Raw genomic sequence first — 57671 nt, 5'->3', positions numbered from 1 at the left:
ATTTGGTTGTAGACAGTCGTTAGTATTGCTCTGCACAAAATCTATCTTATTCTTCATATGATTAAATATAGATTGCCCTTTAGGAGTATTTACAAAAATTAAAGAAATACCTTTGTCATCATCGAGCTCCGGAAGACTCTTTTCTATACCCCAGAAGTCCCCTATCGTAATATCAGATGGCCGGTGTAAATTAGAAAATCTACAATGATAACAGGATTGCCGTAATGCTAAATTAGATTCGAATATATTTGCATAAATTTTCACATCCGGAGTGTTTATTTTGCTTTTACCATTTTCAAATTCAGCTTTAACATTGCATCCATGCCAACCTTTTTCTTTAGCTCTAAAAGTATATGATTTTAACTTCTTCTTCTTCTGAATAAAGTTTAGATATTTCTTCCAAAGTAAAGGGCTGGGTGTCCCATGACAAATGATGTCATTTAGGATTAATTTATCTGTTTTCACCTTTGATATTTCCATATATTTTCTTAATCCTGCTACTTCGCATGGTGTCCCTGAAAAAAATACTGCTTTATTAGTTGCTAAATCTTCATATACTTGTTTAAATGTTTCTCCTAAATTACTTTGCACATATTTTGATCCTTTAAACTTATTCCGTCCAGCTTCAGTTATTGCCCCTTTGTGTTGAACTATAAATTCTCCACTAAATTCTACTCCATAAAGAGTGCATGATGTACTTAACGCATAATCAGAAATAGCGGTGTACGCACCACCCGATGCACTGGTCATTCTAACATTGTCTGATTTATGCTTGAGTGCATATACTAAAGGCTCTGTAAATCTATCCTGAACATTAATTTGATTTTGAAGAGGACATACCTTTCTGCAAAGTTTACAATCTACACATAATTTTTGGTTAACTTCAGGATATAAAAACCCTTCTTCATCAGCCTTCATTTTTATAGCTTGTGTTGGACAGCTGCTTTTACAAGCTGTACATCCACAACAATCTTGCTTTTTATCAAATACTGTTATCATTACCCAAGCATCCCCTTTATTCTCTTGGATATACTCATAAGAGCATGGCGTTCAAATATAAACCCTGTTAACGCAACCACTAAACAAGCATATATGGCTATCACAGTAGCAGTCGCAAACCACGATATATAACTAAACGGATTAAGTTTGATAAATAAAAATGGTAACCATATAACTACTGTACACACAAAAATTCTAATAATTCTATACGCGGTTTCTCTTATTGGTAGTTTTGTAACATTTCTTGGAATAAAGAATAGCAAATCAACATCTCTATAGATATTTGATAGAATTGATCCTATTAGCACTCCTGCTATACCTAAGAACGGAACTAAAATAATGCCTATGATTACAGCAATTGCGCCCTGTATTGTCGTCTGTAACTTCGTCTCTTTGAACATCCCTGCTGAAATGACAAGCATGCCCTGTGGTGTTTTGATATTATATAAAAGCCCATTTAAAACGAACAAAAATCCAATCAATGGCAAATCATAATTACTATCAGTTACTCCACTAGTATAAATTCTAATAAAAGGCATAATTGTTATGAATGCAGTTGAATAAATTACAGTTATCAGGCTATAGTAACAAAATTCAAATTCTCCATAAACCTTCTGCAAAGTTCTTTCTTCACCTCTAGCGATAACATCACCAAATGATGCGGATAACCCGCTTATAAAAATGTTTAATATTCCATTTAATCCAGCTAAAACCATATTGAAAATCGTGTAAACACTTACTAATTTCAAATTTTTGGTGACTATTGTTAGTATTATAACCGGAGCTCCAATTTGCATCGCCCCTAAAATCTGTAAATACAAGGCATCCCATCTCTTATTTAAAGCAGCAAAATTTGGTTCCTCCTTATAGTTTATAAACTTATATTTTGCTTTTACATAAAACATCAAAATAAAAGATCTTAAAAATATTGAAAACAATGCCGCAAAGCGCAAAACTACTATGTCAACTCTTTGATTTGCTAATACAACAATAATAAGTGTATTAAAAATAATATGAACTATCGAAGCCAAGGATACAACATAAGTTCTTTGATCTGCCGATAACAACACCCTATATTTTGAAAGAGTAAAGAACTCTAAAGAACCATTTACCCCCAAAATTAAAACCAAAATCCCAACATTAAGTGGTGTTACAGCATTCGAATTCACAAACATTGGATATATTACAGCTAAACCAATCGTTAATGATATAAATATGTAACCCGATTGTGTATAGAACTTCTTTGCTGCTGATACTACTCCGTTTATAGCTTTATTGTCACCATCTGCTAAAGGTTTATATAACGCATATATAGCTGCTCCTGAAAGCCCAGCTTCCACCAAGTTAAAATAAACAATAAACTGATTTATTGATGACACTAATCCATTAATCTCTGATCCATAGAACTTAAGCATTATAAAGGGGGTGATAAAACCTGCGATCATAAGCACTACTTGATAAAAAGCGGTTGATATTGAATTATAGAAAAACTTTTTTGTACGATTCATCATTTATCCCTACAATCATTTTTATTTTACTCCACATCAGGGTCGATTCCCTATGATGGCGAGCGATAATTTCCTGTTTATGTATATCGTTAATAATATATACCACATCTTACTAGAATATTAAACATTGCACCTTTGATTTCTCGCCGATTAAGCAACAACAAAACTAATTCAGATAAGACTATAAATAATCCTAATTCTATTCTTTAATAGCTTCTATTAAAAATTTAATAGACTTTTTTCTTTCTTGTTCAATCACATTATTAGCAAATTCAAAATCAATCTTTTCAAAATGCTCTTTTTGTAGCGTGTTTTGCGTGTCATACTTCTGCTCTTCAAGCCTACACATTTTTAATAGACTTTCCATCCTAGTATTCAATGTATCATTAAACATGATTGCAAACTTCTTATTTAATGAAATTGATAACGCCATTCCGTGAAAAGAATTTGTGCATACATATTCAGCGCCCATCAATAACTCTATGAATTCCTCTGGTCCAATATCGCTTTTATCAATAATTGGTGACCCGTTAGGTTGCAATAATGATCCGATTCCAACATATTTAATATGTAAATCTTCTTTTTTCGCAAATTCAGATATTTTCTTAAGTGCTATTTCTGGACTTCCTATTATATACACGAATATATACTTTTGTTTTAAGTCATTTTTGTATTTTGATGCAAAGCTTTCCCATTTCTCTGGTTCAAGTAATAGCGTTGGATCCAGAACGTGCGTAGCATCCAATTGAAGCTGTTCATTTAATATCTTTATGCCTTTTTCTTCCCTTGATGATATAGCAGTAAAACTAGATAAAAGCGGTTTGATTTTATGACAGTCCTCTTCCAGTAATTTTTCAATTCCAAAGCTTGGAGCATAAGCAATCTTTTTTGAATTGCCTTTAACGAAAGATAGAAAATATGCATTTTCATTTCCATTAAAGCTATAATTCCATATCTGATCACTACCACAAATATATACGTTATAATCCAATGTGTCATTCTCTAATTCAACAGTGGTCAAATACGTGCTAGGCGAAAGATTTAAAACTTTATTAATGAAACTATCAAAAGCTTCATATCTTTTGCGACGAACACTTTGTGCGTGCACCAATTGTTTTCGCTTTATAATCTTATATACCTTAGCCCTCTTTCCTCCTGAGATTCTACTTTCTTTGTAATTATCAACGATTGAACTCGATCTAAAATTGATAATTTCTGACTCATACCCCAATATATTCAGTTTTGTCTGCAATGCATACGCTTGCAGAACAGCACCATAATTGTAAGCACAATGATATGTTATTATACCGATCTTAACCATCTTTTTAACCTCCTAATAATTTGGTGTGAATTTGAAAACAAGTTTTCTTATGTCCTTTTAACGATGAAAATAAATTACTTTTCTAATCTGAATTTTGAAATCATTATTGACTTTTTCTTTTGTAATTAACTGCAACAGTTCTGTATTTTATATAAGATTTAATGGGCCATAATTCTTACTGCTTTTAAATTCATTTACTATTTTTCTTAATCTTTTTCGTCACAAATTAATTCTATAAGCGCCTGTTCGCTATCTAATACTACCCCCTTATTGCATTCAAGAACCATTGCTGCAATGTTTCCGATATACTTATTATGTCTCTATGCCAACAGTTGGATTTCTAGCACTCACTTTCTTTTTAATATATATCGTTTAAAAAGAAATTTAATTATAGAATTATTATACGCTCTTAAAATCATTATTAAGTTTTAAATATACTCTTATTTAGCGTTATAATTGTTTATTCTATTAATTGATAAAATAATAGCAGGTATAATCCATAAAAACACTATATAAAAGCAATCTAAAGTATAAATCATCAATGACCATGCTAATACTGCAATAACAATATATGCTGATTCCTTATCTTTAAAGAAATTAAAGACACTATCCCTTATAGAATAAATAATATAGACTGCATAAAATAACAAACCTATCAATCCACTAGATGTCAATAACAAATTGTATGTATTCATCGTACTTAAAGAACTAACTACACTGCTCGTTGTATAGCTCTCAGAAATAACTTTAAACTGCCCAAAGCCTATCCCAAAAAGAAAATTTTTCATCCATACATTATGCGCCAACAAATTAATAGCTTCTCTGGCATAATTACTTCCGGTATCAGCATTATATAAAATTGAAAATGAGCTATTAATATAAGCGGCAGAACCAATCAGTATAGGTATACTTATTAATAGTACATATTTGTATTTATATAAAATAATTAAAACTGTAACAATAGCAAGTATTACCAAGCCAGTTCGTGACAAGGTTAAAATAATTTGAATAAAAATCAATATCTCAGAAAGCTTAAGAATGTGCTTATTTATTACCTTTGTGAAAGCCCTAGTCTTAAATAATACAAAAGCTGGTAACAAAAGAGCACACATAAAATTACTATCTGCAACAGTACTTCCTATCCGCATAATTTCGTACCTATATCTTTCACCTTGTGCCCATTGTGACATAAAAAATGTTTTTCCCACAATAAGTTCAATATATCCAATCGCTACCAATGTTCCTATTGATATAAAGTAAACAAAAATAAGTGTTTTAGCATATTTTAAATCCGATTGCACTAAAATTTGAAATATGATACTCATTAAGAAAAAACAAAATATATATATAATGAGTTGCATGTTAATTTCTGTCTTTATAAAGTTTACTATACAAATATATAAAAACCATATTATGTACACTTTTAATGGGACAATCATTTCCTTAGTATTTCTACTGATTCTTTTTTCAAATAGCAACCCAAGAATACACAAAAATATACATAAATAACTAATTATTTTTATCGAAAGAGAAATTGATGCTATTTTAAACTCAACAAGCCACAACTGATTGTTGATGGCTATAAATAAAATACAGAATATCAAACTGTAAATGTCCCTAGTACATACTACCACGATAGCTAACAATGTAAGGAACACAAGCAATCCCATATAGTTTTGTGAAGTATATATAGCTATCCAGGATAAAGCTACAAAAGGAGTTACAACTAAAAACATTATTATACTGTTTTTGTGATTATAATACCTACTGTTTTTAATTAAACTATTTTCTATAGAACCCATACTTCTATTACCGCCTTCTAAAAATTTCTTTAATATTCATTTAAAATACTTCTGTTTACCAATCTCTACTCTTGCCTAATTTTTTTTACTTTTTACACACAGCACTGACTAATAATATAAAATGTATAGGATATTTTTTTAGTTTTATTATCAATAAGATAAAAAAACATGTGTCAATTTTATCTGTTATACCTATCTTCAAGTTATCTCTTCCGCCATATTAAATATTATAAAAACATCCTAACCTTTATTTACATTCCTTTGTTCCTTCTGCACTTTCGGATTCTTTTTTATATAAATATACGTAGCAAAATGCTTTTTCGCAGGGTTCTTATTTCCAAAAGCTACTTTAAACGAATTTTCGTGTTCAAATACTAAACCCTTTAAACTAGGATTCTTTGAAGAATATAAGGGTTTAAATTTATTTCCTAACTTGAAATTAATCAAGTGCTGCTTTGTCTTATTAATTTCTACAAAAGACGCTATTACATTATCAATTGAATTAAAAATAACCCCATTACCTTTTTCCGTTATCATCGTCGCAATATTACCACTGTTAGGATTAGTAATTATACATGTCCCTGCCATCGATGCTTCAAAATACACATAGCTATATGTCTCAGCACAAATTGACCATAGCACTACATAATCAATCTCATAGTACCTAAGTGCATCTACCATTGCATTACTACCATTTTCAATGGTTGAAATGCTTACATTAGTTACATTTTCTAACTTTTCTTCGCCTGTACCTAAATAATAAAAGTTATAATCCTCAGTAAGAGTTCCTAATTCTTTAACAAAATGCTTCCACTGTATATATCCCTTATTAATAAGTTGCCCTCCAATAAATGCAACCCTAATCTTTTGGGAATCATTGCATTGTCTTTTGTACTCGTATTCGCCTTGATATAGCATATGACTCCTTACTAGTGCTTTATCTATATATTCTGGATATAACGCTATCCAGTTGGCATATACATATTGGGATGGAATAACAATTGAAGCAGTATGCTCCCAAATTTTGTTCAAAAAATTCTTCAGTGAGGAAATATGATCTTTTGAAACACAATATTTTTTACAATACTTACATTTTTCATAACTAGGAAAGTTAAAGCCACAAAATTCACCGGTGCTATCTATTAAATTTACACTCTTACATATTGTATAATAATCATGTATAAAAATTGTACTTGGTAAATTAAGTTTATTAAGCATAACCCCTAAATCCTCTAAAATATAATTTAATAAATGATGTATATGCACTCCAATCGGCCTCATACCTTGTTCTAAATTTAGTTTATACAAAATATTAGGTAGGTCATCAAGACAATAAATCCCCATAAATTTTTCATCAAAATTAACACCAATATATTGTTTTCTTTTTACCATCCTTGTTAGTTTATTAAAAAAAGAAAATATTTGTAGCATGTGAATATCTTTCTCTATCAGCACATCAGCTATTTCTCGCATAGCCTTTTCTGTGCCAGTTGGTTTAATTAAATAATTCGAGTGTGAAATTGCAATTATGTATTCACCTTTATCCACCTTTATCTCCCCTTGTATAATCTAGTTATAAGTTTAATAAGAAAACACTCATAAATATAACGAATAAATTCTTTACTTATCTTTGTTAACGTTAATTTTATTTTTATTCATTCCTTATTTTCATGCTTACCTTTGCTTTTGATTTTTTATTCCTTAGATTCCATTTGGAAACCTACCATTGCTATTTTACAATGCTATAATATCTCATGAATAGAGAAGATAGATGTTTTCCTCCTGAGAGGTATTTTTTTACCTACTCATAAAATATCGTATTGTCCCATCAGTGAGTATTTTGTGTTTTAGCTGGTTGCGTTTCCTGTCTTGAAATTACCCGTGTCACTAGCAAGGTTGCAAACTAACTGATAGAAGCGGCCTCTCTACTCTACCTCAATTTTAATAAAAGGAGATATTTATTATAAATATTTAAATAGTACAGTTATTAGATTTATGTTGATTCAGTATTTTCTTTCACTTCAATCCTTTGTCCCATCGGAATCCAGTTTAGAAAGCCTTTCAATATCTATAACAACTTGTATATCACTATATGTAGCTATTGACAATGAAATTAAAAATTTCATTGTCAGCGATGCTCTTCCACCTACGGTAATGAAGATGTTGAGTTATTAATGTCTCTCGGAGGCATTGGATATATCACAGCTTTAACCATATCTACTGAGATCGGTGATATTAATAAATTATTATAGCCTAATCAACTTGTCGCTTTCTTTGGTGTTGATCCAGCGGTCAATGAATCTGGAAAATTCAAAGGCGACAGAGTTAAAATGTCTAACCGTGTAACTCGTTTTGGTAGAAAAGCACCCTATTCAGTTGCTTTAGTATCTATAAGAAGCAAAAGAAATGGAGAGCCTATAACCCCTGTTTTACTCAAATACTACCAAGAAGCTTACCAGTTAAGATTTTCTAAATTCCCCATTGTACGTATTTTGAAATAGTCTTTTTGTTGTACTATAAAAAATAACTACTTTTAAAAATTTATGGTTGACTTTATTTCGCTTGTCTATATGTTATGCCAAACCTAGCAAAACACGAATTTTAAACGAACGATTTATATTACGCTTTTCGGTAACAGTTGAAGAGCTAAAAATGAGCTTAAATCTACATCTCCAATCTTTTTTATAATTTGCAAAATCCTCTAATATTTTTCTATCATCTTGCTCAATTAATCCACACATATTCTTCAAAATTTCTTCAGCATATCCAGCCATCGAGCAACCATCAGCTTTAACCCATAATCTAAATGCTTGTTTCATTCGTTTTGTAAAACCATTTTGGCGCCCCATAACATTATTTCTATGCTGTCGGTACAACATTCTAGATGTATGGTCATAAACAACATTCCCTGTTAAAATACAAATAATTAACATTGTTTTATCGTGCATAGGTGACTTAGTTATATTAGCTTCTCTAATCGCATCCAGTGCTGGTCTATTAAACACCATAGTACACCCTAATGATGGATTGCATACCATTACTTTTGATAAGCAAACACCGGGAACTTTAGTATGTACATTATAATTTAAAGATTTTAAATTTTCATCTACTACTAGAGCATTTGAGAAATAAAGCAAAGGGCTTAATTGTGATTTTTGCTTTTCTAAAGAATTAACTGCACTTTCAATTTTATCTTTATTCCATATATCATCTTGATCACAAAATGCATAATAATCAGATTCAGGAGCAATTGAAATTAATTCCGAAAAACTTTTTACAACCCCCTTATTTGCACCTTTAATTATTGTTAAGGATAATTTGCACTTCCATTTTTTTAAAATACTCAATGTTGAATCTGATGAGCCATCATCTCGTACCAATAATTTAATTTTACCTGCAAAAGTCTGATTAGCGATGCTATTTAATTGCTCTTCAAGAAATTCCTCACCATTATACGTCGATAATAAAATCGTAATACTATTCATCAAACTCACTCACCTTAATTTTTATATTGTGATTATTTTTCTTCTGATAAATCAATCTGTATTTTTCATACCACGCATTTCTTTATCTAAAGAAATAGTCAAAATCTCTTGTTTACTAAATACTTTCATATTAGGTGGAACATCTTTTTTAATTATTGTTCCAGCCCCAATTATAGTGTTTTTTCCCACAATTACTGGTCCGAAAACACATGCATTGGCATATAGTATGACATTCCCATAAATTAATGGCTGTACTATTAGTTCACCATTTATAATTCTTTCCTTGAAATTGTTTCCTCCCAGAGTAACACCTTGGTATACCTTAACAGGACCTAATGTTTTAACAGCTGCACCTATAACTACTCCTATTCCATGTATTAATACAAACCCACCTGCTAAATCTGCCCGATAATCAATATCTACACTATAAATAACCTTATTAATAAATTTGATTATTGGAGGAATAATCGGGATATGGATTTTATATAAAAAATGGGAAATTCGATATAGTAAAACACAATGGAAATTACTATTAAGAAAGATTGTTTTAATAAATTTAACTTTAGATCCCTTTGAACATGCTTGTATATCTTCTATAATTTTAGACATTAGTCGCCCCCCATTTTAAAACAATTACCTACCCGAATTTAACAAATAAATCTCCTGCAATCTTTTAGCCTCATTTTCTATGTTGTACTCTGATTCTAAAAATACTTCACACGCATTATCTCTTTTATAAGTGTCTTTATATTTTATTATTTGTTCCGCCCAATATAATGGAGTTTTATCTAGTGAAATATATTCCACTTTCCCTGTAATTTGAGCTTCCTGTGTCACAGTATCTGCTACAATACAATGCAGCCCTGAAGCTTGCACTTCAACTAACACAACTGGCAACCCCTCAAATCTAGATGGAAATACAAATACATCCATTGCATGTATAAGTTGTGAAACATCCTTCCTTTTCCCTAATATCAATACATCCTTATCTAGTCCCAAGTCATTAATTTTCTTATCAATATCCGCACGCAAATTACCATCTCCAACAAGCATTAATTTAGCCTTTGGATTCATTTTATGTACTTCAAAAAAAACATCCAATAAAAACTCATGGTTTTTTTGATATGAAAAATGTCCTATATGTCCTAATACAAAATTGTCTGTAATCCCAAGTTTTTTCCTATACTCTTCTCTAATAGAATTATTAAATATGAATTTTTCAATTTGTATACCGTTATTAAGTATTGTGTATGGCTTATTGTAAAGCCAATCTCCAGCTAACTTAGAACATGCCAAAGCAATTGTGGTTTCATTATTTAAAAATAATTTTAATAAATAATGAACTACTTTATTGTTACAAGTACTGTTATGGCAATGCGCTATTCTTACTGGTACTTTAGCACACTTAGCAGCGTGTATATCAAAGTATAAGGTTCCACTATTTCCATGTGCGTGGACAATTTTGTAATTATTTTTATCAATTAGTCTTTTTAATTCTTTAATATATCTAAAAGTTTTCTTTTTTCTTGAAGGAAGCTCATAGATTTCGCCTCCTAGTTTTTCAATTTCTTCCTTCACCCACTCTTCGGCTCCATGTCCTAACGCAAAATCAAATTGAACTTTTGACCTATCAATATTACGATAATAATTCATAATTACGCTCGTAATTCCATCATACCCTAAGTATGTCGTGGTAACAACTAACACTCTTATTTGATTCATTTTTATCTACCGCTCCTCAAATACAATAATAAACCATACCAGCTTATTAATACATTTTTATATTAAAGTACTATTCATATAAGCTTAAATCTATTAGACCATTCGTTAAAATCAATTTCTTTTCCTCAATAAGTTTTCGGATATTTTAAATTTAAAATTTTCTTTTCTGCTCTAAACTAATCTAATGAGTTACTAGGTTATTAGGAAGATAATATGTCATTTTTATATATAGTATTTTTAATGAATTTATAAAACTGTAATTTTTACTCTTATCAATATTGACACTCGCTTTTAATAAAACTTTCAATTGATTCTAAGATGTTTTTAGTATTAGATTTATAATTGTTAAACTTACATTTATTTATTTTATTAAGTGTGCAATCTAATTCTTTTATATCAGATATCCCAATTATATAATTCATTTCAACAAATTCACTTATAATTTCTTCTTGATGATTATCAACATGTTCGTCATATTCTTTTAACCTTGGTACAGCTATCACTTTCTTATTTTTCTTTACCGCACCTATAATTGCTCCTGTACCTCCATGCGTTATTACTATATCACTCTTTTCCATATAGTCCGGAAATTCATCCCTATCTAGAAACTCCTTAAATTTATAGTTTTTGGGTTTGTAATCACTATATCCTATTTGTGCAAATACTTCTTCAGTTATATCGCCTTGCTCTACTAATCTATCTACTTCTATTAATAATCTATTGAATTGAAACTTCTGCGAACCCAATGTTATAAATATCAATATATACCCCCCTTATATATAGCATTTGGATAAAACGCTCTTAACTCTTCCCACTGTATATAAAACTGATCTGCATACTTATAAAGTAGTTTTCCTGTTAATGTAGGTGAGTTTATCTTTGCAAATGACTCTATATATATAAGCTTTTTCCCAAATATTTTTGCTATCATACACATTGGTATAGTGGCTAATACACCAGTTGATACAACTATATCTGGTCTCTTTTTAATGAATATTATTAGAGATAATATTGTGTTTACAATAAACTTAAATATCATATTAAATTCTTTACGATTAATTTGTTTTAAATAGTATTGTTCTATTTCATCTTTTGAAGTGGCATATTGGGTTTCTTCCGTTAGTATAAAGCTTTCGTATTTTCCCATAAGTGGCTTAAGCATCATCAATTGTTCAAAATGACCACCTGAAGATGCAGCAAAACATATTTTTTTCATATTTAGATTCAACTCCCTAACTTCTATAACCAGCTGCAACCTCTTCTAATGCAGTATTATTCAAATTTAATATTTCTTTTCTCCCTATTGAATGATACTCTATTTGTCCTTTTTCTACATCTGATATTTTGTAACAGTTTCTGCCATCAAATATCACTGGAGTATTCATTAATTCTACATATATATTTAAATCTAAAGATTTAATTTCATTCCATTCTGTAAATATAAATGCTACGTCTGCATCTTTTAAAGTATCTTCTGGAGTTTTTACATATGTGATTTCAGTTGGAAATAGTTTTTTAAAGTTTTCTTCTCCTACTGGATCATATGCCACAATTTCTGCGCCTTCTTCCAATAGTCTTCTTATATTAGGTATAGATGGTGCTTCCCTCAAATCATCTGTTCCAGGTTTAAATGTTAGCCCTAAAACTGCCACTTTCATTCCTTTTAAGCTTCCAAATCTTTGTTTAGCTTTTCTAAATAACTTGTATTTTTGATTTTCATTTACCTCTATTGTTGCCTTTATAGTTTTTAACTCATATTCATTATCATTAGCTAACCAATGAAGTGCCTTTGTGTCTTTTGGAAAACAAGATCCTCCATACCCAAGTCCTGCATTTAAGAATTTATCCCCTATTCTTGGGTCATAAGACATCCCTTTTGTTACATCCTCTATATCTGCACCAACAATTTCGCAGAAATTTGCTATTTCATTTACAAATGATATCTTTAATGCTAGAAAGTCATTTGATGCATACTTTATCATTTCTGCACTTCTTCTATTGGTCACAATTATAGGTTGATTATATCTCTTATACACTTCTTTCAAAGTATCCCTAGCCACATCTGATTCAACACCTATTACTATTCTATTAGCATACAGTGTATCTTTAACTGCTGTCCCTTGAGCTAAAAACTCTGGATTAGAAGCAACTTCTATGTGAACATCATTTCTCAAATGTTCCTCTAAAAATTCTTCTATTTTATCATTAGTTCCTATTGGAACTGTAGACTTAACAACAACCAAACAATCCTTCTCTACATTTTGCGCTATTTGCTCTGCAACAGCATATACATAATCCAAGTTAGCGGAACCATCCTCTCTTTCTGGGGTGCCTACTCCAATAAAGACTACATCTGCCTCTTTATATGCCGATTTATAATCAGTCGTAAATTTCAATCTGCCTTCTTCATAATTTTTTTTAAGTAGTTCCTCTAATCCGGGTTCATATATTGGAGATGTGCCTTGCTTCATTAATTCTATCTTCTCTTTATTTGTATCAACACATGTTACATTTAAGCCTAAATGTGATAAACACACACCTGTAACTAATCCAACATATCCTGTTCCTGCTACTACAATTTTCATGTTTATCTCCTCTTTCACACTTACTTTAAATCTTTATTTTACATTCCTTTAGTGTTTTCGCTAACTTATCTTTATCAGAAAGTAACACTTCATCTATGCCATCCAGTGGCCATTTTATATTAATGTCTAAATCATTCCAAGCAATAGATCCTTCAATTTCTGGGTGATAAAGTTGAGTACATTTGTACACGAACTCTGCTGACTCAGATAATACTAAGAATCCATGAGCAAAACCTTCTGGAACATAAAACTGTTTTTTATTCTCTTCTGTCAATAATGCTGAAACCCATTGGCCATAGGTTTTTGAATTAGCTCTTACATCTACTGCCACATCAAAAACTTCACCTTTTATAACTCGTACAAGTTTTCCTTGTGAATACTGAGTCTGAAAGTGTAACCCTCTAAGAACCCCTTTCTTTGATTTAGACTGGTTATCTTGAACAAAAACCATATCAAGTCCAGCTTCCTTGAATTCTTCATAGTTATAAGTTTCCATAAAATAACCCCTTTGGTCACCGAAAACCATTGGCTCTATATTATACACTCCTTCAATGGAGGTTTTCTCAAATTTAAATTTACCCATGTACATTACCTCCTATTTTTTTAAATACATTTCATTATAATATTTCTGATAATCTCCAGATGTAATATTATTCATCCATGAAGTATTATCCAAATACCATTTTATAGTTTTTTCTATTCCAACTTCAAATGTAGTTTCTGGATACCACCCTAATTCTTCTTTTATTTTAGTCGGATCTATTCCATACCGCATGTCATGACCTTTTCTATCCTCTACATGTTTTATTAAGTTCTCAGTTACTTCACCATCTACATTTTCATTTATATATTTTATAACTGTTTTAACTATCTGCATATTTGTTCTCTCATTATGTCCACCAACGTTATAAACTTCTCCAAGTCTTCCATTATTAATAACCATATCTATTGCTTTGCAATGATCTTCAACGTATAACCAATCTCTTACGTTTAATCCTTCACCGTACACTGGTAAATCTTTATGATTTAAACAATTGTTAATTAAAAGTGGTATTAGTTTCTCTGGAAATTGGTATGAACCATAGTTATTTGAACATCTAGTTATATTAATTGGCATTTTAAATGTATCCGCGTATGCTTTGACCATTAAATCAGCACCTGTTTTACTTGATGAATATGGGCTATGAGGATCTAATGGTGTTGTTTCCATAAAATATCCTGTATCTCCTAGTGATCCATATACTTCATCTGTGGATACTTGAAGATATTTTTTTCCTTGTATCCAGCCTTCCTTTGTCTCCCATACATTCTTAGCTGCATTTAAAAGATTTACTGTACCTATTATATTAGTCATAGCAAATAGTTCTGGTTCTTTTATACTTCTATCAACATGAGACTCTGCTGCAAAATGCACTACATAATCTATATCATATTTTCCAAATAAATCATTCACTATGTCCTTATCACATATATCTCCTTGAATAAATATATAATTTGGGTTGGTTTCAATACTTTTTAAACTTTCTAGGTTTCCCGCGTATGTAAGTTTATCTAAATTTATTATTTTTATATTTGAGTATTTATTTAACATACATATTACAAAATTTGAACCGATAAATCCAGCTCCACCAGTAACTAAATAAGTCTTCATCTCTTTATTCCCCTTCCAATGTTGCTGCAACTTGTTTCGATGACATACTATCTTTTTCTGAATCAATTATATTATATAAATATTGTCCATATTCAGTTTTCATAAGTGGCTCAGCTAGTTCCTCCAATTGTTCTTCATTAATATATCCTTTTCTATAAGCGATTTCTTCAATACATGCTACATATAGACCTTGTCTTGTTTGAATAGCTTCAACAAAATTTGCTGCATCTAATAATGATCTATGTGTCCCTGTGTCCAGCCAAGCCATTCCTCTTCCGAATAATTCCACCTTTAATTTTCCTCTTTTTAAATATTCATTGTTCACTGCTGTTATTTCAATTTCTCCTCTGCCTGATGGCTTAACGCCCTTAGCTATTTCCACTACATCATTGTCGTAGAAATACAGCCCTGGCACAGCATAATTCGACTTTGGCTTCTGTGGTTTTTCTTCTATAGATATAACATTATTGTTTTCATCGAATTCAACTACTCCAAATTCCTTTGGGTTACTTACGTGGTATCCAAATATAGTAGCTTCTTCTCTTTCAACAGCTTTTTTAAGTCTTTCTGAAAAACCATATCCATAGAATATATTATCCCCAAGTACTAAAGCTACTTTATCAGTTCCTATAAATTCTTCTCCTATTATAAACGCTTCTGCAAGTCCTCTTGGCTCTTTTTGAATTGCATATTGTATATTAATCCCTATTTGACTTCCATTACCTAATAGCTCTTCAAAACCTGCAGTATCTCTTGGAGTTGATATTATTAATATATCCTTAATCCCCGCAAGCATTAAAACTGATAATGGATAGTATATCATCGGTTTATCATATACAGGCAATATCTGTTTTGATACTGATTTAGTTACAGGATACAGTCTTGTTCCTGATCCGCCAGCTAAAATAATACCTTTCATATTGTTCATCCCCCTTACTTAATCTTTATTTTTAATTACCTTGCCCCCTCATCCCCAAACAGCACTCCCACCGTTTTGAAGATAAGACTTATATCTATCCATGTATTTCTTTCTTCTATATACTCAACATCCATTTCCATCCACTCTTTAAAGCTAATATCACTTCTACCCCTAACCTGCCAATAGCAGGTTAACCCTGGCTTTGCAATTAACCTTAGTTTTTGGAAAGATGTAAACTGTGTAACTTCTTTTGGCAGGCTTGGTCTTGGTCCAACAAGTGACATGTCTCCCTTTAATATATTAAATAGCTGAGGTAACTCATCTATACTTGTCTTTCTTATAAAGCTTCCTATTTTAGTTACTCTTGGATCTTCTTTCATCTTAAACATAGGTCCTGACATTTCATTTTTTGTTTTGAGCTTCTCCAAAAGACATTCTGCATCCATGCACATAGATCTAAACTTATACATTTTAAATTGCGTACCATCTTGTCCAACTCTATCCTGAGCAAAAAAAATAGGTCCCTTTGAATCGAGTTTTATCCAAATGCCAACAATAATCATCACCGGGCTTAGAAGTATTACCCCACATAAAGCACCTATAATATCAATTATTCTTTTAATTATAAAATATCCTATGTTTTTGTCATACTCGCGGACAATCTCCGCCTGTGTAACTTTTGAATTTCTTTCTAATTCTTGCATTTATGTTCCCACCCCCATTTTATTTTCCCAAAATTTCTATCTCCCCAAATAACACGCAAATTGCCAATTAGAATTCTTCCAATTTCTACAAAATGTCCGTGTCTTATTGTATAACTTTGTAAGTTTTATGTCAAATTTTAAACTCACCACTTCATTGATTTACTGTTCGCATACTCCGAAATACATCAAATCATTACTTATTTTACAGTTTTTGAAAAATACAATCACCTTTAAAGTGTTATATATCAATGGTTTCCCATATTACATCTATCGACTTTATACATTATTTTATAATCCTTTCACTTTATATCTTGTAAAAAAACGGTTAATTTATTAGCATTTCTTTTATATGATTAAATCCGCTATTAACATACAATTTTATACATTTAAATCTAATTTAACCACATAATTGATTATACCATAAAATTCACACTGTTTTCCCCACTATTTTCACAATAAAACAAGAATTCTAAGACTTTTAATAAAATCCTAGCATTCTTATTAGCTCTCTTATAGATTCATCCTAAAACGTTGTTACCTTGTCCTTTCTTAGCTCTTTTATATAAATTTTCAAAACTCCGCACAAAATTTCAGGGCAGCATATATATTTAGTGAAAACAAAATAAAAGGAAGGAGTGATCAACATGGCAGTTGTATCTACAAAGGTATCAAGCGCACTAAAACTCACTATGAAAGTAGGGGTTGATATCGATGGTAACGACAAATTCGCAACAAAAACACTAGGTAATTTAAAAGTTACTGCAGTGGATGAGGACATTTTTGCAATAGGAAAAGCTATATCTAACATTAAAACTTATCCATTATTTACACTAGACAGACAAGACCAATTTAGCTTAGTTATGGAATAGTTTTTCTACTTAAAATTTAGAGTTAAATTAAATAATTAAAAGGAGGAAAAGACATATGCATAAATTAGTTATGAGATTTTTAACATCAATAGAAGGTAAATATTTCACTTTAACCGTAGATGACATTAAAGCTGATGAAAAGGGAGTGCCAACTATAAAAGAAGCTGAGGTAAATGCTCTTATGGATCTAGTTATTGCAAAGAACATTTTTGCATCAGCCAGTGGCAGCTTAACAGGCAAGAAAGATGCTAAAGTAGTTACTACTGATACTAATGAAATTGAAGTAGCATAGTAAAATTATCACCTGAGGTGAAAAAGCTTACAAATATATTTAAGAAACCTATAGAAAACAATTAGATAAAGCATATATATTATCTATAGCGGTGAGGGAGGTAATGCACTATGTATGATGCATTTATTAAACTGGTTAATACAGTTGGCTTCCCTATAAGTGTGAGTATATATCTATGTGCGACTTGTTGCTAGACAATACTGAGCGAGGGTTCAGAACAAAACTAGCCTAATTTAGAAATAAATTAGAACTATTATCATGATAGGTAGAATGATAGGGTAACGCCTTGAAATGCCTCCCTAAAACTACGATTAGCGTTTTAGTAGGTGAATACTAAAGGGTTAAAAGCTCGTTGAAGTCGGCTGAGATAGTACCCTAACAAATCCGATAGGATGTTGAGGAATAGCGAACCAGAGGTGGTCGAGTACTAAATAGGCCGGGGGTCTATAAAATATCTATGGTTAGTATGATACTAAGTATCTGACAAAATTGGGAATGTACAGGTCTAAAATATGAATACTCATAACTGGGTATACCACTACAGTGGGATAAGTGAGGACTAGTAAAATTATAGGTTATGAAAATCCTTATAGTGTTAAAGGCACTATCAAGCTTATAGGCTTAATCCAATGACCTAAGGATATATGCAAAGATAATGATAATGGAACAAGGTAAGCTGAGAATACGGAGATTTTACCGTCTTTGAAGTAGTAATAAGGAAAACAGCATAAAGCTGTACAACTTATTTTTATCTCAGTAAAGTGGTGCCACAGTACCGATAAAACCTTGATAATAAGGGGTGGAGGGATAGGCACTAGACAATTTGTTATTTGAAAATTAAATACTGAATAATTCAAGGTTCGGGTAAGACTAAGAGATATGAACCTAAATTTGTATTTATACAAAGGAGGAAGTAGTAGACTTGAAGGAAAGCATTCTAGAGAAAAGACAGATACTAAGAAATAATGAGTACTACACTATGCAAAACACATTCGATAGCTTATATGAAGATAGTAGTAAAGGTAAAAAATTTACTAAGTTGATGCAATATATAGCATCTGAGCAAAATATTTTATTAGCCTATAGAAACGTTAAGAAAAACAAAGGATCTATAACTGCTGGTACTGATAAACTAAACATTGATTATATCAAGAATATGGGTATAGAAAAATATGTAAAACATATTCAAGATAAGTTCAATAACTATCAACCTAAGAGTGTAAGAAGAGTTGAGATTCCAAAAGCTAATGGAAAAACAAGACCACTAGGAATACCTTGTATTGATGATAGAATAATTCAGCAATGTATAAAACAAGTATTAGAACCAATATGCGAAGTTAAATTCCACAATCATAGTTATGGATTTAGACCGAATAGGTCAACCCAACATGCGATAGCTAGAAGTATGTTCTTGATGAACCAATGTAAATTACATTATGTGGTTGACATAGATATTAGCGGTTTCTTTGATAATGTTAATCATAGCAAATTAAAAAAGCAAATGTGGAATTTGGGAATACAAGATAAAAATTTATTAAGCATAGTGGAAAAAATCCTTAAATCAAAGATAGAAGGTATAGGTATTCCATATAAAGGAACGCCTCAAGGCGGGATTATTAGTCCATTACTATCCAATATTGTGTTGAATGAATTAGATTGGTGGATAAGTTCTCAATGGGAAACATTTGAAACTTCTCATGACTACAGAAGTTATAGAAAATCCGGTCAAATAGATGTTAGTCATAAATATACGGCAATGAGAACCACTAAACTAAAGGAACTTTGGCTAGTGAGATATGCGGATGATTTTAAGATTTTTTGTAAGGACATAAAAACTGCACAAATCATTTTTATTGCAACTAAGAAATGGCTTAAAAAAAGATTAGGATTAGACATAAGTATGGAAAAATCTAAAATAACCAATCTTAGAAAAAATCATACAGAGTTTTTAGGCTTTAAGTTAATGGTTAAACCAAAGAACAAGAAATTTGTTTGTCAAAGTAACATGTGTGATAAAGCAAAAATCAATACTATAAATAAGTTAAAAAAGCAAATAAGAAAAATACAGAAAAAACCGACACCTAAAGAAGTATGTAAATTAAATGCAATAATACTAGGTATCCATAACTACTATAAAATAGCAACGAGGGTTAGTATAGATTTTGGTGAAATAAATTTCTTAGTAAGAAAAACCTTGAATATAAGACTAAGAGGGTTAATGAGTAATAAGCATAAAAAATCCAAAAGTTATGAAAAATTATATGGAGATTACAAAGGTAAAACCCATTCAATTAGAGATGTGACAATCTTCCCTATAAGTTTTGTGAGGACCAAAAATGCCACAAGCCTTACTCAGAGCATCTGTAATTATACCCCAAAAGGAAGGGAGCTAATACATAGTAAACTAAAAGGATTTAATACTCTTATTAAGTATCTTTTGATAAATATAGATATTAAAAATAGTGTTGAGTTTAATGATAATCGTATATCCCTAATGATTGGACAAAAGGGTAATTGCTATGTAACGGGTAAAAGACTGATAATAGGTAACATGGAGTGCCATCATAAAAAACAGAAAAGTGATAATGGTACAGATGAATATAAGAATCTAGTGTGGTTAAGTCATGAAGCACATAAATTAGTCCACTGTTCAACAGTGGAAACAATTAATAAATATGTGAATGAGTTGGATTTGAATGCTAAAGGATTGAAATACATTAATTCTCTAAGAAAGTTAGTAGGAAATTCAGTTATTTAATAGAATAAAATACAAAATGTTGGAACGCCGTGTGAGCTTGAAAATCTCATGCACGGTGTGAAGGAGGGGAAAAGGTGGAGATAATCTCAAAGCCTTACCTATTCCTATTGGTTAGATTTGAGAAGAAAATTGAGGATCTCAATAAATCTATCGCGGGTTTAACTATAGTTATATCCACCGTTATAGGAAAATATGAAAAATAAGGGTACCATTATAGATTGGTATTCTTATTTTTTTATTTCTACTACTCTAAAATTTCTCCCTGTTCATAACAAACTTTAAGATATTGTGGTGTCATATAATAGATTGCCATATTGTAATATAAATTTTTCAAAACTCCGCACAAAATTTCGGAGCAGCATATATATTTAGTGAAAGCAAAATAAAAGGAAGGAGTGATCAACATGGCAGTTGTATCTACAAAGGTATCAAGCGCACTAAAACTCACTATGAAAGTAGGGGTTGATATCGATGGTAATGACAAATTCGCAACAAAAACACTAGGTAATTTAAAAGTTACTGCAGTGGATGAGGACATTTTTGCAATAGGAAAAGCTATATCTAACATTAAAACTTATCCATTATTTACACTAGACAGACAAGACCAATTTAGCTTGGTTATGGAATAGTTTTTCAACTTAAAATTTAGAGTTAAATTAAACAATTAAAAGGAGGAAAAGACATATGCATAAATTAGTTATGAGATTTTTAACATCAATAGAAGGTAAATATTTTACTTTAACCGTAGATGACATTAAAGCTGACGAAGAGGGAGTTCCAACTATAAAAGAAGCTGAGGTAAATGCTCTTATGGATTTAGTTATTGCAAAGAACATTTTTGCATCAGCGAGTGGTAGCTTAACAGGCAAGAAAGATGCTAAAGTAGTTACTACTGATACTAATGAAATTGAAGTAGCTTAGAAAGATAGTTTCTCGCACTAAACTGGTATCTATAGAACAGACACTTTGAAAAAAGTGCTTGATCTATAGGTGCTTTTTTGCTTGTTCCATAGGTTAGAGTTCCATACTATAAAAAAACTTCAGTGAGCGTTTTTTTTAATCGAATATCTAGCATATATCTTATAATATGCTAGATAAAAAAATCCCAAGCCTATTAAAGAACCTCCGAAGTCTATTAACACATCGCTTACTGATGAGCCCCTACCTAGAACAAACATTTGATGGTATTCATCAGTTACTGCATAAAATAAACATATAAACATTATACAAAATAACGCATCCCGTCCTTTAAGTCCAAATAAAAATAAAAAATTTGCAACAAACACTGCTAATATAGCATACTCAATTGCATGTGCATTTTTTCTAATAAGTATATTTATTTTTTTATCTCTTGAACTTTTGGGTAACACACTGGGTTTCGCCTTAGTTAAATTATTTTTACCCTCTAAAGCATTCTTATTGTTTCTTATAGATTGAACAATCTCATAACTTCGCAAATTTGATAATGAACTAGGTTTAGAAGAATTATAAAATATTAATCCCATCCATAATAAGCATAATACAATACTTAGTTTTCTCAATATACCACCATCCAATCTTCCAATAAAATATATTATATCATATTTTAATATAATCTTTCTAATTTTAACATTTAATAGCAGCTATGAATTTAATATTCGCAAAACTCTTCCGACTTAACTCCTAATCCAAATCTATAAAGTATCGCTGCCACTATTCTCTCCGATGCTCTTCCATCTCCATATGGATTAATAGCTTTAGCCATTTTTTGATATTCTGCTTTATTTACAATTAACTCATTGGCCATATTATAGATATCATCTTCAATAATTCCAGCTAATTTAACAGTACCAGCTTCAGAAGCCTCTGGTCTTTCGGTCTCTGTCCTTAAAACTAATACTGGTTTCCCTAAAGCTGGAGCTTCTTCTTGTAAACCTCCTGAGTCCGTCATAACCATATAGCTTCTATCTATCAAGTTATGCATGTCTTGAACATCAATTGGATCAATCAAATAAATTCTCTCCTTATTTCCAATAATCGAATTAACAGTTTCTCTAACTGCTGGATTCAAATGAACAGGATAAATAAATGATACATCTCTATGATCTTCAGCTAATCTTTTGATAGCATTGCAGATATTTTCTAAAGGTTCTCCGAGATTTTCTCGTCTATGAGCCGTAACAACAATATATTTACTTGAATTAAAATCAATTTTTTTAAGTATTCTATTTTTAAATTTATAGTCTTTTCTTACAGTATGTTTGATTGCATCAATAACAGTATTTCCTGTTAAATAAATATCCTTATTAATGCCTTCACTTAACAGATTTAACTTATTTGTTTTTGTAGGTGCAAAATGCATCTCAGCTATACTCCCAGTTAGTTTTCTATTCATTTCCTCTGGAAATGGTGAATACTTATCAAAAGTTCTAAGTCCAGCTTCAACATGACCTACGGGCACTTTGTTATAAAATGCTGCTAATGCTCCTGCAAAAGTTGTTGAAGTATCACCATGAACCAGAACAATTTCTGGTTTAAGTTCTAGGATAACTTCATTTAATCCATTAAGCGCATCGCTGGTTATTGTAGTTAACGTTTGCCTTTGTTTCATAATATCTAAGTCATAATCTGGTTTTATATCAAATATTTCCAACACTTGATCAAGCATCTCTCTATGCTGAGCTGTCACACACACGTAGCTTTCTATTTCAGAGTATCTTTCTAATTCTTTAACCAGCGGTGCCATCTTGACAGCTTCTGGTCTCGTCCCAAATATACTTAATATTTTGATTTTATTCAAGAACATCACCACATCTTTCTATAATTTATAAGCATTATCAAAAACACAAATATTTTTAGTATCAAGAACTAACTTATTCTTGATTAATTTCATATTATCCTTAATATGATTATGAGCTACCATAATAACTAATATTTCTATTTCATTAATAAAATCTTCAAAGTCCATAAACTGATGATCAACAATTCGAGTTTTAACAAATGGATCAAATACTTTTATACCGAATGCTAAATGCTCATCCATTTTCTCTAAAAGTTGTAATGTTGGACTCTCTCTTGTATCATCAACATTTTCTTTATATGTCAATCCATATAAACCAACTTTTGAAATATCCTTAATACCATATTCTCTCATTATGTCTCTAATTCTACCTAACACATGAGTTGGCATAGAATCATTAATCTTTCTTGCAGATAGAATTAAGTTTGTTAAATCAGGATAGTCCCCCACTAAGAACCATGGGTCAACTGATATGCAGTGACCACCTACACCCGGTCCTGGTTGTAAAATGTTTACCCTTGGGTGCATGTTGGCAGTTTTAATGATTTTATAAACATCCATATTGTCTACTCTGCAAATTTTAGTAAGTTCATTTGCGAAGGCAATATTTATATCACGATACGTATTTTCAACAACCTTGGACATCTCAGCCGTTCTGATGTCTGTAACTATTATTTCGGATTTACAAAAACTAGAATATAATAATTTTATTTTTTCACCGATTTCCTTAGTATCAGCACCAATTGTTCTTGAATTAAATTCAAGTTCATGAATCATGTTTCCAGGTATAATTCTTTCAGGAGCATGAACTAAGTGAACATCTTTTCCGATTACAAGTCTTCTCTTTTCAATTTCAGGACGAACATACTTATCAATTGATCTCGGCGATATCGTAGACTCAATAATTATTATCGAACCTTTTTCACAAACATCTAACACATTATTTACTGCTGAAATAACATATTTAGGGTCAATCTTTTTACTTTCTTTGATGTATGGTGTAGCAACAGCAATTATATAAGTATCTGTTTTGATATATTCAGTGCTAAACTTGATGCCATTTATTAATGCGTCATCAAATAACTGACCTAAGCCCTTTTCTTCAAAAGTAAGTCTCCCTTCACTTAAAGTTTTTACCAACTCTTTATTATAATCTGTCCCTATTATGTTCACCCCATTTTTAGCAAACATTAAAGCTGTTGGTAATCCTATATAGCCTAATCCAATTATATTAATTTTTGACATGATTGTCACTCTCCTTACTTAATTTATACATAACAATAATCATATTACTATGCATAATCATATATAGTAATGAAATTAATAGTAAGAATTGCTCGATTGGTAAGTTTCTAAAATAGGAAATTAAATATACAGCAAATTCTCCTACAAGCAATATACTTTGTAAAATTAACTCAATATGTTGCTTATTTGATACAATAAAACTTGTTGTGAGTGATTCTGCAATAAGCCTTAAACAAAACATTGGTGCAAGTAATCTCACATACTTCCCGGCTGTTTCCCACTCCGCTCCAAAAAACAAAGAAAATATCCAAGGCGCTAATATAGCCATCAGCATAATCATAGGAATAATAATGATTGATAACACTATTATTGTTTTTCTGAATGTTCTTTTATAATTTCCACATTCCATTATTTCTTTAACTGCGCTATCGAAAAATACCCTTGCGATATTAGCACTAATTACAGAAAAGGGGATACCCAAAACACGATATGATAATGAATATAATCCTAACTGTTCTGTAGAATAAACACTTTTAATAAAAAGATTAATGCTAGAATATATTGAAGTAGTTATTAATGCAGAAGATGCATTGTAGATAGGTTGTTTTCTATGTTTTAAAAAAGATTTTTTAATTGTTTCAAAATCAATTTTTTTAAATTCTCCCATTTTCTTTCGAATATCTTTTGACTGACGGCCTAAACCGACAAATGAACTTACTATTTGAGAACAGATTAAACCCGGTATTCCAACATTAAACAAACCACTTATAACCAGCAAAGTATTGTTAACTCCTGATTTAATCACCGTAACTGATGAAATCAATTTATATAATGAATTCTTGTTGTTGTGCGCAAGTAGAATATTATTTAATCCATATGCTGCTAGTAAAACAGTTATTGCGCAAATACACATCCACAATGAAAAACCAGAATAGTCACTTCCCATAAAAACCACTCCATAAACAATTCCAATAATTACGCTTAATGGTATAAAAAGAAATAGACATAGTTTCATAACAGAATAAGTATCTTTTTCAGTTTTTGCTACAACAATGGCCATATCATATTTCAAACAGATAACAGGCCCAAACAATGATACAGCAGTTGCTACCACTGTATAGGCTCCCAACTGTTGCGGTGTAAACAGCCTAGTTGTAATTGGAGATACAATTATAGAAATAACTTGCGCTATTAAAGATCCACTTGCCAACATAGAAAAAGATAGTAAAAATTTATTCGCTTTAAATCTATTCCAAAGCTTTTTCATTTTAAGTAATAACCTCACTATTAATAATTTTCAGTATTTCACAGGCTATTTTTGAGTTATGCTTGTCAACAGAGATACTTGAAACATAAGATTCAACCCGTTCTTTATAATCACCCATATTATTGCTTACTTTAACAATCCCTTTATAAAAACAATCATCAGACTCTCCTATACCGTACTTTGCACAAAAATCCTTTAGCGGTAAGTTTTCAGTCGTTACAATTGGCAGCCCTTCAGCTAGATATTCATATACTTTTCCTGAAGCACAATACTTGTTATTCAAGTCGTTTTTATGATAGCTGACTATACCAATATCGCATCTTTGAACAATATATCTTAGTTCTGGTAAAGGGACTTTACTGATTAACATTACATTAGTCAGATTATTTGTATCAATAATGTATTGTATAATTCGCTTATCTTCATCAGTTCCATCTCCAATAATATATAATCCATAATCGTTTGGAAGTTTTGTCATAGCAGAAACAAGTTTATCTGTAGTTCTCAAAACTGATGTTCCTCCAGTACTTACGATATTTACTTTATATTTAAAGCAATTACTATATTTTTCATCTAATGCTTTTTTATCATACTGTCCTGTTAGAAATCTAATATTTTCAAAGACTAGTGGAAATGTTTTTAATTTATATTGTTCAAACATAATTTTCGACCGATAATCATTAGCACATAATACCACATCAGATTTCTTCATTAGAACAGTCTCAAATTTACAAAATAGTCTGCCAGATATGTTTTTTATATCTTTATAAAAATAGAGTTCTCTAACATCTTGCACTATAAATTTTGGTTTAAACAGTTTTCTAATTATTAAAGCAGGTATAGATGCAAAAAGGTTATCGGAAAATAAAATATCAATATTTTCAATTTCCTTTGCAGATTTCAAACAAGTGAATAGAAAAGAAATATACAAGCGCAAACTCAAATATTTTGATTTATTTATATTCACTATGTTTTCTTTAACATTACTACACTTACTACTACCACAGCATACTAATGTAACGTCACCTATTTTTTTTGCCACATTATATATTTCTGTGAGTCGACCATCATACTCTTTTATTCCATATGAAATTAATAATATATTCATTTATTAAGTCCCCCAATAGTCTTTATGCACTTTGAGCATTCGTCTCTAATTGTTAACGTTATTCGATTAGAATTATTCTTAAATAACTTTGCTACAAAGTATATTAAACCTGCAGTAAAAAGCATAATGGTAGAGAGGCTAATTAGAGGCGGTGTGTTAGCATAAATATTAGTAACAAATCTAATTAAAATATATCCAACGATATAAGTCATTTCATATGAATTTGTTTTATTAAAATATTTTTCTAATTTAATTGAAATAAATATATTTAAGCATGCAATTATTGGTGAAAATAACGCTCCAAAATAAATATAGCCATAACCTAAGCCAGAGATAACATGACCGTTCGCTTTACTTACTCCATAAATAAATGTGTTAAAGTACTCTGTTGTCATCATCATTTTGTTTTTCAATAAAAAACTAACACCAAATATTGAACGCCCAAAATCATAAAACATATTCATTATATTTAAATCCGTTACCTTTTTTAATTCAATTGTGACTGCTAGATTTTGTGTTCCAAAGAAATAAGCTTGCAAGTTTTTAGAGATAAATTCTAAATTTACATTATTTGCATTCAGTGCAGCTGTATATGAACCATAATAAGCTACAGAAAATTGTTTATATATAGTCATAACAAAAGCAACTGATATTGCAGTTATTACTATATAAGTAATTATTCTCTTTCTATATTTTTTAAAAGCTCTAGTCAAAATAAATATTACTACTAAACAAGTATATAATTGTTCAGATCTTCTACCTCCGATAATAATCCCCACATTAATAATTCCAACAATTATTGCATAATAGACATACCGTTTTTTTCCTTTTGATTCATATCTATTTTTACAGTAACTTACACTCCAAACAAAAAAGAATATCACACCGCTTTTTATAATATATCTTAATAAAAGAATGGGGGTGCTTGTAATATCAACAAATGCTTCCGTTTTTTCAGTCGAAATGAAGAACAATTTGATTATATTCAAGTTTCGACCAATTAATAAATACAAACTTAAAGCTATGAATATGAATATTAGATAAATATATTTATTTCCCTTTAATTTAAGTTCATCATTTGGTCTTAATGGAACTTTATTAGATAACACCATAATCCATAAGAAAAAGCTAGTAATAATTAGCTCATACGGCACGAGCCATATAGCTAATTCAATGGACCCAGTAAAAGTTTTCATATATGAAATACCATTATATACACCCGATAAAGAACTCACAATTGGTATTAATACACATCTTATCCATGATAACAATATCGTAAAATAAACTGTTATTTTAAATTTTTTATATCTAATTAAATTTGAAAAAATCAAAATAAATACAATTAGGAACGTTAGTGGATGTATCCACAATAATTGATATCCATCAGCAACTGAGTTTTTGGGTAATATACAAATAAGAACTCCACTTATAGAGCTTATAATAATTGTAAAATTTATTAGAAATTTCCTCATTTTAATCTTCCTCTATGAAAAGCTTATTCATTAATAAATCTAGCTTTTTATGACCTTTTAATATAACTTTTTTGAACTCTTCACAGTTGTCATGAATTTCGTCTTGATTTAGCTTACGATACCAATTATACAAATTATCACCTAAATTATTAAAGCCATCTTTTTCTATAGCATACCCAAAACCATATTTACATGATATTTTTTCCATATATGTGTTTTTGAATACTAAAATAGGAACATTAAGATAAGTTGCATAATACAATTTAATGGATAATGCAGTATCCAAATTAACCTCTCCTACTCCATATAAATTGTAAATAATATCTGCATTCTGAATTAATCCAGCTGTCTCATAAGGTTCAAATCTTCCAGAACAAAATACATTATTTATTTTTTTTTCTTTAGCGTAATTTACAATAAGTTCAGAACCTTCTCCATAAAAATTAAGTTTAAATCTACTATCATTGCCCAGGTAATCAATCAATCTATAGCAATTATCATATAAACTCATATATCCAATATAAGTAATATTAATCGGACCTTCAGCGTCTTTTAATTTTGTATGAGGAGCAGAATCAGCCAAGACTTTCATATTCATGCTATGTATTATTACATAGTCGAACTCAGGTAAATATCTTTTAAATCCTTCGGATGACAAAGTAGAAAACGCTGATGAATATACTGCACTTTTTAGTTTAAACTTTACTATTGGATTATCTTGAAAGTAGATATCTCTAATATTTAAACAATACTTTTTATTAAAATGCTTTTTTAAAATATTTGAAAACATAAATGCCGTAAATATATTCCAGGATATAATAAAGTCATATTTGTTTTCCAATAATATCTCTTTTGCAAATTTCTTAAAACCCCAATAACTAATTAATTTTCTAAAAAAGGACCATTTACGCTCTATATTTAAATCATATTTGTATACATTTGTTGCATTATTATTTTCTTCAGCATTATATTTATCAATATAGATTAAATCATATGGTATATTGTTTTTATCTAAAAATTCAGTATACAAACTAACTAATGTCATATGTTTTAAATTTACTGTACTCAAAATGCATATCTTTTTCATGTATATGTTCCTCCATATAATATTTATATATATATTAATTGTAAGATTTAAGTCTTCACCTAATTTCTCTAATATCAGTATTTAAAATTTTTCAGTAATCCTTCCTGAAAATAACTCAATAAATTTAAGGGTATTCGTATTTCTCCCATAATACTTCTTCCCAAATTCATGCCCAATTTTAGCCAAACTTTCACGCTTTTCTTTATTTTTATATAAATCAAAAATTGCATCTGCCACTGCTTTAGGATCATCGTTTGGAGCTGATATCCCCATTTCATTTTCATTGAACATCTTATAATAATCAGAGTCATCATCCACCGAATTCACAATAGTCCTGCTACATGCCATAAGCAATCCAGCCTTACTTGGCACAGAGTTTCCAATGATTCCTTTCTTCAAAGGAATTAAGCAAATCGAACAGGTGCTATAGACATCTGAAACCATATCCTGTGGTTCGAGTGGATAAAAAACTATATTATCTAACCCACGTTTTTCTTTTTCTCCTATAAAAGCAGCCTTCTTACTACCTTGGCCTATCATCTGAAACTCTATATCTTTGTAACCTTTCAGTAAATCCGCAACATTTAAAACCATTTTGTAATCAAATACATATCCCATTGTTCCTGCATATTGTACATAAAACTTATTCTTTTGAAGATTATATTTCTTAACAAAACGATTATCTTCCCATAGAACTTCATGTACTGTTCGATCATCAAACCAGTTTACTATTGAAAAAATTTTCTTAGGTGGAACCCCCTGCTCCACCACTTTCATTTTCATGTCTTCAGAAATAACTGTTAATATATCACTATTTTTGTATGCTACTTTTTGAATTTTATAAAATACCCATTTAATAAATCTATTGTTTATAACACCACTACTAACAGCACTACCTGGAAACATGTCTTGCACACTATATAATATAGGTTTTCTCATAAATAATTTCAAAAGAACAATTGAAAACACTACTGTGGGGCAAGACTGAACAAAGACTTCATCAATATCTTTCATCTTTATCCATATTTTAAAACATTTGAAAGCATATAAAGCCTCCTCAAAATACCTATGAATAAAAGAATTTTTATTAATTATCTTCCTGTTAATAACAGTCATCTCAAGATTACGTTTATTTTTCAATGTATCGGGTATTTCACTATTGATTTTTTTTCTTCTACTCTGTATTAAATGAATACTAAATCCACTATCGAGTAAGTCTTCTATTAATGAACTAACTAAATGGTTAGATGGACCTGGTGTGTCAAATCCTTCCGTACATATAAACAATATCTTTTTCATCGCTTCCCCCTTTTAGCTAGTCACAACAAGCTTATGCATTTAGAGTTATGTCCTTTTTATTATGAATCATCTGCTTTTCAATTTATCTATTCAAAGAAGCCACTGCTTCGTCCATGAATTCAAATTCCATATCCTTATTAGGCCAATAATGATAAACCGATCTAATCTCCTTAACTCTAAAACCATTTCTCACATAAAAATTAATAGCATTTATATTGTTACTTTGTGTACCAACTCTTATATCTTTAATATCCTTATGGTTATCATATATATATTTTTCTAAATATATCATCATCTCTTTACCTATAAATCCATTTTGCATGCCTTCTTTAACTGAAATTAATTCTATTATTGCGGTATTAGTTTTATGCTCTAATGAAAATAATATATATCCAGCTACTTTTGAATCTATATAACAATTTATAAAATATTTATTTTCATTTAAGAAAGATGATTGAACCCACTGCCCATAAACATTTTTAGCTTTGGCTTTATTTAAATATGGATCATTGAAAAATCTAGAATGCTTATAGGAATTTTTACTTATTTCTAGTATTTCGTTGTTAACCGGCAACTTATTTTGAATAGCTATATCGAATTTATTAGCATGTTTTATAGCTACATTTATTTCTTTAGTGAACTGGAAATTTATATCGGTTACAAATGCTCCTGATAATTTGGATATATATAAATTGTTAATCGAATCATTATTTACATTATCTATGACATTAAACTCATTTTTTTTTAATACTTTGCTTATTATGTTCCACTCTTTGCTTCCTATTGTTTCATCTAAAGTTACTCTTCCACTATTAACCCCAAAGTAATTAGTATCCCATTCTAAAAATTTATAATGAAGTTTGTTCATTTTCATCTCTTCTTTTCTGACCTGTTCGCGATTATATATCCCCCGCTTTAATAATATAACAACTATTGTTTTAATAAATATTTTTAAATCAAGTACAAATGATACATTATTTACATAATACAAATCATTCTGTATTCTTTCTTTCCACTCAATAGAATTTCTATGATAAACTTGGTTATATCCGGTAACACCTGGTAAAACATTTAATTTATTCTTTTCATCCTTTGTGTATAAACTAAAATGATCTTCCAAATCTGGTCTTGGTCCAATAAAGCTCATATCCCCCATTAAAATATTAATTATTTGCGGAATCTCATCTATGCTTAGCTTCCTTATGACCTTACCAATCTTCGTAAGTCTAGGATCATCAAGTGAATTAAATGTTGAACCGTCATTATTCCTTATATCCGGCGCATTTATTTTCATAGATCTAAACTTTTTAATATTAAATATTTTACCATTCTTCCCTAACCTTTTCTGAGTATATATTATTGGTCCTACGTCTTCTAATTTAATAAATAAACCTATTACTATATAAAATATTAAAAATGCAGGTAATATTATTAATGCTAATAAGAAATCAATTATTCTCTTAAAAATCCTTTCATACATTCCTTTTCCCCTCACATACAATATTAAAGATCGTCTTATAATTGATGTCAAACTATGATAAACTAGCTGCTACCTCACCCGCCATGATTTCTTTTAAGCTCTCCACCACATACTCGACCTGTTCGTTCGTTAATCGCTGATATAATGGCAATGTAATCTCATTTTTATACATGTCAAAAGCATTCGGATAATCTATTATATCGAATCCCAACCTCTTATATGCTGTATGCATCGGCAATGGTTTATAGTGTACATTTGTTGCAATATCCTTTTGTGCCATTTTTTCTATTATTCTATTTCTATACACTTCATCTTTACCAATGAACCTTACCAAGTATAAATGACCACTTGATGAAAACCCTTCTCCATAATGCTTCATAGTTTCAACATTACATTCATTTAATGCTTTATCATACATTTCAATAATCTGTTTTCTTCTTTCCAAAATACCGTTGTATCTCCCAAGCTGTGCTAATCCCAAAGCTGCGATTATATCAGTCATATTGCACTTGTAAGCAGGATAAATAATGTCATATTCCCATGAGCCGACCTTTGTTTTTGCCAGTGCATCCTTCGACTGACCATGAAGAGAAAGGAGCATATATTGTCTATAAATTTCTTCATTATCAATCTCATGAATATCACGCCATGTAACTGCACCACCCTCGCCTGTGGTTAAATTTTTTACTGCATGAAATGAGAAACATGTAAAATCTGCTACTTCTCCACTTCGTTTCCCTTTATATGAAGCACCAAATGCATGGGCTGAATCAGCTAATACTACCACTCTACCAAATGCCTTCTGAATGTCATTCGCCGGCCTATAAAGTTCCTTTTTTCTATTAACTATTTCAAATATCTTATCATAATCACACATCACTCCTCCAATATCTACTGGAATGATGACCTTTGTTTTTTCTGTTATTGCTTTCTCTAATTGCTCATAATCCATTTGAAAAGAGTTCTTTGCAGTATCCACAAGGATAATTTTAGATCCTACATGATCAATAACGCTTGCTGAGGCGGTATATGTATAAGCAGACGTAATGACCTCATCTCCTTTTCCTACCCCTAAAACTCTAAGTGTCATTTCCATGCTTGCTGTATCTGAATTTAGGCATACCACTTTTGAGGTGTTCATATACTCTGCCATTTTTTTTTCAAACAATTTTGTTTTTGGCCCTGTTGTTATCCACCCTGATTTCAATGTATCTATAACTTCATTGATTTCAATTTCTGAAATGTCTGGTGGCGAAAATGGTATTTTCATATTTATCCCCCTCTTATTTTAAAGATTTATACTCTATTTTACTCACATATGCTTCAGATTGAAGCACCAATATATAACTTTTTTTATACAGTATATTTCATATTGTATGTAATTTTCTTTAATTGTGTTCCAAAAACTTACATTTGATCCGCAATGCATCACAAAAAAATAAATAGATAGAATTTGCTGCAGTTCGCAAATTCTATCTATTTTGTGGTATTTATTTTTTTGATTTCTTTCTACTGCTCTTTCCTTTGCTATTATCGCTATATTAATATTGAAAGTGTTAATAGCCACTCTTTTTTAGATCTAATTTATTAATTACTACTCCTAATATTTTTGCATTAACCTTCTCAAGGAGTCCTTTAGATTTAATAACTGAATCTCGTTCCGCTTCCCCTGAAGAAATAACTAACAGACAGCCATCCGTATACTGAGCTAGAATCTGTGCATCCGTAACTAATATTATTGGAGGAGTATCCAATATTATAAAGTCATATATTTCCTTTAATTCCTCAATTAAATTTTTCATTTTTGCAGATCCTAAAAATTCCGCTGGGTTTGGAAGCTTTGTGCCTGAAGCTAAAATATAAAGGTTTGTTATTTCAGTTTTCTGAATACATTTATTTATGTCTACTTTATTTTCATCTACCAAAATATTAGACAAGCCCTCTGCGTTAGAACACCCGAAAACCATATGTACATTTGGCTTTCTTTGATCACAATCTATTAATAAGGTCTTACTTCCACCTTGGGCCATAACTATTGCTAGATTTGAAGCAGTAGTAGTTTTCCCCTCTCCTGGTCCTGAACTAGTTACCAGCAAGGTTTTAATCTTTTTATCAAAAGAAGAGAATTGGATATTAGTCCTAAGAGTTCTATACGCCTCTGCGATTGGTATATTAGGTTTTTTAAATGTTATTAAGCCTAATCCTTTCATATATTTCACTACCTTTACTAATTTTTTTTATGAGTAAACGCGTTAATCATCACCTGTGGTGCTGTAATATCATCACCTATGGTGCTGTTAATACCTTCCTATTTTATATATGCTGTCATTTTAGGTATTACTCCTAAAATCGGTAATCCTATATATATTTCCACATCACTTTCGGTCTTTATAGTGTTATCAGAGTATTCGAGTATGAACACAAGTCCCACGGAAATTATTAATCCTATTAAAAATCCGATCGCCATGTTTCTTGCTTTATTAGGGCTAATAGGATTGGTTGGCGTATTTGCCTTATCCATTACCTGTATCTCTCCACCTATAGGATAAACCTTTTTTGAGGATTCTATAAAAGAAGTTGAAATCGCATTTATAACTTTAAGGGCCTCTTGAGGGCTTTTACTCTTAGCACTAATTGTTAGAATTTGAGTTCCAGTTTGGGGAGTAACAGTTATGCTATCTTTGATCTGGTTTAGAGTTAAATTACCCTTTAGTTCGTCCAAAGCTCCCTGTGCTACTAATTCAGATTGAGCAATTTTACTATAGGTTTCAACTAAATCTTGATACATCTTTACATCATTGTATTGTGTAGACCCGCTAGCAGTACTTTGTGGCTTTCCTATTATTACACTTGTTTTTGCCTCATAAGTTGGTTTAATAACATAAAAGCTCATTATACCTGCTATTATAATGGCCGCTACAGTTATAGAAACTATTAACCATAACCTTTCTTTTAGTATTATAAAAATTTCTTTAAGACTAATATCCATTTCTTGATCCATTCATATTCCCTCCCAGTAAATTACTAAAAAATAAAAAGTATACATTACTATTAATGCATTCACTTCGCTAAGGACTACTAATTTTATTTCTAATTAATCTGCTGAAAAAACATAAACTCGCTGTCGCTCAAACATATGTTTTCCTTAACGCATCTTAATTAAAAATAAAATAAGAAGTTCTAAAGCTCGCTTCAATGCATCATATGTAATATATACTTTCTTTGTGCATAAAATATTTGCTCTAATCTACTTTACTTTTTTAAGAACAATACTGTCATTATTCTTTTTCACATAATATAAAGTATCCTTTTTAATGGATTTACTCCCACCTTCAAAAATTTTTCCATAGGTTTTGTTAAACCCATTATTAGTTTTAAATATATACACATAGGTATACTCATTTTTCAGTTTTTCTGCCCATTCTTTTGCACTTATGTCTTTAGTCCAAATATCACCCTTATAATATGGTTTACCAAGACTCCAACTGCCTACGCCCAAATTAGTTTTTATAGGTGTTATATTATATCTGCTAACCCAATAATCAAAACCATTAGTTGCAACAGAAATAAAATACACTTTATCAGTTTTAGGGTTTAATACCCCTTTTATCTTTGTTATAGGCGCATAAGGTCTACGTTCTTCTATTGTATTTTTTATATTGTAAGGGGCCAATATAGTATTACTTATAACTGGAGTTACATTTGTAATTAACAATAAAAACAATAACATGAAAATAGTACATGATTGCTTAAATTTAGTATCGTATTCTTTTTCTTTTAAACATATGATTACAACTAGAAAAATCAAGACACCTAAAAGATAGGTACTTGTATACCTTGAATAGGATGCTAAATTAGTAGCTTCATACTCTGAATATGTAAACACATATAAAATTAGTAATGAGGCAGTGTATATAATACCTCCCATGAATACTGTTATAACTCCTAATGAATACCGACCTTTTTCCTCTTCATTAGAAACAAAGGTTATTAGTATAGTAGAAATTGCTATAAGTATTACTACCCAACCCATTAATGATAATTTAAGTATATAGTTTGTTAAAAAAACCTCTGTAATTGCTTTGAAAAAATTATTTATTGTTACAAATTGGTAATGCAATGCATTTCCAGTAAATAAATCTTTAAGATTTTGTAGACCAACTTCGCTTGTATTCCACGCTACATTCGTTTTTGTGATTTTAAGATACATAGCCCATGATTTTTTTGATATTATGGCAGCAAATACAGGACATAAAATTAGAACTATTCTTTTTAAAGTATTAATCTTCGTGCCCTGATTAATGTATACCTTTAACTCCTCTCTTTTTGCAAAAAAGAGATCTACAGCAATTACTAAAATAGCTATAATCGCAAGTCCAAATCCCGGAGCTTTTGTGAGGGTTAATATAAATAAGGTTAAACTTATATTAAGAATTTTAAAAGTACTTAGTTTATTCCCATAATGGGTTATGAGTACATTTGCAAACATAACTCCGAGGATTGCATCCACCATTATATTAGTATAAAAATCCTGGAAGAATGCTAAAGGGAGTATTAATATGAAAACAAATCGAATAACTATCTTGCTAAAGTTTTTGTGTTTTACATTAATAAATATAGGCATCATTAATGAAAAATATAATATGTTCATAGCCCTATATAAATTACCCTCTGTAAACTCTCCAGATAGTTTTACCCAGAAGTATTCAAATAATGCGGTTGCAGGAGGATACCCCCTAAATGTGGTAGTTGCCTCTGGATGATTACCAAGAGCATCAAAGATATACATGTTTTTAACTACAGTTCCCCAATGTGAAAATTCATCCCAAGATGTTAGCATTCTTCCTCTTTGTGCCCACCATGCAATTACGAAGAATATCGTGAATATTACAAATCCCGGTGTTAAAACATTTTCTATGAAATTTTGCCTATTTCTATAAATATTATAACAACAAAAAACGATACTAATTAATCCAATTGCAACTACGGTGTATACACCGATTTCTAGTAAGCCTAGCATTGCAAATAAATATAAAATAATAATTATTATAAAAATCCACATTGAGAGAGTTTCTTCAATTTTTTTATTAAATTTCAAGGAAATCATAGCAGCTCCAGAGCATAATAACGCAAAGATGAGTATTAGATACATATTACAACTCCTCTGAAATGTTCATTTTCTTAAAAACCCACTCTTTTTGAATTTTGTAACTTATAAGTGACAAGATACCATCTATTATAACTTTTATAACAACCTCAGAACGTTTGAAAACAAACCAAGTAGCCGATACACTTAGTCCTGACACTAACATAAGTGTTAAACATAACACATAATATCTAACTAAGACTAATTTATCATAAGTTTTATGTTTAAATACTGCATTTTTATTTACATTATAGTTAAATAAGGAAGATATAATTCTGGAAACAATAGTTGATAACAAAATGAAATATTCCGGTGTTAGATTATAAAATAGTTTTGTAAACATCGTAAATAAGCCAATGTCCAAAACAAAAGATAAAAATGATGATGACATAAATTTAAAGAAAACTCCATAAATTTTTATTGAATCTTTTATTGGATTAAAATGGGATGATTTATTTTCTTCTATGTAAATAGTATCAATACATACTTCATCAATAGCAATATTTTTGCTCTTGCATTCAAGTAGCATGTTGGTTTCATACTCAAACCTTTCTCCATTAACACTCATTAAATCCAACGCAAAATCCGATGAAATAGCTCTTAACCCTGTTTGGGTATCCCTTACTTTTATTCCAGCTATGAGTCCAAACATCCTTCTAGTCATTATATTTCCAAACCTGCTTCTGAAAGGAATATTTGATTTTGAAAAGTTTCTAGACCCTAATATTAATTTTTCTGGATTATCTATTAGCCTCTGTGAAACTTTTATAATATCTTCAATACCATGCTGGCCATCAGCGTCCGCCGTAACAATTCCAACGCAATCTTTGCAATTGTTAAGAAAATAATTAAAACCTGTTTTAAGTGCTCTACCTTTGCCCATATTTTTTGCATGAACCAATATGTTACATTGTTTTTTAAGCCCCAATTCATTGAAAATTGGTTTATACTCCTCACTACTTCCATCATCCACTATGCTAATATTTGTAAAACCTGCCTTTGTAAGATTGTCTACTAAAGTTATTAGTTTAGTATCCGGATTAAAAGCCGGTATCAAAATCGAGATATTTTTTGATATATCTATTTTTTTACCATTCATTGTCGCACTCTCCTCATTAATACTTATATTTAAATTATATCCAAGTAATTTTTAAACAAACAAAAACTACCGAAATGTATTGTTATACATTTCGGTTGTTTTATTATAATTTTTATACTCTATCTTTTTTTCTACTCTTTATCATTAAGAATATGTCTTTAATATCAGCATTAAATAAAATGTATTCTGTAATCATCATACTGATAATAAACATAAACGCTTTGATTAATGATGGAATAGGAATTATCCTAACAATTTGATAACAACACAAATATACTATAAAATGTATTATCTCATTTTTGTGTATTTCAAGTCCCTTAAAGTCAAATGAAGAATATACATACCATACAACTAAAGTAACAAGTGTAGCATATGCAATCATTACGGGATTCTTTAATACGTATGTCGCAAATGCATTTAATATAAATGCTAATGCTACCATTTTAGAGGCTACAATTAAATACTCCTTGCCCCTTTTTCCTACTTTATAAAGATTTGCATATAAAACATTTGTTAAAGAAATGAACGGTATCCCTATTATTAATATTCCTAGCACTTCTAAGGATGGTATATATTCTTTTAGGAAGCTCTTTACTATAAACTCCAGCACAAAATAACCAGCAGGTGCAAAACTACATATTAATATAATGTATTTTTTAACATTTGAGACGACTTTTGCGTCATCCTTACTTCTTGCTAGATAAGGATAAAACAAAACTGTTATTGAATTTATTAAAACTATAAATAAGCTTAGCATCGATACCGCAAAAGAATAAAATGCGAAATCGTTATCTGTGAATTTTATTTTAACAAACCATCTATCCAAAGTAACAAATAGAAGACTTATAGCGTTTGCTATCATTATAGTAAAACCCATACTTGTTATGGATTTTATTTCTGAGCGCTTTATCTTTTCTGATTTTTTTGTTGAGAAAATAATTAACGCTCCACTAACAATTGCTAAAACTATATTTCCAACAACTTGAATCTGCATATATAAAATTGGCGATTTTATAATTAATATAACTGCAAGAATAGATGATAAATTTACTATATTTTGCGCTATTCTTATTACTACATATTTGTTGAATTCACCTGTTGCTCTATATAATAGAGAAACAAATAACACAATCTGAAACGGTAATATATAAAATACAAAGTACCTAAACGCTATATCTTTCATAAAAAATATTGAAACTATAAATAAAATAGCTACTGCAGCTATTACAATCTTTAGCATAACATAGAAATAGCCTTTTATTTTTTCTTTTTTTATATCTGTTATATCTTTACCACCCAATATTAAATACATTCCATCTGAGAATCCAAAATGGAGCATTCCTGCATATGTTATATATAACGTAAATGTTTTTAGATAACCATAGGATTGCATATCAAGAACCTTTGGTATCAGTAATCCATTCAATATACCAATCAATATCCCAAAGCATTCTACAAATATTACTCTTACTGATTTTTTTATATTCATTTAATTTCCTCTAATTTCATTTAATTTATATTGCTTTAAAATTTAAAATTCATAATGTATTTTCCAAGTGCCCTATTTTCTGATTCTACTTCGAATACTCTATAATAATCTTTAATTCCATAGATAGGTGCTACCTCTAAAATTAATTTTGAAATATCCGATCTAAAGTCAGGTTTTTTAAGTAGCTCTGCTGCAAATTTAAAATCTTCTACATTGCTTCTTGTAATTCCATAAAATGCTAATCCTTTTTCTAATACCTTTCGGGTATTAATTTTTACGGGATTTTCTGATACACCTGTTAATACCATTTTAGATCCTGGAAGTATTGAGTTAATAATCTCATCAATTCCACTCTCAGACGCGACGCCACCTATACATTCAAATGCAACATTAATTTTGCTTTTCTTAATATCTGAATCATTTGATAGGTAAGTTTGAACACCAACAAATTTTTCTAATTTTTCTTTGTTATGGCCTATCACTATAATGGGACCATTGTGTATCTGCTTTAATACGCTGCATATTATATACCCAAGGATGCCATCACCCCAGATGCCTATAACATCATCCGGTTTTAATACTATTCTACGAATTGCTGTATTTGCCACAGAAATTAGTTCTGAGAACACAGCAATATTCGAATCAATATTATCCTCTATCTTTACAAGATTGTATGCGGGATATGCAATATAATCCTTAGAAAATCCATTGTAACTACTTGAGGCAAATAATGCTTTAGGGCAGTAGTTTTCTCCTAATCTTTTATCACTAGATAAAGCAATATCAAATTCATCTTGTTTATCTTTTGGAATCATTATATTTGGGACTAGTGCAACTTTATCTCCCTTATTAAAGGAGTTTGTAGGATCTTTCACTACAGTACCTATAGCTTCATGAATCAAATTTATTGGATATTTTAAGTTAAGTGTTCGCTCGTCACGACTGCCAAGGTAATACCTTAAATCAGCTTTACATATAGCTGCTGTTTCAATCTTTACCACTACATGTCCTGTACACACTTCTAAATCCTCTATATAAATTTCAAATCTCTTAGATTGAACTATTTTAAATCCTCGCGTTAACATTATATTCTCTCCAGTTTACTCATTTTAATTATGGACTTTAATAAAAGTAAATCTTCCATTGTAGTAATCTTAAAATTGAGTTTATCTCCGTTTACTAGATGAACTTTTTCCCCATAATTTAATACTACCCTACAGTCATCAGTAGAATCTTGAAGTTTCGATTTTGCCGCACTTTTATGAGCATCCATTATAGTTGAATATTTAAAACTTTGAGGAGTTTGACCTAAATATAACTCTTTTCTCACTGGAATAGACGAAATAGTATTCTCGTCTTTGCTTTGAATTATAGTGTCAGTGGCAGGGATAACAGTATCTACGGCGCCGTATTTTTTAGCCCCTTCAATATTATCACCTATTATTCTATGAGAAATTAGTGGCCTTGCAGCATCATGAATAACTACAATATCATCCGATGTTACATCTTCTTCAATTGCCTTAAGCCCTGCTAAAACGGATTCCTGTCTTGTTTCTCCACCATCCACTATCCATTTCACTTTATTAAGTTCGAACTTTCTAGTCCATATCTTTATATCCTCATGCCATTCTTTAAGGCAAACAACAGCTATTGCATCTATTTGTTCATGTATATCAAATGCTTCAATTGTATGTACAACTATTGGTTTACCATATATATCAATAAACTGCTTAGGTTGATCAACTATACCCATTCTAGTACCTTTTCCACCGGCAAGTATAATAGCAATATTCATTAATATCTACCTCCTATTTTTTATCTACAAGATCTAATATTAAACTCCACACTCTTTTGCAGCTATTTCCATCCAAGTAATGATAGAAGTTCTTTTGAGCTGCTTCTCTAATAGCTATATATTCATCCTTTTTGCTCGTATCTTTTATGTAACTCATTAAATTATCAATGCATTTTAATTTAGGACCAGGAGTATCTATATAGCTAGTAAAATCTATAGCAAGTCCTCGTTTTTCTTCATACTGTTCTATATCGTATGGCATAAAACAAATTGGTCTATCTAGTACTAAGTAATCCACATAAATTGAACTATAATCAGTCAGTAGCATGTCAGACACTGCCAGGATACTTTGAGTGGACATTTCTTCATCAAAATCCATTGTTAAAATGTTACTCATATTATCAAAAACTTTATCATCTATTAGCCTCTCTAAATAGTGAGGACGATAAATCATTTTCCAATTTTGCTGTCCCATAAACTCATCAAACTTTATCCAGTCCTCTTCAGTAAATGGGAAATCTTTTTCTATTTCGTAACCTCTCCAAGTTGGACAAAACAATAAAATTTTCATTCCGAAAGTATTATGTTTTGAGTCGAACTTTTCCCTACATCCAGAGATGTATTCTTTGTCAAACAACATATCATTTCTTGGTAATCCAAGTGGCATATAATTTGGAAGAGGACACTTATCAAGTTCTGTAGATCTTAAAAAATACGTGCTATCTCTTTCAGATAGTGTTACAACATTTTTTATTTTAGTTCTAATACCCTTATAGATATCCATTGTTTTTTTAATATCAAGCTCACTATTTCCTGGAGTATTTTTAGTGCCATACCCATGACTCATAAAAACACCATTTTTAGTTTTTGAAAAAACGCTAGTTGTATAATCAGAAACAACAGCAGAATAATTTTTAAGCATCTGACTTGCTCTTATAATATAGTGTAAGATTTTAATATTTTTATACTTATAAAAACTGCTATATTCCACTACAATGTCAGATCTATTTTTTTTTATGTTTTTTTCATAATAATTGAGTAAAGCTTTTATATTATCTTCAGTCTGAGATGTTAATAATATTCTCTTTTTCAAAGTTTTTCTCCCACCTTAATTATAACCTACGAAGCTATTTATCTTCTGCGAAGCTATTCCCCATAGGTTCTGTATTTAAATGTTACCAGTTTTGCTTTCTTTGTAGTGGTGATCTGCCGCTGATGCAATTCCAAGGCAAAACCACATAATATATGTCGCTTGGAAATTCAAAAGTATAAATGATTGTATCAAACTTATAAATGCTGCTGACACAATCGGAAGTACGCAACAAATCCTGAATTGCAATGGAATATTTTTTAATTTAATTACTACATAATAACAAGCAGAAAATAAACCTGCAAGGTATAATATTAACCCTACTAGTCCCCATCCCATCCAAGTTTCAAGTATGAAATTATGGGCAGGTCGTGGTGCTTTGTTTGCATTGGCTATTTGCTCCTGCATAGGTGTTAATTCTTTTTTCGGTTCTATCTTTTTCGTAGATGTTTTCTCTTTTATAGGCGTTTGCTCCGCAGTTGGTGTTTCTACTTGAGTTTTAGTGGGTATTTCCTTATAAGCTACTGCAAATGTACCAGCTCCCAAAACAGGATTCTTCTTTATTGAAGTCCATGCTTTTGCCCAGAATATGCCACGTATTTTATCACTAGCTTCAGTAGTTGCTACACTATCCTCTTCTGCATCCTCAGGTTTTGGTTGTGCAAGGCCTGGAATTCTAGTAACAATAACAGAAAATGATCTATATACATTACTTTTGGATTTCATAAAATTTAGTGATGTAGCAATTATTGTAACAACAATACATGCCATAGTAAATAATATAACTTTTTTAAGTGAACACCATTTAAATCCAAATACTAATAAAAAGGATACTGTAAGTACTCCCCCCATCATTACCCATCCTGAGCGACCCCCGGAAAGGAATGCAAAAACCATACTTATCCCCATATTTGTATATGCAATTGGTGCAATCCATGATGGTAATCTTTTTTCCTTGCTTTCTTTTATTGCCCATACTGTAAAAGAAATAAACATGATACATATATACATATATATATTGATATTATCTAAAAACTTCAATTTTCGAATATCTGAAAATCTAAAACAATCGATTAATTCTCTTATATTTAATGCAGAATAAAGAACTATTATTCCACTTAAAAGCTGGTTTACTTTTGGTTTGTATTCATCAATTAGAAAAAATATAGATGAACCAAGTATTAATGATCTTATTGGCCATATTGTATCCTTGAATGGTAAATGTAGTATAGTTCGCGCACCAAATAGTATAACGAAATATATACCAAATCCAAACAATATCCTAAATACTTTTTTTGATAATACAGGGAAAATATAATTACGCTTATATACCCCACGATAAATAAACAAGTAAAGAAAAAATCCTATTGCGATTATTTCTGATAAGGCAATGCTCACAGGCCCCATGGGAAATAATACTATAGTTCCTACTATTAATAGGCAGACAAGTGCTATAACCCAAAACCGTTTGTTAAATGATAAAAAAAAGCTCATACTTTCTTCTCCTTTATTACTTTAAGATAATATTTTCTATTCTACCTACAAATGCTTTTCTATTATACTCAGCTAAACATTCATGATAATTTTTCTTAGAATATTTAATATAGTTTTCATTACATTTCTTTATAGCTTCACATATTGAATCTGGATCTTTTTTATTGCATTCCGCTCCATTTTCTCCATCCTTAAATATATCTATTATCCCACCTTGAGTTGTGGTTATAATAGCGAGCCCATTCCCCATTGCTTCTAAAATGGAAATTGGTTGACCTTCATTTGGATAATATGTAGGAAGACAGAATACATGATTATCTTTAAGTAGAGCTGCTTTTTTATCACCTTTAACAACCCCATGATATGTAACGTGCCCCCCAAGTTCTTTACTCATTTCATTAACAGTATTAACTATTTCTGCTTCTATGTTACCTGCTAAATTTAAATGAAATTTGAAATTTTCTTTTTTAAGTTTTATGCAAGCCTTCAGTAAATCTAAAATACCTTTGCTCTGCATTAGGTTACTTAAATATAATATTTTTAATTCTTCTATTTTACAATTATTATTCAGTTGATTTTTTTGTAATTTCTGCGCAAATTCTTTCTCTGTCAGCATATATTCGTCCTGAACGCCATTCTCACAAACAAAAACTTTATTTTTTTCAAGTATTCCATCGAACATTGCTCTTAGTGAATCACCTAGAACTATAACACCATCTGTTTTATTAAAATAAGATGTTAATGCTTTTTGCTTTTTTACATCTACTGAGTCATACATAACGCGGACAAATCCACCATGAAACTCAATATAACATTTGGTTTTTTTAAAATTAGCCACGTTTATAAATGGAGTATACTTCAAAAATCCCAAATAACTTTGTGCAGGCGTAATATATACTACATCAAATTTTTCAAATAATATCTTGTAGCATCCAATAGCTATTGGCCTAACACTATTTAATATTTTTTTAATACTAAATTTACCTTGCGCCTTTAAACTTGTAAAAGTTCTTTCTGCATTACTATCTATAAATTCAACTTCATGGCCATTTTCTAATAAGCCAGCTAAAAGCATTTGATTAGACACAGACATACCTGTTATAGGGTCTGGAAATGGTCCTATCATTAAAATTTTCTTCTTTTTTTCTGGACTCATTATTACTTCCTCCATATAAACTTGTTTATGGCGCTTGTATACCCTTGAATAATATTAACAACCTTTATACCAACATTTATATCTGTATAATCATGAGCTTTCACAGTTTTTTCTCCTAATGATTTTTGCATAGTTATCATTTCTATAGCTTGAGTTATGCTATCAGAAGTTATTCCACCAAGTATTACTGAACCTTTGTCAATTGCTTCTGGTCTTTCAGTACTTGTTCTTATTGAAACCCCTGGAAACTCCATAATGTTCGTTTCTTCCGCAAGTGATCCACTATCAGATAAAACGCAGAATGAATCTTTTTGAAGTTTATTGTAATCATAAAAACCGAATGGCTTTAATTGTTTTATATTTTTATGAAATACTATTCCTTTTTCTTCAATTCTTTTCCAGCTTCTTGGGTGTGTTGAATATATAACTGGCATATCATAAGTTTCTGCTATTGCATTTAACGCATCTGTTATACTCTTAAAGTTTTCTTCATTATCTATGTTTTCTTCTCGATGAGCACTTACCAAAATATATTTACCTTTTTCAAGGCCTAATGTTTCGAGCACGGGACTTTCATCAATTTTGTCCATATATCTATGGAAAACTTCTGGAAGTGGTGATCCAGTAACAAAAGTATATTCCTTTCTCATTCCTTCTGATAACAAATATCTTCTCGCATGCTCTGTATATGCCATATTAACATCACTTGTAACGTCAACTATTTTTCTATTTATTTCTTCAGGTACATTTTGATCAAAACATCTGTTTCCTGCTTCCATATGGAATACAGGGATTTTTAATCTTTTAGCAGCAATAACACTAAGGCAACTGTTTGTATCCCCAAGTATTACTAATGCATCTGGTTTTTCCTTAACTAATATTTTATAACTCTCAGCTATTATGTTACCCATAGTTTCTCCAAGATCACTTCCTACAACTCCTAAAAAGTAATTTGGTTCTCTAAGCTCTAGCTCTTTAAAGAAAACATCATTAAGTGTATAATCCCAATTTTGACCTGTATGTACAAGAATATGATCAAAATATCTGTCACAAGCTTTTATAACTTCTGATAGTCTTATTATTTCAGGTCTTGTTCCTAGTATTGTCATTACTTTAAGTTTTTTCATAAGTTCTATACCTCCAAGTGAAATGTGTCTGGTTTTTTTGGATCAAAGCATTCATTAACCCACATTATTGTCACTAAATCGTTCTCACCAATATTTACAATAGAGTGAGTGTATCCTGTAGGAATATCTACTACTTCTAGTTTATCTGCATTAACTTTATATTCAATTATTTTATCTGTTCCTATCTTTCTAAATCTAATAACTCCTTCACCACTAACCACCATAAACTTTTCGTTTTTAGTATGGTGCCAATGATCACCTTTTGTTATTCCAGGTTTGGATACATTTACCGAAACTTGTCCATTTTCAGCTGTTCTAATAAATTCCGTAAAAGATCCTCTGTTATCTTTATTCATTTTTAAGTCATAAGAAAATTTATCTTCTGGTAAAAAGCTTAAGTAAGTACTATAAAGCTTTTTAGTAAGTTCATCACCCATATTTGGCACACTTAAGTCAGATCTGCTTTCCTTAAAGCTTCTTATCTTTTTCGCAAGGTCCCCTAGTTTAATATTATGCACAATAGGTACATAACAATATTCGTCTTTTTTGCTTTCCATGTTTTCTAATGCTCTAATAAATTCATCTAATACATCATCTATATAACATAAATCTAAATCAGCATCTGCATTTGATATCTGTATTTCTATACCTCTTGCAATATTATGACAGAAGGTAGCTACTACAGTATTATAATTAGGTCTACTCCATTTACCAAATAAATTTGGCAATCTATAAACCAGTACCTTTGCCCCAGTTTCTTTATTGTAAGCAAATAATAAATCTTCGCCTGCCTTTTTGCTGATGCCATAAGGATTTTCTTTTTCTGCTTGCACAGAAGATGTTATAAGCACCGGTGCTTTATTATTATTTTTTTTAAGAAGGTCAAGAAGCACTGATGTAAATCCAAAATTACCTTCCATAAATTCACTTTCATCTTTTGGGCGATTAACTCCAGCAAGATGAAAAACAAATTCACATTCTTTAGTGTATTTTTCAAGAAGTGATTCTTCAGTTCCTAAATCATATTCAAATATATCTGTATAACCTTTATTTTTAAGTTCTGCTATAATGTTTTTTCCTACAAATCCTTTTGCGCCAGTAACAAGTATTTTCATATTTACCTCACATTTCGTCTGTTTTATTTAAACAATTCCACAATACTAAGTATTAATACCTAATATTGTGGACTTCACTAATTTAAGAATTGGTTTTTAATTCTTCTTGTATATAATCAAGTTTAAGTAACTTTTCTTTTATCTGCTCTACATTAAGAATTCCAGTGTTTTGAGAGTTATATTCTTGCTCTGTGGATAGTTTTATATCGCCTTCAACAAAATATTTATCGTAGTTAAGATCTCTTTTATCTGCTGGAACTCTGAAAAATCCCCCCATGTCCTGAGCAACTACAAACTCTTCTTTTGTAAGAAGTGTTTCGTATAGCTTTTCTCCATGACGAGTACCTATAATTTTAACTTCATTTTTCGAATTGAATAATTCACCCACTGCTTGTGCTAAATCTCGTATTGTTGATGAATCAGATTTTTGAACCATTATGTCGCCTGCCTTGGCATTTTTGAATGCAAATATTACAAGTTCCACAGCCTCATCGAGGCTCATAAGGAACCTAGTCATATTAGGATCTGTTACAGTTAAACATTCTCCATTCTTTATCTGTTCAATAAATAGTGGAATTACTGATCCTCTTGATGCCATAACATTTCCATATCTAGTACCACAAATAAGTGTCCTATCCGGAGATACTGTTCTAGCTTTAGCCACAAATACTTTTTCCATCATAGCTTTTGAAATACCCATAGCATTTATTGGATATGCTGCTTTGTCAGTGGAAAGACATATTACTTTTTTGACTCCATACTCAATTGCTGCTGTAAGCACATTATCTGTTCCTATTACATTAGTTTTTACCGCTTCAAGAGGAAAAAACTCACAAGATGGAACTTGTTTTAAGGCAGCTGCGTGGAATATATAATCTACTCCATGCATAGCATTTTTTACAGAGGCTATGTCCCGTACATCACCTATGTAGAATTTAATTTTATCATTTTTATATAATTTTCTCATATCATCTTGTTTCTTTTCGTCCCTTGAGAATATACGAATTTCTGCTATATCTGTATCAAGAAATCTTTTCATTACAGCGTTCCCAAAAGAACCTGTTCCTCCTGTAATTAATAATGTTTTACCTTTAAACATGGTATATCTCCTCCAATTTCAAATTATTATTTACTTGTTAAGCTAGTTATTATTTACTTGTTTAACAAGTTATTTTTTAATTGTTATTTAAATATTATTGTTTAATTGTTCCACTACTAAATTTTTTACAAAATATTTATCTATCCTATTTAACAATTCTTGCTTGTTAAAATTATTATCATAGTAACTTCTTGCATTTGCTCCGAGCTTTATTAAAAGTTCTGGTGATTCATTAGCGAGCTCTATTATCATATCTGAAAGTATCTGCGCATCTCCAGCTGGGCCACAAACACCTGAATTTGATTCTTTGATTATTTTATCAGTCTCACCGTCGGCTGATGCAATAATTGGTATACCACAAGCCATGTATGACTGTAGTTTAGCCGGAATAGTCATTGAAAACAGTGGGCTACCTGTTAAGCACAAGAAAGCGACGTCACTTGCTGCCATAAACTTTGGAATCCGGGTTCCAGGTTGTTTTGGAATAAAATTAAACATGTCTTCCAACTCACCCTTATGTACAAGTTGCATTAATTCTTCTTTATATCGACCATCTCCGATAATGTTAAATCGGATTTTTTTATTTATATTTTTCTCTTTTATAAATGTTGCAGCTTTGGGCAATATATCTAACCCTTGTGCATTACCAATATTACCGGCAAAAGTTATATTAAATGCGTCATCATTTGGAATTTCTTCAATGCACGCTTTCTCAAGAGGCACATAAAAATCTTCTGCATATTGTGGCCAGTACTCTATCTTATCTAGTGCAACGCCACGATTGTGTATTGATTTAACAAAACTATTTGATGTGGTGAAAATATGAGTACAGCCGGAATATATATGGTCAACCATCTTACCTATAGCGCCAATTATCCTTTTGTTAGTTATACCTGTAATTATTTCAACATTTTCAGGCCAAAGATCTTGAACATACAAGTAACATGGTATCTTTCTTTTTTTAGCATACCATACACCAGGTAAAGCTTGTGTCATGGGTGATACCTCAAATATAAATACATAATCAGCTTTTATTTTTGTGAACATCTTCCAAAAGAATCCGGATACAACAAAGGACAAATAGTTTAAAGCAAGCATTACTGAGCTCTTTCCTCTGGGTATTAGTGGTATCCTAATTATCTCAATACCATTATACATTTCTTTTCGCTTCTTAAACAGTCCATACCCCTCATAATATTCACCTTTGGGATAATTAGGTATTCCAGTTATAACTGTTACTTTATATCCCCTTTTAACCCATTCTGTACAAATATCATTTATACGAAATTGTTCAGGGTAAAAATATTGCGCTATAACTAAAATGTGTTTTTTCATCTCATTATCCCCCTTCTTTAGTATTTCTATTTTTCCACAACTTATTTTATTGTATCAACCGTTTCTGTTGTAGCAACCGATTCTGTTGTGGTAACCGTTTCTGTTACAATGATCGATGATTTCAAATCTCTAATTCTATAATCCTCTTTATAATCAGACATGCTCTTCTCATAAACCAAACTGCCAAATACCTTACTAAATGTTTGGACTTTTAAACCCATAAGACGTAATAAGGGGTTGAATATTTTAGTTAACCTAATTCGCGTGCCATGAGATTCTGCAATAAGCTTCACCATCTCTGAAGTCTTAACGTACTCACTATTTTGTGGAAAGAATAGTCCGCTCTCTTCATTTACAATCATCAATCTAATAAACTCACACAAATTATCTATATGAAGCATACTTCGCTTATTGTCAATGTCAGGGAAAACAGGCAGCTTCTGAGCAAGTTTTGCTAATTTCGGATAATTCCCTTTAGACCCTTTCCCATAAATCATAGGTGGTCTAAGAATAACAATTTTAAAATCATCACTCTCTAAAGGTTTTATTCCTTTTTCTGCTTGAATTTTACTGTCTCCATAAAAATTACTGGAAATTAGAGCAGTGTTTTTATCTATGATTCTTTCCCCGTTAACATTGCTGCTATCACCATAAACAATAATGCTACTCATAAAAATAAACTGCTTAACGCCAGCTTTCTTTGCTTTCTTAGCAGTCTCTACGGTAAGATCACGATTGACTTTATAATATAACTCTTCCATTTTAGGGTCTGATGAGACGTGCGCTATACCTGCAACGTGAAAGATTACATCATACTGCGTAAAATCTTTTTCTTTCCATGAATCGTCCTTCATATCCAATGTGTCTGTAGAATATTCATCAGAATATTTCTCTAGGTATTTCTCAATGGATGTACCAATATAGCTATTAGATCCTGTTATAAGTATTTTTTTCATCTCAACATCATCTCCTTCTTAGCAGAAAGCTTCATATGTCTCAGCTTACCAGTATCGCTAATAGTCTTAAGCTCTACTTTTTTTTTGCCCATCATCGCGGACACCCTCTGCTTTTAAAACTTTGGATACCGTTTTAAATAATATTTTCACATTAAGTGATAATGATTTATTGTTTAAATAATATACGTCATGTGCTGTTTTTTCAGAATCATCATTCTCATCTCGTCCATTAATTTGAGCCCATCCAGTAACTCCTGGAAGTAGTTTATGAACTCCTGCCTTTGTTCTCATTTCCTTAAGCTCAAGCTGATTATATAAAGCAGGTCTTGGTCCCACAAAAGTCATATCCCCAATAAGTGTATTAATTAATTGTGGAAGTTCATCAATACTAGTTTTTCTTAGGATTTTACCAATGCACGTTATATAACTTTTTGAATTATCAAGTTTATCAGTTGCTACATTAGGAGTTCCAATTTTCATTGTCCTAAACTTATACAATTTGAATAATTCATTATTTTTGCCTATTCTCATCTGGGTAAAAAATATTGGCCCTTTTGAATTAAGCTTTATGATTATCCCTATAATTAAAAATAGCGGTGATAACAACACTATTATAAGTATACTAATTATAACATCCAGAAATCTCTCCATATTATGCCCCCTGTTTTTTTTAAATTACTCTACTTTTTTATTACTCTTCTACACTGGTGTCTTCAATTTCCGCAGTACTTCTATTATATGTCGGAACTATTTCTTCTATTTTTGAGAGTAATAATGTTACATCATCTTTCTCGATAATAGCATTAAGCTCTCCCAATCTATCTTTCATAACATCCAAATCACTAAACGTTGGTTTACCAATAAAAATCTTTTCATGTTTAGTATTAATAAGTCCCTCTTCACTCATTAATAGTTCTTCATAAAGCTTTTCTCCCGGCCTAAGCCCCGTGATTTCTATCTTAATGTCTTTGTTTGGCTCAAATCCTGAAAGCCTTATTAAATCCCACGCTAAATCATATATCTTAACAGGTTGCCCCATATCAAGCACAAAAATTTCTCCGCCTTTTGCGTATGCTCCCGATTGAAGTACCAATTGTGCTGCTTCGGGTATTGTCATAAAGAACCTAGTTATATATTTATTAGTAAGTGTAACTGGACCACCATGAGCTATTTGGTTTTTAAATAGGGGTATAACGGACCCGTTACTTCCTAATACATTTCCAAATCTAACTGCCACAAAGTGTGTTTTACTTATTTTGTCCATAGATTGTATAATCATTTCACACATTCTCTTAGTAGCACCCATGACATTGGTTGGGTTTACCGCTTTATCTGTGGATATCATCACGAATTTTTCTACATTAAATTTATTCGCGCACTCTGCCATATTAAATGTTCCAAACACATTGTTTTTTATAGCTTCCATAGGGCTTTCTTCCATTAGTGGAACATGCTTATGTGCCGCTGCATGGAAAACTATATTGGGTAAATACTTTTCAAATACATTCTCAAGTCTTTGTTTATCCCTAACAGATCCTATTAATACTATTAAATCTAATTTCGGATATTTATATTGAAGTTCCATTTGAAGATCATAAGCATTATTTTCATATATATCAAAGATAATTAATTTCTTAGGTTCAAATTTTATAATTTGACGACATAATTCAGAACCAATAGATCCACCGCCGCCTGTTACTAGTATGGTTTTATCGCGAATGAAACTTGCAATGCCTTCCATATCAAGATCTACTGCTTTACGACCCAGTAAGTCCTCAATCTCTACTTTTCTAATTTGACTTAAGGAAACTTTCCCGTCTATTATGTCATACATTCCTGGAATAATTTCTATCTTGCAGCTTGTTTTTTTGCATATTTCGAGTATTTGTTTTTTATCTTCATCTTTTATGGTAGGAATAGCTATAAGTATGGTTTCTATATCCTTATCTTTTGCTATAGTAGGTATGCCTTCTCTACTTCCAAGAACCTTCACTCCCATAATAGTGTTTCCTTTTTTGTAATCTTCATCATCAATTACAGCTATCGGTACATATTTACTTTGGTTACTGCTCTTCATTTCTTTTATAACCATAGCTGCAGCTGCTCCAGCACCAACTATCATTACTCTCTTTCGAGCACCTTTACTAACATTACAATTTACAATGTTTCCGAATCTATCAAAGATTCTAAAGGACATCCTAAGTCCAACTATAAAAATAATGCTAAAAGCGCAAGATACTATGCTTACCCCATAGGCATAATTATGTCCAATAATTCTAATGAAAATTGTAGTAGCAATGTTCCCAGTAAGACACGCACCTATAACCATCATAAATTCATCTATACTTGCATAAGTCCAAAGGCTTTCATAAAGCTTAAAGACAAAAAAGCAAGCTATGTAGATAACTGTCACAATTAACGCTATTTCTTTAAAGTCACTTGAATAGAACTTGAAATTTTTATAATTATATCTGAAAAAGATAGCTAATATATATGCTAAGTTTATTAGCACTGCATCACTTAGTATTAATATTGGTTTTTTCCATTTTCCTAGAGTTTTCATATAATGCACCTCTTTATTTTATATATAATAAAATATGATTGTTTTTTCTAATGTTATCAAAAAATGTATTAATTACAATTTAATACACTTTTTTTCAGTTTCACTGCAGTATTAAGTATACCATAATACCTTTAAATAAGTGTTAATATTTTATGAAACTTGAAATTTCACAATTCAAAGCTATTTTTTAGATCTTATATGCTATCCATTATATCATTATATCATTAAATACTAGCCAATTTCACATAATAACTCTAGTTAAATTATCTCCTTTGGAGCTACTTATCTCCCATGGAGCTAATTATCTCCTATGGACCTGAAATGTCGTTAATACTTTTTACACCTAGGTTTTTGTTTGCCTTCTCGCTCAAAGGCTAACAACGCATTAACCTCTCCCCCTAGTAGTATTATTATGGAAATTATATAAAGCCAAAGCATAAGCACTATTACTGCTCCTATTCCACCATACAGACCAGAATAGTTGTTAAAATTATTAACATAATACGCAAAACCTAATGAAGATATTAACCACCCTAAAGTACTAACAATAGCTCCAGGTATTACCTCTATCCATGTTAATCTTCTACAAGGAGTATAATGATATAATGCTGCAAATGTAACTGACATTCCACCTAAAGATACTAGGTATCTTATAATATCCCAATCTAATATAAACTTACTAGATAAATTTAAACGCGTCGCAATAACCCCACCTATCATTTGTCCAAAAACTACTAGGGCTACTCCCACAATAATAGCTACTACAAGCCCTAGCATAAATAATATAGATATAGCTAAGGTTTTCCAAAAAGGTCTTGTCTCTTCCTCATCATAGGCTTTATTTAATCCCTTTATTATAGCTCTAAAACCACTAGATCCTGACCACATTATACCTATTATACTTATGGATAGTAAATTCACATTTCTTGAATCCAGCACCTCTATAACTGTAGTGTAAATTAAATCAAAAGCACTCTTGGGCATTATTTGATGTAGATATATCAGCACATCTTTACTTTCTAGATTACTATAACTTAACATGCTAATTAGTAGCAATAAAAAAGGAAAAAAAGACAACAATAAATCATAAGCCAGTTGAGCTGCCAATGCAGTAATATCATCATCTATAACTCTACATACAAGTTGTTTTAAATTATTTAACATAAAGTAACCACCTTTTCGTTACAATTTATATACTGTTTTCAGTTCAACTGCAAAACACGCAGGAGAAATTCAATGCTTCCGCATTTTATTCTTACTCTGATATAATATGTATTATATGAAGATATTATTAATAAGGAGTCGATACTATGAAATTAGCACTAGCTCAATTGGATATTGTTTGGGAAGATAAAACTAAGAATAAAGAAACCGCAATACAATTTATAAAGCATGCAACTACTGAAAATGTGGATATTATTTTTTTCCCTGAAATGACTTTAACAGGCTTTTCTGTGAACACTTCTTTAATAGGAGAAGATAATAATGAAACCGTAGAATTTTTCAAGGAAATGAGTTCTAAATTTAATATTTTCATAGGCTTTGGGTATGTAGAAGGAAGAACAAACAGTAAAAACAAATACTCTGTAGTGGCGCCTCCGGTAGTACATGGAGGCGTGCCACGAGTAATGCATCGAGACGTGCCCCAAGACAAGACTCTTGTGACTTACACTAAAATTCATCCTTTTTCCTTTGGATGCGAAACTGAATTTTACCAAAGTGGAAATAAAATCAACTACTTCAATGCTTTTAACTTTACTATCGTCCCTTTCATCTGCTACGATTTACGTTTTCCAGAAATATTTCAAATAGCATCTAAGACTGCTACCTTAATAACCATTGCAGCTAACTGGCCTATAGATCGACGTGATCACTGGATTACCTTACTCAAAGCAAGGGCCATAGAAAATCAGTGTTATATAGCAGGTATAAACCGAATAGGTGAAGGAAATGGATTAACCTACAGTGGTGACTCCATGATTGTAGATCCACTAGGCAATGTAATAAGCAACTTATATATGGATGAAGGTTTAGTTATAGCGGATATCTCTGAGGAGAACGTAACTCAGATTAGAGAAAAATTTAGACTTAAATCAGATAGAAAAGAAAGTTTGTATTGTGAATTGTTTTCAAGCAATTAAAAATCTTATCCACAATTCAGACAAAGTTATCCCCTAAAGGGGGATAACTTTGTTTATTAGCACGCTAAATAAGCTATATTTTGATAATAAATACAGTGTCGTGAAAATTTATTCAATTTTATACACTAGTTATCCACAAATTTGAACTTTACTTGTCAAACTCTTATAACATAATGTTTTATTTGATTTATCATTTAATTTCTTTTTAAATTCAAAGTTTCTTTATAAGTTATTGCCTACTTTTTATATTATATAAGTAGCACGTCACCTATTATAACCTCAAAATAGTAAAATTTCAAGACAAAATTATGAAACTTATAGAACCATGTAAATTTTTGTAAAAATGTGAATATCAGACCGTAAAGTAAGTAGTGCTCTTTAATGTTTTCTATCATTATGATAGAGACTTAATATCCATAACAAAATAAATTTCAAGCTTACTATTTCCAGATAATTGACAATCTATCCACAATTTAAACAAAGTTATCCACTAAAAGAGGATAACTTTTTATAGTATATGCTTTTTAAACCGTATTATACTAACAAATACAGTTTTTATAATAATTTATTTAATTTTACAGAATAGTTATCCACAATCTTGAAATAATCATATTGCCTTCTTAAGGTCCTTATTCATTCCTATAATTTCCCTTTATTATACCCTCAAAGCGCTAACATTTCAAGGCAAAATTATAAGAATTATATCATTTTATAAATGTATTTGAAAAATACAAACAATTGAACTACAAGGATCAATGGTATCCCTATTACAAACTTGTTATGCTTAGTTTTATGCCTAAATAAACGCATTCCTATAAAAATACCCAAAGCCCCAAAAGCAGAAGCTATAGTGAAAAGGGTGTTCTCTGGAGTTCTCCATTTCCCCTTTTGCGACTTTCTCTTGTCTGAATACATGGCAAAAATACCGTATAAGTTAATCGCCAAAATATAATATAAAAATAATTCCATGTTTTTTCCTCCATTTTAATTGTTTATTAGTAAAAAAACGTTATTATAGCACCTTTTTACTTGATATCTATATAGGGACTCCCACTTATAGAAGTGGGAGCCTTCCCTTCTGAAATGTCGTTAAATATATCTATATAGTACTGTACATTTTTACGTACGTCAAAATGTTTTTTCATTCACAAATAATAGCCATTACGTTACTTTCATTTTTTTTGACTATATTTATAAATACAAAAATTTGTTAAATTTAAAAAATTTGTAAAGGTAACTTTATATTTGAAATTCGTTGATGTATAATAAATTGTAAAGTTACCTTTACGTGAAAGAGGTGTTTGAATGAAAAATCTTATAAAGAGTTTAAGAGAAGGAAGCAATTTAACACAAGAGGATTTAGCAAAGTTATTAGAAACTTCAAGGCAGACAATAATATCTTTAGAAAAGGGTAAGTATAACCCGTCCATTATGCTTGCTTATAAACTATCAAAAGTGTTTAATAAAAAAATTGAGGAAGTATTTATTTTTGAGGAGGAATAAAATAATGAAAAATCAGAAGCAAGGTGATTCACTAATTATAGGTGCTGGAGTATGGTCAGTTCTTTTTATAGGAATGGGTATTTTTGACCTTGTAACAAAAAAGAGTGGCTACTGGTCAGGATTTTTATTAGGCGGCCTATCTTTTATTTATCTTATTTATCTATTATGGAAGACAAAAAGCAACACAAATGAACGATATGAAGATGAAAGA

Annotated in this window: 53 protein-coding genes and 1 pseudogene (2 of these 54 only partly in view); 10 read left to right on the top strand and 44 right to left on the bottom strand. The window is 30.6% G+C overall.

The genetic code is table 11. The features are described 5' to 3' along the window. The 5 genes from ACWJKE_RS15315 to ACWJKE_RS15295 all read right to left on the bottom strand — a co-directional run. A protein-coding gene (locus ACWJKE_RS15315; protein ID WP_220319846.1) for a Coenzyme F420 hydrogenase/dehydrogenase, beta subunit C-terminal domain crosses the window boundary here: on the bottom strand, positions 1-999 show its 5' portion. It extends 192 nt beyond the left edge of the window; only the first 999 of its 1191 coding nucleotides appear in the window; the start codon lies at positions 997-999; its stop codon lies beyond the left edge, outside the window. Next, positions 999-2510, bottom strand: coding sequence for a polysaccharide biosynthesis protein (locus ACWJKE_RS15310; protein ID WP_462958938.1), 1512 nt, complete (start codon positions 2508-2510; stop codon positions 999-1001). The genes ACWJKE_RS15315 and ACWJKE_RS15310 overlap by 1 nt, the downstream gene beginning before the upstream one ends. A gap of 196 nt (positions 2511-2706) precedes the next feature. Next, positions 2707-3828, bottom strand: a complete 1122-nt coding sequence (locus ACWJKE_RS15305; protein WP_220319844.1) for a polysaccharide pyruvyl transferase family protein — start codon at positions 3826-3828, stop codon at positions 2707-2709. 440 nt (positions 3829-4268) lie between these two features. Then, positions 4269-5630, bottom strand: coding sequence for a hypothetical protein (locus ACWJKE_RS15300; RefSeq protein ID WP_220319843.1), 1362 nt, complete (start codon positions 5628-5630; stop codon positions 4269-4271). 240 nt (positions 5631-5870) lie between these two features. Next, positions 5871-7178, bottom strand: coding sequence for a glycosyltransferase family protein (locus tag ACWJKE_RS15295; protein ID WP_220319842.1), 1308 nt, complete (start codon positions 7176-7178; stop codon positions 5871-5873). Positions 7179-7945: 767 nt separating this feature from the next. Here ACWJKE_RS15295 and ACWJKE_RS15290 point away from each other — a divergent pair. After that, positions 7946-8131: pseudogene (locus ACWJKE_RS15290) on the top strand (IS110 family RNA-guided transposase); the annotation flags it as partial. Between the two features lie 72 nt (positions 8132-8203). On the opposite strand, the gene ACWJKE_RS15285 reads toward ACWJKE_RS15290, so the two are convergent. The 10 genes from ACWJKE_RS15285 to ACWJKE_RS15240 form a co-directional block, all read right to left on the bottom strand. After that, entirely contained in the window at positions 8204-9115 is a 912-nt protein-coding gene (locus tag ACWJKE_RS15285) for a glycosyltransferase family 2 protein (protein WP_220319841.1), read from the bottom strand. Between the two features lie 51 nt (positions 9116-9166). Continuing rightward, complete coding sequence (locus tag ACWJKE_RS15280; protein WP_165413864.1) at positions 9167-9724, bottom strand: serine O-acetyltransferase; 558 nt, start codon at positions 9722-9724, stop codon at positions 9167-9169. A 24-nt stretch (positions 9725-9748) separates the two neighbouring features. Continuing rightward, the gene (locus tag ACWJKE_RS15275) at positions 9749-10837 is read right to left on the bottom strand and encodes a glycosyltransferase family 1 protein (RefSeq protein ID WP_220319840.1); all 1089 of its coding nucleotides are present in this window, start codon (positions 10835-10837) and stop codon (positions 9749-9751) included. Between the two features lie 272 nt (positions 10838-11109). Next, a complete protein-coding gene (gene pssE, locus ACWJKE_RS15270) occupies positions 11110-11598 on the bottom strand; it encodes a PssE/Cps14G family polysaccharide biosynthesis glycosyltransferase (RefSeq protein WP_220319839.1) in 489 nt (162 codons plus the stop codon). Further along, positions 11595-12053 carry a PssD/Cps14F family polysaccharide biosynthesis glycosyltransferase gene (pssD, locus tag ACWJKE_RS15265; RefSeq protein ID WP_220319838.1) on the bottom strand — a complete coding sequence of 153 codons (459 nt, stop codon included), beginning with the start codon at positions 12051-12053 and terminating at the stop codon, positions 11595-11597. The genes pssE and pssD overlap by 4 nt, the downstream gene beginning before the upstream one ends. A gap of 16 nt (positions 12054-12069) precedes the next feature. Further along, positions 12070-13422 carry a UDP-glucose dehydrogenase family protein gene (locus ACWJKE_RS15260; protein ID WP_220319837.1) on the bottom strand — a complete coding sequence of 451 codons (1353 nt, stop codon included), beginning with the start codon at positions 13420-13422 and terminating at the stop codon, positions 12070-12072. Between the two features lie 25 nt (positions 13423-13447). Beyond that, positions 13448-14005 carry a dTDP-4-dehydrorhamnose 3,5-epimerase gene (rfbC, locus tag ACWJKE_RS15255; protein ID WP_462958937.1) on the bottom strand — a complete coding sequence of 186 codons (558 nt, stop codon included), beginning with the start codon at positions 14003-14005 and terminating at the stop codon, positions 13448-13450. 12 nt (positions 14006-14017) lie between these two features. Next, the gene (gene rfbB / locus ACWJKE_RS15250) at positions 14018-15073 is read right to left on the bottom strand and encodes a dTDP-glucose 4,6-dehydratase (RefSeq protein WP_220319835.1); all 1056 of its coding nucleotides are present in this window, start codon (positions 15071-15073) and stop codon (positions 14018-14020) included. Positions 15074-15077: 4 nt separating this feature from the next. Next, the gene (rfbA, locus tag ACWJKE_RS15245; RefSeq protein WP_220319834.1) at positions 15078-15992 is read right to left on the bottom strand and encodes a glucose-1-phosphate thymidylyltransferase RfbA; all 915 of its coding nucleotides are present in this window, start codon (positions 15990-15992) and stop codon (positions 15078-15080) included. Positions 15993-16027: 35 nt separating this feature from the next. Next, positions 16028-16696, bottom strand: coding sequence for a sugar transferase (locus ACWJKE_RS15240; protein ID WP_220319833.1), 669 nt, complete (start codon positions 16694-16696; stop codon positions 16028-16030). 644 nt (positions 16697-17340) lie between these two features. Here ACWJKE_RS15240 and ACWJKE_RS15235 point away from each other — a divergent pair. From ACWJKE_RS15235 to ACWJKE_RS15210, 6 genes are all read left to right on the top strand, one after another. Continuing rightward, on the top strand, positions 17341-17565 hold the full coding sequence (locus ACWJKE_RS15235; RefSeq protein ID WP_216303881.1) for a DUF1659 domain-containing protein: 225 nt from the start codon (positions 17341-17343) through the stop codon (positions 17563-17565). Between the two features lie 55 nt (positions 17566-17620). Continuing rightward, positions 17621-17857, top strand: a complete 237-nt coding sequence (locus tag ACWJKE_RS15230; protein ID WP_220319832.1) for a DUF2922 domain-containing protein — start codon at positions 17621-17623, stop codon at positions 17855-17857. A 922-nt stretch (positions 17858-18779) separates the two neighbouring features. Then, positions 18780-20615, top strand: a complete 1836-nt coding sequence (gene ltrA, locus ACWJKE_RS15225; protein WP_253198314.1) for a group II intron reverse transcriptase/maturase — start codon at positions 18780-18782, stop codon at positions 20613-20615. A 74-nt stretch (positions 20616-20689) separates the two neighbouring features. Beyond that, positions 20690-20818: a YvrJ family protein gene (locus ACWJKE_RS15220; RefSeq protein ID WP_462958936.1), complete on the top strand. Its 129-nt coding sequence runs from the start codon at positions 20690-20692 to the stop codon at positions 20816-20818. A 201-nt stretch (positions 20819-21019) separates the two neighbouring features. After that, positions 21020-21244, top strand: coding sequence for a DUF1659 domain-containing protein (locus ACWJKE_RS15215; RefSeq protein WP_216303881.1), 225 nt, complete (start codon positions 21020-21022; stop codon positions 21242-21244). 55 nt (positions 21245-21299) lie between these two features. Continuing rightward, positions 21300-21536: a DUF2922 domain-containing protein gene (locus ACWJKE_RS15210; protein WP_165413849.1), complete on the top strand. Its 237-nt coding sequence runs from the start codon at positions 21300-21302 to the stop codon at positions 21534-21536. 119 nt (positions 21537-21655) lie between these two features. On the opposite strand, the gene ACWJKE_RS15205 is transcribed toward ACWJKE_RS15210, so the two are convergent. From ACWJKE_RS15205 to ACWJKE_RS15070, 28 genes are all read right to left on the bottom strand, one after another. Then, the gene (locus tag ACWJKE_RS15205; protein WP_462958935.1) at positions 21656-22156 is read right to left on the bottom strand and encodes a VanZ family protein; all 501 of its coding nucleotides are present in this window, start codon (positions 22154-22156) and stop codon (positions 21656-21658) included. Between the two features lie 89 nt (positions 22157-22245). Next, a complete protein-coding gene (gene wecB, locus ACWJKE_RS15200) occupies positions 22246-23394 on the bottom strand; it encodes a non-hydrolyzing UDP-N-acetylglucosamine 2-epimerase (RefSeq protein ID WP_290441251.1) in 1149 nt (382 codons plus the stop codon). An 18-nt stretch (positions 23395-23412) separates the two neighbouring features. Next, positions 23413-24639 (bottom strand): nucleotide sugar dehydrogenase, encoded by a 1227-nt coding sequence (locus ACWJKE_RS15195; RefSeq protein ID WP_462958934.1) that lies wholly within the window; start codon positions 24637-24639, stop codon positions 23413-23415. Beyond that, positions 24626-25906 (bottom strand): lipopolysaccharide biosynthesis protein, encoded by a 1281-nt coding sequence (locus ACWJKE_RS15190; RefSeq protein ID WP_462958933.1) that lies wholly within the window; start codon positions 25904-25906, stop codon positions 24626-24628. The genes ACWJKE_RS15195 and ACWJKE_RS15190 overlap by 14 nt, the downstream gene beginning before the upstream one ends. A gap of 1 nt (position 25907) precedes the next feature. Beyond that, on the bottom strand, positions 25908-27014 hold the full coding sequence (locus ACWJKE_RS15185; RefSeq protein WP_462958932.1) for a glycosyltransferase family protein: 1107 nt from the start codon (positions 27012-27014) through the stop codon (positions 25908-25910). After that, entirely contained in the window at positions 27011-28486 is a 1476-nt protein-coding gene (locus tag ACWJKE_RS15180; RefSeq protein ID WP_462958931.1) for a hypothetical protein, read from the bottom strand. The genes ACWJKE_RS15185 and ACWJKE_RS15180 overlap by 4 nt, the downstream gene beginning before the upstream one ends. Position 28487: 1 nt before the next feature. Further along, the gene (locus ACWJKE_RS15175) at positions 28488-29573 is read right to left on the bottom strand and encodes a glycosyltransferase family protein (protein WP_462958930.1); all 1086 of its coding nucleotides are present in this window, start codon (positions 29571-29573) and stop codon (positions 28488-28490) included. 81 nt (positions 29574-29654) lie between these two features. Then, the gene (locus ACWJKE_RS15170; RefSeq protein WP_462958929.1) at positions 29655-30872 is read right to left on the bottom strand and encodes a glycosyltransferase family 4 protein; all 1218 of its coding nucleotides are present in this window, start codon (positions 30870-30872) and stop codon (positions 29655-29657) included. 82 nt (positions 30873-30954) lie between these two features. Further along, positions 30955-32352, bottom strand: a complete 1398-nt coding sequence (locus tag ACWJKE_RS15165; RefSeq protein ID WP_462958928.1) for a GNAT family N-acetyltransferase — start codon at positions 32350-32352, stop codon at positions 30955-30957. A gap of 52 nt (positions 32353-32404) precedes the next feature. Continuing rightward, positions 32405-33622: a DegT/DnrJ/EryC1/StrS family aminotransferase gene (locus tag ACWJKE_RS15160; RefSeq protein ID WP_462958927.1), complete on the bottom strand. Its 1218-nt coding sequence runs from the start codon at positions 33620-33622 to the stop codon at positions 32405-32407. A 286-nt stretch (positions 33623-33908) separates the two neighbouring features. Next, positions 33909-34562 carry a CpsD/CapB family tyrosine-protein kinase gene (locus tag ACWJKE_RS15155; RefSeq protein WP_462958926.1) on the bottom strand — a complete coding sequence of 218 codons (654 nt, stop codon included), beginning with the start codon at positions 34560-34562 and terminating at the stop codon, positions 33909-33911. Positions 34563-34660: 98 nt separating this feature from the next. After that, on the bottom strand, positions 34661-35353 hold the full coding sequence (locus ACWJKE_RS15150) for a YveK family protein (RefSeq protein ID WP_462958925.1): 693 nt from the start codon (positions 35351-35353) through the stop codon (positions 34661-34663). A gap of 246 nt (positions 35354-35599) precedes the next feature. Then, positions 35600-37459, bottom strand: a complete 1860-nt coding sequence (locus tag ACWJKE_RS15145) for a hypothetical protein (RefSeq protein WP_462958924.1) — start codon at positions 37457-37459, stop codon at positions 35600-35602. 46 nt (positions 37460-37505) lie between these two features. Next, a complete protein-coding gene (locus ACWJKE_RS15140) occupies positions 37506-38597 on the bottom strand; it encodes a glycosyltransferase (RefSeq protein WP_220319819.1) in 1092 nt (363 codons plus the stop codon). Positions 38598-38709: 112 nt separating this feature from the next. After that, complete coding sequence (locus ACWJKE_RS15135) at positions 38710-40086, bottom strand: oligosaccharide flippase family protein (RefSeq protein ID WP_462958923.1); 1377 nt, start codon at positions 40084-40086, stop codon at positions 38710-38712. 35 nt (positions 40087-40121) lie between these two features. After that, on the bottom strand, positions 40122-41171 hold the full coding sequence (locus ACWJKE_RS15130) for an alcohol dehydrogenase catalytic domain-containing protein (RefSeq protein ID WP_462953496.1): 1050 nt from the start codon (positions 41169-41171) through the stop codon (positions 40122-40124). Further along, the gene (gene ispD, locus ACWJKE_RS15125; protein ID WP_220286357.1) at positions 41171-41881 is read right to left on the bottom strand and encodes a 2-C-methyl-D-erythritol 4-phosphate cytidylyltransferase; all 711 of its coding nucleotides are present in this window, start codon (positions 41879-41881) and stop codon (positions 41171-41173) included. The genes ACWJKE_RS15130 and ispD overlap by 1 nt, the downstream gene beginning before the upstream one ends. Before the next feature lie 13 nt (positions 41882-41894). Continuing rightward, positions 41895-42974: a CDP-glycerol glycerophosphotransferase family protein gene (locus ACWJKE_RS15120; RefSeq protein WP_462958922.1), complete on the bottom strand. Its 1080-nt coding sequence runs from the start codon at positions 42972-42974 to the stop codon at positions 41895-41897. Between the two features lie 75 nt (positions 42975-43049). Next, the gene (locus tag ACWJKE_RS15115; protein WP_220319817.1) at positions 43050-44465 is read right to left on the bottom strand and encodes an O-antigen ligase family protein; all 1416 of its coding nucleotides are present in this window, start codon (positions 44463-44465) and stop codon (positions 43050-43052) included. A gap of 16 nt (positions 44466-44481) precedes the next feature. Next, positions 44482-45621 (bottom strand): glycosyltransferase family 4 protein, encoded by a 1140-nt coding sequence (locus ACWJKE_RS15110; protein WP_216303900.1) that lies wholly within the window; start codon positions 45619-45621, stop codon positions 44482-44484. Positions 45622-45623: 2 nt separating this feature from the next. Continuing rightward, positions 45624-46748, bottom strand: coding sequence for a non-hydrolyzing UDP-N-acetylglucosamine 2-epimerase (gene wecB, locus ACWJKE_RS15105; protein WP_216303901.1), 1125 nt, complete (start codon positions 46746-46748; stop codon positions 45624-45626). A gap of 5 nt (positions 46749-46753) precedes the next feature. Further along, entirely contained in the window at positions 46754-47863 is a 1110-nt protein-coding gene (locus tag ACWJKE_RS15100) for a capsular polysaccharide biosynthesis protein CapF (RefSeq protein WP_216303902.1), read from the bottom strand. An 82-nt stretch (positions 47864-47945) separates the two neighbouring features. After that, complete coding sequence (locus tag ACWJKE_RS15095; protein WP_216303903.1) at positions 47946-48962, bottom strand: polysaccharide biosynthesis protein; 1017 nt, start codon at positions 48960-48962, stop codon at positions 47946-47948. Between the two features lie 87 nt (positions 48963-49049). Then, complete coding sequence (locus ACWJKE_RS15090) at positions 49050-50297, bottom strand: glycosyltransferase family 4 protein (protein ID WP_216303904.1); 1248 nt, start codon at positions 50295-50297, stop codon at positions 49050-49052. 41 nt (positions 50298-50338) lie between these two features. Continuing rightward, positions 50339-51253: an NAD-dependent epimerase/dehydratase family protein gene (locus ACWJKE_RS15085; RefSeq protein ID WP_216303905.1), complete on the bottom strand. Its 915-nt coding sequence runs from the start codon at positions 51251-51253 to the stop codon at positions 50339-50341. 66 nt (positions 51254-51319) lie between these two features. Further along, positions 51320-51904: a sugar transferase gene (locus tag ACWJKE_RS15080; RefSeq protein WP_165413783.1), complete on the bottom strand. Its 585-nt coding sequence runs from the start codon at positions 51902-51904 to the stop codon at positions 51320-51322. Between the two features lie 40 nt (positions 51905-51944). Further along, positions 51945-53816 carry a polysaccharide biosynthesis protein gene (locus tag ACWJKE_RS15075; RefSeq protein ID WP_220319813.1) on the bottom strand — a complete coding sequence of 624 codons (1872 nt, stop codon included), beginning with the start codon at positions 53814-53816 and terminating at the stop codon, positions 51945-51947. 327 nt (positions 53817-54143) lie between these two features. Then, positions 54144-54980: a YihY/virulence factor BrkB family protein gene (locus ACWJKE_RS15070; RefSeq protein WP_165413785.1), complete on the bottom strand. Its 837-nt coding sequence runs from the start codon at positions 54978-54980 to the stop codon at positions 54144-54146. A gap of 146 nt (positions 54981-55126) precedes the next feature. Between ACWJKE_RS15070 and ACWJKE_RS15065 the strand changes: the two genes are divergently transcribed. Beyond that, entirely contained in the window at positions 55127-55957 is an 831-nt protein-coding gene (locus tag ACWJKE_RS15065) for a nitrilase-related carbon-nitrogen hydrolase (RefSeq protein ID WP_165413786.1), read from the top strand. Between the two features lie 699 nt (positions 55958-56656). Here the strand turns inward: ACWJKE_RS15065 and ACWJKE_RS15060 are convergent. After that, positions 56657-56926 carry a DUF1294 domain-containing protein gene (locus ACWJKE_RS15060; RefSeq protein ID WP_216303908.1) on the bottom strand — a complete coding sequence of 90 codons (270 nt, stop codon included), beginning with the start codon at positions 56924-56926 and terminating at the stop codon, positions 56657-56659. A gap of 336 nt (positions 56927-57262) precedes the next feature. Here ACWJKE_RS15060 and ACWJKE_RS15055 point away from each other — a divergent pair, with 336 nt between their 5' ends. Next, a complete protein-coding gene (locus tag ACWJKE_RS15055; protein ID WP_216303909.1) occupies positions 57263-57460 on the top strand; it encodes a helix-turn-helix transcriptional regulator in 198 nt (65 codons plus the stop codon). A 4-nt stretch (positions 57461-57464) separates the two neighbouring features. Next, positions 57465-57671, top strand: the 5' portion of a protein-coding gene (locus tag ACWJKE_RS15050; protein WP_462952704.1) for a hypothetical protein. 189 nt of this gene lie beyond the right edge of the window; 207 of the gene's 396 nt are visible here — the first part of the coding sequence; it begins with the start codon at positions 57465-57467; its stop codon lies off the right edge, out of view.

It is taken from the genome of Clostridium sp. CM036, from assembly GCF_055081135.1.
Note: the sequence above shows the minus strand (reverse complement) of the source record. Positions and strands in the feature narration are given on the sequence as shown.

Bases quoted from the DNA above. Each gene is read 5' to 3' on its own strand.
- ACWJKE_RS15310 (WP_462958938.1), bottom strand. From the start codon at position 2,510: ATGATGAATCGTACAAAAAAGTTTTTCTATAATTCAATATCAACCGCT.
- ACWJKE_RS15305 (WP_220319844.1), bottom strand. From the start codon at position 3,828: ATGGTTAAGATCGGTATAATAACATATCATTGTGCTTACAATTATGGT.
- ACWJKE_RS15300 (WP_220319843.1), bottom strand. From the start codon at position 5,630: ATGGGTTCTATAGAAAATAGTTTAATTAAAAACAGTAGGTATTATAAT.
- ACWJKE_RS15285 (WP_220319841.1), bottom strand. From the start codon at position 9,115: ATGAATAGTATTACGATTTTATTATCGACGTATAATGGTGAGGAATTT.
- ACWJKE_RS15280 (WP_165413864.1), bottom strand. From the start codon at position 9,724: ATGTCTAAAATTATAGAAGATATACAAGCATGTTCAAAGGGATCTAAA.
- ACWJKE_RS15275 (WP_220319840.1), bottom strand. From the start codon at position 10,837: ATGAATCAAATAAGAGTGTTAGTTGTTACCACGACATACTTAGGGTAT.
- pssD (WP_220319838.1), bottom strand. From the start codon at position 12,053: ATGAAAAAAATATGTTTTGCTGCATCTTCAGGTGGTCATTTTGAACAA.
- ACWJKE_RS15260 (WP_220319837.1), bottom strand. From the start codon at position 13,422: ATGAAAATTGTAGTAGCAGGAACAGGATATGTTGGATTAGTTACAGGT.
- rfbC (WP_462958937.1), bottom strand. From the start codon at position 14,005: ATGGGTAAATTTAAATTTGAGAAAACCTCCATTGAAGGAGTGTATAAT.
- rfbB (WP_220319835.1), bottom strand. From the start codon at position 15,073: ATGAAGACTTATTTAGTTACTGGTGGAGCTGGATTTATCGGTTCAAAT.
- rfbA (WP_220319834.1), bottom strand. From the start codon at position 15,992: ATGAAAGGTATTATTTTAGCTGGCGGATCAGGAACAAGACTGTATCCT.
- ACWJKE_RS15240 (WP_220319833.1), bottom strand. From the start codon at position 16,696: ATGCAAGAATTAGAAAGAAATTCAAAAGTTACACAGGCGGAGATTGTC.
- ACWJKE_RS15235 (WP_216303881.1), top strand. From the start codon at position 17,341: ATGGCAGTTGTATCTACAAAGGTATCAAGCGCACTAAAACTCACTATG.
- ACWJKE_RS15230 (WP_220319832.1), top strand. From the start codon at position 17,621: ATGCATAAATTAGTTATGAGATTTTTAACATCAATAGAAGGTAAATAT.
- ACWJKE_RS15215 (WP_216303881.1), top strand. From the start codon at position 21,020: ATGGCAGTTGTATCTACAAAGGTATCAAGCGCACTAAAACTCACTATG.
- ACWJKE_RS15210 (WP_165413849.1), top strand. From the start codon at position 21,300: ATGCATAAATTAGTTATGAGATTTTTAACATCAATAGAAGGTAAATAT.
- ACWJKE_RS15195 (WP_462958934.1), bottom strand. From the start codon at position 24,639: ATGTCAAAAATTAATATAATTGGATTAGGCTATATAGGATTACCAACA.
- ACWJKE_RS15190 (WP_462958933.1), bottom strand. From the start codon at position 25,906: ATGAAAAAGCTTTGGAATAGATTTAAAGCGAATAAATTTTTACTATCT.
- ACWJKE_RS15185 (WP_462958932.1), bottom strand. From the start codon at position 27,014: ATGAATATATTATTAATTTCATATGGAATAAAAGAGTATGATGGTCGA.
- ACWJKE_RS15180 (WP_462958931.1), bottom strand. From the start codon at position 28,486: ATGAGGAAATTTCTAATAAATTTTACAATTATTATAAGCTCTATAAGT.
- ACWJKE_RS15175 (WP_462958930.1), bottom strand. From the start codon at position 29,573: ATGAAAAAGATATGCATTTTGAGTACAGTAAATTTAAAACATATGACA.
- ACWJKE_RS15170 (WP_462958929.1), bottom strand. From the start codon at position 30,872: ATGAAAAAGATATTGTTTATATGTACGGAAGGATTTGACACACCAGGT.
- ACWJKE_RS15165 (WP_462958928.1), bottom strand. From the start codon at position 32,352: ATGTATGAAAGGATTTTTAAGAGAATAATTGATTTCTTATTAGCATTA.
- ACWJKE_RS15160 (WP_462958927.1), bottom strand. From the start codon at position 33,622: ATGAAAATACCATTTTCGCCACCAGACATTTCAGAAATTGAAATCAAT.
- ACWJKE_RS15155 (WP_462958926.1), bottom strand. From the start codon at position 34,562: ATGAAAGGATTAGGCTTAATAACATTTAAAAAACCTAATATACCAATC.
- ACWJKE_RS15150 (WP_462958925.1), bottom strand. From the start codon at position 35,353: ATGGATCAAGAAATGGATATTAGTCTTAAAGAAATTTTTATAATACTA.
- ACWJKE_RS15145 (WP_462958924.1), bottom strand. From the start codon at position 37,459: ATGATTTCCTTGAAATTTAATAAAAAAATTGAAGAAACTCTCTCAATG.
- ACWJKE_RS15140 (WP_220319819.1), bottom strand. From the start codon at position 38,597: ATGAATGGTAAAAAAATAGATATATCAAAAAATATCTCGATTTTGATA.
- ACWJKE_RS15135 (WP_462958923.1), bottom strand. From the start codon at position 40,086: ATGAATATAAAAAAATCAGTAAGAGTAATATTTGTAGAATGCTTTGGG.
- ACWJKE_RS15130 (WP_462953496.1), bottom strand. From the start codon at position 41,171: ATGTTAACGCGAGGATTTAAAATAGTTCAATCTAAGAGATTTGAAATT.
- ispD (WP_220286357.1), bottom strand. From the start codon at position 41,881: ATGAATATTGCTATTATACTTGCCGGTGGAAAAGGTACTAGAATGGGT.
- ACWJKE_RS15115 (WP_220319817.1), bottom strand. From the start codon at position 44,465: ATGAGCTTTTTTTTATCATTTAACAAACGGTTTTGGGTTATAGCACTT.
- ACWJKE_RS15110 (WP_216303900.1), bottom strand. From the start codon at position 45,621: ATGAGTCCAGAAAAAAAGAAGAAAATTTTAATGATAGGACCATTTCCA.
- wecB (WP_216303901.1), bottom strand. From the start codon at position 46,748: ATGAAAAAACTTAAAGTAATGACAATACTAGGAACAAGACCTGAAATA.
- ACWJKE_RS15100 (WP_216303902.1), bottom strand. From the start codon at position 47,863: ATGAAAATACTTGTTACTGGCGCAAAAGGATTTGTAGGAAAAAACATT.
- ACWJKE_RS15095 (WP_216303903.1), bottom strand. From the start codon at position 48,962: ATGTTTAAAGGTAAAACATTATTAATTACAGGAGGAACAGGTTCTTTT.
- ACWJKE_RS15090 (WP_216303904.1), bottom strand. From the start codon at position 50,297: ATGAAAAAACACATTTTAGTTATAGCGCAATATTTTTACCCTGAACAA.
- ACWJKE_RS15085 (WP_216303905.1), bottom strand. From the start codon at position 51,253: ATGAAAAAAATACTTATAACAGGATCTAATAGCTATATTGGTACATCC.
- ACWJKE_RS15080 (WP_165413783.1), bottom strand. From the start codon at position 51,904: ATGGAGAGATTTCTGGATGTTATAATTAGTATACTTATAATAGTGTTG.
- ACWJKE_RS15075 (WP_220319813.1), bottom strand. From the start codon at position 53,816: ATGAAAACTCTAGGAAAATGGAAAAAACCAATATTAATACTAAGTGAT.
- ACWJKE_RS15070 (WP_165413785.1), bottom strand. From the start codon at position 54,980: ATGTTAAATAATTTAAAACAACTTGTATGTAGAGTTATAGATGATGAT.
- ACWJKE_RS15065 (WP_165413786.1), top strand. From the start codon at position 55,127: ATGAAATTAGCACTAGCTCAATTGGATATTGTTTGGGAAGATAAAACT.
- ACWJKE_RS15060 (WP_216303908.1), bottom strand. From the start codon at position 56,926: ATGGAATTATTTTTATATTATATTTTGGCGATTAACTTATACGGTATT.
- ACWJKE_RS15055 (WP_216303909.1), top strand. From the start codon at position 57,263: ATGAAAAATCTTATAAAGAGTTTAAGAGAAGGAAGCAATTTAACACAA.